The sequence below is a fragment of the Citrobacter sp. On2M genome (assembly GCF_018035235.1).
GTDB lineage: Bacteria > Pseudomonadota > Gammaproteobacteria > Enterobacterales > Enterobacteriaceae > Citrobacter > Citrobacter meridianamericanus.
In genome coordinates, this window is record NZ_WPCV01000004.1 from 977,714 (window position 1) to 1,035,384 (window position 57,671).

The following is a 57,671-nucleotide window of genomic DNA, read 5'->3' on the forward strand; positions in this document are numbered from 1 at the left end:
ACCAGGCCGCAAAGTGGTCGTGCGATATACGATCAGTCGACCGACTTGACCATGCTGGATCCCATTGCTATTGCGCGCCAGGGGATCGGGCGGAAATTCCAGAAGCCCACGGTATTTGAAGCGTTAACGGTGGAGGAGAATCTGGAACTGGCGCTGAAAAGCGATAAATCTGTTTGGGGCGTTTTACGGGCGCGTCTTTCAGGCGAACAGCGGGATCGCATTGATGAAATACTGGCACTGTTGCGACTGGGCAATGAGCGCGCCCGCTCCGCTGGGCTGCTATCTCACGGGCAAAAACAATTTCTTGAAATTGGCATGCTGCTGGTACAGGAACCGCATCTGTTGCTGCTGGATGAGCCTGCGGCGGGTATGACGGATGCGGAGACGGAATACACAGCGGAGCTGTTTCGCCAGCTTGCCGGGAAGCATTCTTTGATGGTTGTTGAGCATGATATGGGATTTGTCGAAACCATCGCCGATCGCGTCACGGTATTACACCAGGGGCAAGTATTGGCTCAGGGGAGTCTGCGTGAAGTGCAGGCCAACGAGCAGGTTATTGAAGTTTATCTCGGGCGTTAAGGAGTGCAGATGCTGCAGGTGAAAGAACTGAATCAATATTATAGTGGCAGCCATATTCTGCGAGGCGTGACCTTCGAAGCGCATATCGGCGAAGTGACATGTCTGCTGGGACGTAACGGCGTGGGTAAAACGACGCTTCTGAAGTGTCTGATGGGGCTGATTCCCGCCCGCAGCGGAAACGTGTTCTGGCAGGAGAAAAATGTTACTCACTGGAAGCCGCATCAGCGGGTCAGGGCCGGTGTGGCGTATGTCCCACAAGGGCGCGATATATTTCCGCGTCTGACGGTAGAAGAGAATCTTTTGCTCGGTCTTTCCCGATTTTCCACGCAGGAGGCCCGAGGCGTTCCGGATGATATTTACGCGCTTTTTCCGGTGCTACAGGAGATGAAACATCGGCGGGGCGGCGATTTGTCCGGCGGGCAACAGCAGCAGCTGGCGATTGGACGGGCGCTGGCAAGTCGCCCGCAGTTGTTGATCCTTGATGAGCCCACCGAGGGGATCCAGCCGTCGGTGATTAAAGAGATTGGTCAGGTTATTTCCCAGCTGGCGCTCCGTGGGGACATGGCCATTTTGCTGGTGGAGCAGTTCTATGATTTTGCCGAGCAGCTGGCCGATAAGTACCTGCTTATGTCGCGGGGCAGCATAATTCAAAGTGGTGAGGGTAAAAATATGGAGTCCGAGGGCGTTCGGGGTCTGGTCGCCATCTGAGATACGCGACAGAGTGACTGTGGCTCTGTCGCGAACATAACTAGCAGACTGCCGTCTGGCCCCAGGGTTTGGCGCGCATGCCTTTTATCATCAGCGCCCAGGCAAGTACGATTGCCACCATCAACGCCACAAACAGCGACCATGGCGGCAATTTGGTTAGAATGACGCCGCTAACTAATGGGTTTACCGCTGCCCCCAGCCAGCCTAACGACTGGGCGGAAAAATAACTGGCTTTCATGCCAGCAGGTGCGATGTTGTCGATGAGCATGTATTCACCTGGCGCGTAGATGACCTCACCAATAGTGAAAAAGGCAGCAGAAAGTCCCCATACCAGCAGACTGTTATCGGAGAAGGTGAAGCCCACCAGGCCGACCACAAAGAACAGTGTGCCCACTGTCATTAGCGGGCGGATATTGGTGGCGGTGAGCCTGCGCCCGAGGGCGTATTGCAGTGATACCACAATGGCGGCGTTGACGGGCAGGACGACTGCCACCACTTTCTCGGCAAAATCGCCGTCTGCAACCACCATAACGTATTGCGAAATACAGGACGCAAAGGCGCCGCCAACGAATGACGCCAAAAAGGCTGACAGCGTAAACCAGAATAATGCTCTGTCACGCAGCAGTACTGAAGGGGACCAAACCGCGGTGTTTACACCGTCTGCGGCTGCCGGTGAACGTTTTACCCACGTCTGGATAAACACCAGAGGTAGCGCAGAACATGCAGCAGCCAGCCAGAATGGCAGGTTAATGCTTTGCATGACCAGCAGCGTGCCCAGCGGTGGACCAACGGTCCAGCCGATGTTCAGCACGGTATAGTTAAGTGAGAAAATTTTCGTTTTATTGGTTGCAGACAAGTTATCGGCAAACCAGGCTTTCAGCACCGTGGCGAAGACGGAGTAGGCGCAGTTGATCAGGGCAAAGAGCAAAACCACTATCACGACGTTATGCACCAGCGGAATAGCGATAAAGCCGGAGGCAAAGCCGCAGATAGCCAGCAGCATATAGCGTTTTTTATCGAACTTGTCGGCCAGAATACCAAAGCCAAGGCTGAACACCACGCCAATGGTCAGCGCGACCGTCATCGCATAACCGATTAGATCGACACTCAGGTTGTACTGCCGGCTGAGATAGATCGTCATAAAAGGCAGCGTGGCGCCACGACCAATGGTTAATAACAAAGATGACGCGAGTAAAGCGAGAGTGGACCTTCTCAGAGAGATATTCATTTTCCTGCCCGACAATGCATGTTGTTATGTTTTTTTTAGATATCAGAAACAAATAGCATGCTAAAAGTGTGATGTACACCCAATAAGTTGTCCGAAAATGCCCTGTATGGCCTACCTGAATTAATGATCTGTTACGGTACAACGATTTCCGTTACTTTAACTTGTTTACAAAAATTTAATATTTGCAGGGGCGGTGGTATGTCGCGTAAAGACGGGTTATTGGCGTTACTGGTCGTCGTAGTTTGGGGGCTGAACTTTGTTGTCATTAAGGTGGGTTTGCACAATATGCCGCCATTGATGTTGGCAGGGTTACGTTTTTTGCTGGTGGCGTTCCCGGCTATATTCTTTGTTGCCCGCCCGAAAATTCCGCTTTCGCTTTTACTCGGCTATGGCCTGACCATTAGTTTTGGGCAGTTCGCGTTTCTCTTCAGCGCCATCAAATTCGGTATGCCCGCCGGGTTAGCTTCTCTGGTATTACAGGCCCAGGCGTTTTTCACCATCATTCTGGGGGCATTCGCCTTTGGCGAACGTCTGCAGGGCAAACAGTTAGTAGGAATTGCGCTGGCCGTTTTTGGCGTACTGGTGCTGATTGAGGCCAGCCTGAACGGACAGCATGTCGGTATGCTCGGTTTTATGTTGACGCTGGCGGCAGCGCTAAGCTGGGCTTGCGGCAATATCTTTAACAAAAAAATCATGCAGCATACGTCGCGCCCGGCCGTGATGTCGTTAGTGGTATGGAGTGCATTAATCCCGATAGTTCCATTTTTCCTGGCCTCATTACTTCTTGATGGCCCAACGCAAATAGCCCAAAGTCTGGTGGCGATAGATTTGACGACCATCCTGTCGCTGGTTTATCTGGCGTTTGTGGCGACCATTGTGGGTTATGGCATCTGGGGATCATTACTCGGACGTTATGAGACCTGGCGTGTCGCACCGCTGTCGCTGTTGGTACCCGTTGTTGGTCTGGCGAGTGCGGCCGTACTGCTGGACGAGACGCTAAGCGGATTACAGCTGCTTGGTGCATTACTGATAATGGCTGGACTGTATATCAATGTGTTTGGCTTTCGTTGGCGAAATATTGCCCAGGCGAGAGGGTAAAAAAAGCCCCGCAGTGACGGGGCAATAAAATTAAAGGTTGCGCAGATTGTAATAAGGCACGCCTAATTCATCGGACTTGTCGCTACCTGCGCCCATATGATTAAAATCAAACGGGGACTGATCGTGTGCTGAGGGCATAATCATCGCGTCGCGATTGTTTTGTGCGGCAGCAGGTTGCGCGGTTTGTTCCGCCATGCTCTGGCCCGAAAAAGCAAACATCAGGGCCAGCATCGCATATGACAGAAGTTTCATGATTTCCTCGGTTACGTCGTTAACTGGCGATTAGCAATTACATTGATTGAGTGGCAGCAAATAACGTGATTCGCCGTGCATATTCGTCATACGGTATTTATGCGGCGGAACATCAAAATAGTTTTTGAATGTTCGGGTCAGCGTCTGCTGTGATTCAAAGCCATAACGCTCCGCCAGATAAAGGATCGGTTCGTTACTCTCTTTTAATTTTTGCGCTATTTCAGTCATTTTACGGCTGCGGATGTATTGACCAAGTGAATGACCGGTTTCTTTTTTAAACATCCGTTGCAGGTGCCATTTGGAGTAACCTGAACGCTCTGACACTTTTTCCAGCGAGAGCGGCGATTCAAGGTTATTTTCGATCCAGTCCAAAATGCTATGAATAGTGATTGTGTCAGTATTGCGTCTGGACATCGTCATACCTCTTTCTGTTTACGGCAGGACTTTCTTAAGCAAATGCTCAAGCGTGGTGACTTCATCCGCCGTTAAGTTTTTTGTTAGTTCCTGGTGCAGGTCTTGCCCTACTAATTGATGACACTGCTCGCAAATTGCTGCGCCATGCTCGGTGAGTTTCACCAGCACGCCTCGCTTGTCATGTGGATTCGGAAGCCTTTCAATCCAGCCTTTACAGGCCAGTCTGTCCAGCATCCGCGTCAGGGCGCCGAGATCGACAGACAGCACTTTTTTCAATTCGACAGGGGTGATGCACACCGCGCAACGGATGGAGCAGAGCACCTTGAACTGCGATGCCGTGATATCCAGCGGTGACAGATAGTCGTTTAGTAAACGATCTTTTTTCTGATTAACCATATAGATCAAACGACCCAGTGGGATGATTTCGTTAAACAGATCACTGGTGCTTTTCACAATGGTTGCCCTGGCAAGTAGTTAGTCACGGCTGATATTATTGCTTAGGCAAATATAAGTCAAATGAATGGGTCAGCAAATGCCACGTTTTGCTAAAACATCAGGAGCACGCCAGGCAGAGCGTGTTTTTAACATTCTGAACCGTTGGGTTTATGCGAAAAAAGAGCTAATGAATCCTTACATCGACAACATGGCTTAACCCTTGAGTTTGCCCTTATACTTGCCGTTGACGAAAAACGCACAGGAAAGATGACATTATGATGGACTTGTTTAAAGCAATAGGACTGGGGCTGGTAGTCCTGTTACCGTTGGCAAACCCGTTAACCACCGTGGCGCTGTTTCTCGGCCTTGCAGGCAACATGAATAGCGCCGAGCGTAACCGTCAGTCACTCATGGCATCTGTCTATGTTTTTGCCATTATGATGGTGGCCTACTACGCCGGGCAGGTGGTAATGAATACGTTCGGGATTTCTATTCCCGGATTACGTATTGCAGGTGGATTAATCGTTGCGTTTATCGGCTTTCGCATGTTGTTCCCACAGCAGAAGGCGCATGATTCTCCGGAAGCGAGAAGCAAGTCAGAAGAGCTGGAGGACGAACCAACGGCCAATATTGCTTTCGTCCCGCTGGCCATGCCAAGCACTGCAGGCCCGGGTACGATTGCGATGATCATCAGTTCGGCCTCCACCGTGCGTCATGGCTCCGAATTTCCAGAGTGGGTGATCATGGTTGCGCCACCGATTATCTTTGCGGTGGTTGGGGTTATTCTGTGGGGCTGTTTACGCAGTTCCGGGGGGATCATGCGCCTGGTCGGCAAAGGGGGGATCGAAGCGATTTCCCGTCTGATGGGCTTCCTGCTGGTGTGTATGGGCGTGCAGTTTATTATAAACGGCGTGCTGGAAATTATTAAGACTTACGCGTAAAGCAAGGTGCCCGGTATGGTCTACCGGGCACTTTTTATCAATGCTGGGGCTGTTCTTCCAGCGATACCGGCCATTTACGAAAGATAATCACTGACCATATCAACGCTACAACGGCAGGCACTGCGCCTACGTAACCAATCGTAGACATTGACCAGTGCAGACTCACCTGATTGCCCACCAGGGCGCCAGCGCCAATACCGATATTGAAGATTCCGGAGAACAATGCCATAGCGACGTCGGTGGCATCCGGGGCCAGCGCCAGCACTTTTACCTGCATGCCCAGACCTATCAACATAATGGCGATGCCCCAGAAAATACTCAGGACAGCCAGATGCATTTCGCTGCCAGCGGCGGGCAGTAATAGCACCAGACATATCGTCAGCAGGGCAATGGCGCTGCTAATCAGTACGGAGGCATGTTGATTACCCAACTTGCCGAATATGACGCTCCCGACAATACCCGCACCACCCAGAACCAGCAACAGTACGGTAGCAAAGTTTGCGCTCAGCCCGGCGACAGTCTGCACAAACGGTTCGATATAGCTATAGGCCGTGTAATGCGCGGTGACCACAATCACCGTTAGTACATACAGACTCATCAACGCCGGACGGCGGAATAACACCGGCAGACTTTTTAATGAACCGGAATGCTCACTGGGTAATGTTGGCAGGAGCTTAATCAGGCAAAGCAGAGTAATTAGCGCCCCCATACCAATGGCGAAGAAGGTAGTGCGCCAGCCAAAATACTGGCCGACGATGCGTCCGATAGGCAGCCCCAGCACCATCGCCAGCGCGGTGCCGGTCGCAATCAGACTGAGTGCCTGCGCGCGTTTCCCGGCCGGAGCAAGGCGGATCGCCAGCGATGCGGTAATCGACCAGAAAATGGCGTGTGCGAAAGCTATACCAATACGACTAATCAACAACACGGTAAAATTCCATGCCAGGAAAGAGAGTACGTGGCTGGCAATAAACACGACAAACAGGCAGATCAGCAGCTTGCGGCGTTCTACCTGGCTGGTGAGCAGCATGAAGGGTAGCGACATCAAGGCCACAACCCAGGCGTAGATCGTCAGCATGATCCCGACCTGAGCGGTCTGCATATTAAAGCTTTGTGCGATGTCGGAAAGCAAACCGACAGGGACAAACTCGGTGGTATTAAAAATAAAACCGGCAATAGCAAGCGTAACTACCCGTAGCCACGCGACCTTGCGGGAAACAGTGTCTGTTGTCATATCTAATAGGTGGATTAGCTGCGAAAAGGTAAGGGCACGATCTTAAAACGTTTGCTGGCGAAAATACAATCATTTTGTGATTCAGATCGCATTTCATTGACTGGATGACATAATTTGCTGCCGAACATTCTGCGTATTTTTAACTATTTCATTATTAATGAAATTCCGGGCGAGGGTATCTCGCCCGGATGGGGATTTAGCGCAACGATGCCCCGCCGCATATGACTAACTCCTGCCCGGTTACCGCAGCGGCATTTTCTGATACCAGCCAGGCGACCAGCGAAGCGACTTCCTGAGGTTTAATCAGGCGGCCAATGGGTGGCACGTTGGGAGGAGAACTTTCACGGCCAGGCATCTTCAGCATTGGCGTTTGCGTAGCGCCTGGGGCGACCACATTCACTGTAATCCCTTTTGGTGCAAGTTCTGCGGCCCAGCTTCTGATCATTCCCACCAACGCGGCTTTGGTTGCCGCATACTGTGAACGACCAGCCGCACCACGAGAGGTTCGACTTCCGATGGCCACCACCCGCCCGCCAGCGACCATCCGGGGAGCAAAGTAATTGACCAGCGTTTCGACGGCCTCAATATGTAAATGCCATAATCGCTGGCTGATGTCGGCGTTCAATTCCCCCAGCGGTGCCGCAGCCATAATACCTGCGGCATGAATAATAGCGTCAGGTGTGGCGAGCGTTGGCATTATCTCCCATAAAGATGAGTTGTCGCTCAGATCCACATTCACGCAGCAAAACGCAGGATCGCTGCGTGCGACGGAGGAGCGGCACAAACCTGTTACTTGCCAGCCGTCATTGAGCAACTGAGTGACAATGGCCTCGCCGATCCCGGAGCTGGCTCCGGTGACAATCGCGTGACGCATTTAAACCTCCGGAGATGACAGGGGAACTTTGAACACGGCTTTGCGGACTGTTCCTGGCTGGCTGACCGCACATAATGCCTGATGCGCTTCACCAGGCATAAAGACGGCAAAATCTCCTGCTCGTAACGTTATCGTGACATTCAGTTCAGCCTGTGTAGAAATAAAAAGGTCGGGTTTGCGTTCTTCATCACCGTTGAAAAAAGCAGATTTTCCCCCCGCGTTGATACGCTCTTCTCCTGTCAAAACCACCTGTATATCGGCCCACTGGCGATGGTATTCAGTATGACGCTGCGAGGCTTGCTGGGTTTGCGCTGGGCCAAGAGTACAAAACCAGTCGACATTATCAGGCTGCCATCGGCCATCTTCTCGTGCCTGTAAGGCCGCGAGATGGCAGCGGGGATCGCGCAGTATATCCTGCAGACAGAAGGGTAACCCTGCCAGATCGAGAACGTTAAGATTACCGATAATCATCAGTGATCCTCCTGAATCCATTCCGGAGTGAGGCGAACGTATTTAATGGCCTGACGAAAATACGTATAAGCAATGTGCAATTGACCATCAGCACCCTGTTTAATACTGGGATAGGAAAACTCACGGTTGAGTTTTTCTTGTGAATTGTTGGTCATGCAATAACCGTCGCCTTCATCAAGATTACGCTGCCAGGGCCACGTTTTACCCCCATCGGCAGAGAGGGCGACGGTCATCGGTGCGCGTGGTGCGCCCCAGAAAGCCGAACGGCCTGATGTCACTACCGGCTGGATGCGGTCATCATCGCCATCGTCAATTTCATCATACAGTGATGTGCGGCGCTCACTGGCTCCGGTCGCGTTCATCGCGTTGAATACCAGCGCGAGCCTGCCATCATCCAGCGTAGTAACCTGAATTGAGGAATTATTATTGGGTAATGTCGTTGGTTGTGGTGCCGACCAGCTTTCACCCATATCGGTGGACGTGCTGTACCAGATATTGTCGGCCCAACGGCTGCGGTACAGGGCGATAAGTGAGCCGTCCAGCAGCGGTGTAATGTTCATATGAACGCAGCCAAGACTTTGCGGAACTTCCACATCACGCCAGGTTTTACCGCGATCGGATGAAATTTTGACTGCGCTAATATCATCATTACCGACCCATTTTTCGCCCGTACGTGTGCGGCAATAGAAAACCGGAAGCAGCCAGTTGCCATTGTCCATCACCATAATTGGCTGGCGGATAAAGGTGCCCGGTTTATCCAGCAGGGTACCTGTCTCGCCCCAACTCTCCCCAAGGTCATGTGATTGACGATAACGCACAATAGCCGTGTCCTGATTGCCAGAGATCTGGGCGGTCCAAAGCAGCCATAAGACGTTATCTGGCGCGAGGAACAGCACAGGGTTTTGCTCTGAGCGACCCGGATCATCAGACAGTTTAACAGCCTGGCTCCAGCGCTCGCTTCCTGGGCGCAGACGTGAGCTCCAGATTGAGATGTCTGCGATGCCTTCCTGAGTACCGCCGAACCAGACGCACATCAGTGAGCCATCGGGCAGAGGCATAATATTGGCGGCATGATTCTGCGGGCATTCTGAAGGCAGCATGGCAATAACCACACGCTCATCTTGTTCGAGTTTTCGCAGCATGCCATCGCGATTTACGGTTACGGTCATTTTAGACTCCATTATTTTCGACAGGTTTGGGAGTAGCTTGCTGGGATTTGTTAGGGATCAGACGGTCGAGAATCATAATCACCGCAGGCGTCAGCAAGGCGATGTACATATTATTGATACCGAACGGGTCACCCAGCAGATACCAAACGGATGTCACCACGCAGGCTCCCAGCAGGGCACAGTTTGCACCGCGAGTACTTTTAAAGAACGGCGCATAGAAGGCGATAATGGCGACGACGGTAATGGAGAGTCGGATCGCACGGGTAAAGAAGGAGAGCTTTAATACTTCCGGTACCAGCAGGACGAAAATCAGCGGCAGGAAGCCAATGAACAAGGAGATCCAGCGAGTCGCTTTAAACTCCTGTTCCTTGGTAGGGTTACGCATTGGCACATAAAAATCTTTCACCACCAGTGAGGCGATAGCCAGAGCAACGGTACTGACACTAACAAAAATAGAGGCTACAAGTGACGTTGTCACAAGGCCGGCCAGCCATGGGTCCATATCCTGCAGAAAAATGGGCATTGCATACAGGCTGTTAATTTCTGGGTGAAGAAACTTCGCCGCCACACCGATAATGGCGATAGCAAAAGCAATTGGTAAACAAAAGAAGAAGGCGATCCATGTTGATCGTTGGGCGGATTTGACATCTTTAGTTGATGAAATCGCCTGGATCACAAACTGTGTACAGAAAATAGAACCAATGGTACCGATGAGCCATGCGACGATAGTACCCGCGCCGATGTTGCCATCCCAGGTCCAGTAAAAGTCTGGCATTTGTTCAATCATCGGTGAGAAACCGCCGGTTCTTGAGAGAGCAAACCCCATAATGATCAACAGACCAATGTACTTTAGGGCACTGTGCAGCATCGTTACCCAGGCAACGCCTTTCATGCCGCCAAAGGCAAAATAGAAGGTGCTCACAATGGCGGTTATAAAGGCGGCAACAGGTAAATTGACCTGCAGTACTGTCGAAATCGCCGCGGCGCCGCTGACGTAGTTTCCGACGTTTACCAGCAGCAGGGCGTAAATCATGATGATAGAGATAATGTTTTTTGTGCTGTTGCCATATTTCTCGGCAATGGCACCCGATATAGTGATTTTCCCTGTATTGTAGATACGTTTAACCAGTATCAGACCGAACAGAGGAAAACCTATAGCGGCACCGAGAACAGACCAGGATGCGGCTATTCCGCCTTCAAATGCTGCCTGAGCGGTACCAATGGTCGATTTGGCGCCGATATATTCGGACATAAGGAGAATACCGACGATGAAGGCAGGCATGGCACGCGAGCCTTCCATAAAATCGCCAGCATTTTTACTGCGTAGGCGGAAAGTGAGCCAGGTTGTAAAAATAATATAGGCAATCACGATCCCTACAATGATCAGAGTGTCTGAAGAGGTAAATGAGTTCATCTTAGCCGCCCTCCAGGGCGTACGAATCCAGGGGGCGCCAGGCTCCCGGGTATTCTTGTGACGATTGAGAAATCCTTTAGTGGGCGAGATGCGACACTATCTGGCGGATAGTATTTTCCTGTTGCTCACTAAACGTGACGGCGTAACGACTTGCGCCTACCTCATGTCCCATGATTTGCAATGCTTTTTTGACTGCGGCGGGCGAGAACGCAACGTTATAGAGCTCGGTTCGCAAACCCGTGACGCTTTCCTGCGCTTCACGCGATCCGACAACATCACCGGCCTTGAATCGCGTCCAGATAGCGTTAATTTCTTTTGGCGCTACGTTCGCCAAACCGGAAATACAGGCTGAACAACCGTCAACGAATCCTTGATGAATCAGCGAGTCCGGCCCATTTAGCACATCAAAACCTTCGATATCTTTGACGGCGTTGAGGAAACCTTCGAGGCTTTCATAGCTCCCGGCGCTGTCTTTGATACCAATGATGTTGGGATGCGCCGCCAGAACGCTTGCGGTTTCTGGTTCAATGGTGTTACCCGTACGTGCCTGAATGTTATAGAGAAATACCGGCACCGATAGCGCGTCGGCAATCGCGGTATAATGAGCAATCAGTTCCTGCTGTTTGAGCGGAACAAAATACGGCGTAATCACCGATACGGCATCGACGCCCATTTTTTCAATTTGCTTGCCCAGACGAATGGTTTCACGGGTTGAGATTTCACCGATATGCGCCACCACATTTGCCCGTCCAGCGACTTCCTCAACGCAGGTGCGGGTCACTGCTATTTTTTCTTCCTCGTTAAGCACAAAAAACTCACCGTTCGTACCGCCGCAGAAAATGCCGTTGCCGGCGTTTAGCTGGCGATTAACCTGATTTTTGAGCTCGTGGAGGTTTAGCGCCCCTTCGTTGTCAAAGGGGGTGACGATTGCCGTCAGTACACCACAAATTTTCTTACTCATGATTCACTCCTTTGGTAATCAGTTCTGGAAAAAGTGTTTGATAAATAGCCTTAACATCGTCATGGCTTACCTGACAGGGGGTGTTGTTAATAAGACGTTTTACGTTGAGCGCGGCATTGGCGAGAGTGGAAATATCTGTGGGTGGTACCCCGAGCGTTGCCAGGTTATCGGGCAGGTTGAGTCGTTTCACAAGTGCGGAGAAGTATTCCACCAGCGCGAATGATTTTTCTTCGGTACTCAGGGTCCGATCGGCATCAGGCAACAGATCCCAGACCTGAGCGAACTTGTCGACCACATGAGGACGGATAGCTTTCATGCAAGGGGCTAACAGAATGGCATTGGCTATACCATGAGGCAGGTGATAGCGACCTCCGAGTGGGTAAGAGAGTGCATGGACAAGATGTGTTCCGGCATGATTAATCGCGACTCCGCCATAATATGACGCCCACAGCATTTCAAGTTTAGCCTGCAAATTGTTCGGTTCATTAACCGAGGTTTCGATGTTCTTTAGCAACTTCTGTAACCCGATGAGTGCCGCATTGTCACTGATCGGATTGGCGATGGTGGCTGTAAAGCACTCAATCAGATGACATAACGCATCTATTCCGGTTGATGACGCAATATGCGCTGGCATGCTGGTCGTCAGTTCCGGCAACAGGGCAACGTAATCGGGTAATAGCACCGGAGAAATGATGCCGACCTTGGTGTTTTGTTCCGGGATCGCCAGAATCGCATTAGGAGTTGCTTCAGAACCCGTCCCTGCAGTGGCTGGAATCAGCACTGAAGCTACGCGGTGCAGCGGTTTCTCGCCTGCCAGCATGGCGTCAAGAGAAGAGGATTCAGGATGACATAAGACTGAGAGCAACTTCGCTACATCCAGTACGCTGCCACCACCAATACCTATCACCATCTCTACGTTAAGACCTTTAACGCTTTCTAACAGTGCCGCAACGTCATGATGACCCGGCTCGGCAGGCACGCTATCAATAAGTGTGACCTGGCGGCCATCGTTACTGAGCAAGGTGCGGATCTGCGCCACTGCATCCAGCCTGACGATATTGCTATCGGTCACCAGCAATAGCTGGTGCTTGCCTGTCAGTATTGGTTCCAGTGCGGGGATGGCATTTGAACCGCTAATCACGGTGCTATTGATTGTTGCCACAACATTCTCCTGTAGGTGAGTGATTGAATTCGCTCATTTCGTTTCAAAAGCGATTTCATCATGGGCTAAATTTATAATTTATCTCGGAACTGAATAACTTGAGCTTGCTCACATTTAATCAAATGTGATTGAATATAATCATTATCAAAATTCAACAACCCGGAGCATGGATGAGTAGACATGTTGTAAGACCCCAGATCCTTGTCATTGCTGATGACTTTACGGGGGGAAATGATGCGGGAGTGAGTCTGGCGATGACGGGAATGACGGTGAACGTCGCTTTCACATTGCCCTGTGCCGATGATGCAGATGTGCTGGTCATAAACAGCGATAGCCGGGCACTGGATGCTCAACAAGCCGCGGCGAGGGTAAGCGATTTGGCTCTTGCCTGTCAGGCAGAACCTCAGACGCAGTGGCTGAAGAAAATCGATTCAACATTGCGGGGTAATCCGGGGGCGGAACTGGACGCGTTGATGCGAGTAACGGGCAAAAAACGTGCCATTTTAGCGGCTGCTTATCCTGCCGCAGGCCGTACCACCGAGCAAGGGCAATGCCTGATTCACGGCGTTCCGGTAACGCATACCGAATTTGCCAGCGATCCTAAAACACCGGTGATGAGTGCTGATATCTGTGAAGTGATACAGGCGCAAACCACCATTGCGTGTCGGTCGATGTCTCTAAATGACTACACGCAGCACCTGCATGAGCCTGTTGTTGAGACGCCGCAGATTTGGGTTGTGGATGCCCGGACTGACGCTGACCTTGATGTGATTGTTACTCAAGCGCTGATGCAGGATGAGCTGCCGTTGTTGGTGGGGTCAGCCGGAATCTGTGATGCACTGGCGCGCCATGTGCGGGCACCTTCTTCCCATCGCTTGCTGGCTGTTGTGGGATCAATGAGTGAAATCGCTCAACAACAGGTTGCCGCTGTGTACCAGAACCCGCAAGTGGGGATGGCATTCATCGATATCGAGAATATTTTCAGCGGTGGTTCAACAGCGTACGTGCAGCGCATTGTTGGAATCCTCGCCTCTGGTAAACACTGCATCGTTCACACAAGTCCCGACAGTGAAGCACGCCATCATATTCCGCAGTTGTGCGTGCGCATGGAGACGAATCGCGTTCAGCTCGGTGAAAAAATCTGCCTGTTTCTTGGACAGCTTATCCGCCAGGTTTTGCAAGAGGTATCGCCAGGCGCGCTGTATCTCTCTGGTGGCGATGTGGCGATGGCGGTTGCAGACGCCCTTAAGGCAACAGGATTTCGAATTACCGACCGTGTGGCCCAGTGCGTGCCGTACGGTCATTTTGTCGGTGGCGACTGGCAACGCCCGGTTATGACAAAGGCAGGGGGATTCGGTGACGAAACGACGTTGCGTCAGGTTTTAAATTTTATCGAGGAGAACATGAGTGAATAACATTATTGCAGTAACAATGGGCGATCCTGCCGGTATTGGACCTGAGATTATTATTAAATCGCTGGTGGAGGGAGAACTCTCTGGCGCGCCGGTTGTGGTTGTGGGATGTGCCCAAACGCTGCGTCGTATCCAGTCATTAAATGTCACACCGCCAGCGGAACTTCGGGTTATCGACAGCGTAGACCTGGCGCAATTCGCCCCAGGTGTTATCAACGTGATTGATGAACCGCTTGCCGATCCTACCGCTCTTCAGCCAGGAGTGGTGCAAGCGCAGGCGGGAGATTTGGCCTATCGCTGCATAAAACGCGCTACAGCACTGGCGCTAAGTGGTGAAGTTAAGGCTATTGCTACCGCGCCGCTGAATAAAGAAGCGTTGCATCTGGCGGGACATCATTATCCCGGACATACCGAACTGCTGGCACAACTGACCAACAGCAAAGACTACGCGATGGTACTTTATACCGATCAGCTTAAAGTCATTCACGTTACCACCCACATCGCGTTGCGCAAATTTCTTGATACGCTCAGCGAGCAACGTGTAAAAACGGTCATTCAGGTGGCGAATGATTTCCTGCGTCGGGTAGGGTTCGATAATCCACGTATTGCGGTTGCTGGCGTCAACCCCCATGCCGGCGAAAATGGCCTGTTTGGCGAGGAAGAGATAACGATTGTCGGACCTGCGGTGCGTGCAATGCAAGCGGAAGGGGTAAATGTTACGGGCCCCTGTCCACCGGATACGGTATTTATGCAGTGCCACGAAGGTATGTACGACATGGTGGTGGCGATGTATCACGATCAGGGCCATATTCCGCTAAAATTGTTGGGATTTTATGATGGGGTGAATATCACCGCCGGATTGCCGTTTATTCGCACCTCTGCGGACCACGGTACGGCGTTTGATATTGCCTGGACAGGAAAAGCCAAGTCTGAGAGCATGGCGGTGTCTATCCAGTTAGCAATGCAAATTACGCGGGAATAAAATGAAGGGATATAATCGGTTAGAACAGATTATGGATTATCTGAAAGGGCATAATCTGGCGACTGTTGAACAGCTCGTCGCTGTGACTCAGGCCTCTCCGGCGACCATTCGTCGCGATCTGATCAAGCTTGACCAGGAAGGTGTCATCAGCCGTACCCACGGAGGCGTCACGCTTAACCGGTTTATTCCTTCACAACCTACCACGCATGAGAAAATGCAGCGTAGTCTGCTGGAAAAGCAGGCTATCGCCTGTGCGGCGGCAAACCTGGTGAAAGCCGGTGATGCTATTGTTCTCGACGCGGGGACGACAATGATTGAGCTGGCTCGTCAGCTCACCCATCTGCCGCTGCGGGTTATCACCAGCGATCTGCACATTGCGCTTTTCTTCTCTGAGTTTAAACAAATTGAAGTGACCATTATTGGCGGACGTATTGATGATTCCAGTCAGTCCTGCATCGGTGAACATGGACGTAAACTGCTGCAGAACGTCTGGCCAGATATCGCGTTTTTGAGCTGCAACGGTTGGGACATAACACGAGGGATCACCGCGCCGACTGAAGAGAAGGCCGGATTGAAAAGCGACCTGATTGCTAATGCCAAACGTCGGGTACTGCTGGCGGACAGTTCGAAATACGGCGCATGGTCACTGTTTAACGTTACACATCTGGATGCGTTGACGGATATCGTGACCGATGCGCATCTCAATGAAGACGTGCGCGAGCAACTGGAACAGCTACCCTGCCAACTGACTATTGCCAGTTAATCCCTGGTCTGCGACAACTGGGGGTTCAATACCTCAATAAACGCTTCCAGTTGCCTCGTCATTGCGCCTCTGCGCCATACCAGCCACGTATTCAGCCAGCGCCAGTTTTCGCTTAGCGCCCAGGCGTTGACCTGATGATGTCCTGGCATACTCTCCAGCATCGAACGTGGGATCAGCGCGATCCCCGCGCCGGCAATCACACAGGCCAGCATCCCGTGATACGACTCCATTTCATGAATAGTGCCGGGCATGGCGCGATCGGCATGAAACCAGCTTTCAAAATGGCGGCGGTAGGAACAGTTGGCACGAAAGGCGTAAATACTGCACCCGTTAACGTCGCTGGCCCGCTGGATGGGAGGATGACCGTACGGAGTGACAATCATCATCTCTTCACGGTAGACCGGCATTCCTTCAAGGCCTGGGTGGGTAATCGGTCCGTCAACAAAGGCAGCGTTCAGCGTCCCGTCGAGCACACCATCCAGCATTGTGCCTGAAGGACCGGTCGCCAGCGCAAACTGAATTTTGGGATAACGCTGATTATATTCAGCCAGCGTCGCAGGAATGCGCACGGCAGCGGTGCTTTCCAACGAGCCAAGCGAAAACAATCCCTGCGGTTCATCCCCGGCGACAACCATTCTCGCTTCATCAACCAGTGCGAGGATCCGCTGGCTATAGCGTAAAAAGTTGTGGCCGGACGGGGAAAGCCGCAGACGCTGGTTTTCACGAATAAACAGATCGACGCCAAGGTCGGCCTCAAGCTGGCGGATGCGGGTGGTGAGGTTGGATGGCACACGATGCACCTTCGCGGCAGCCTGGGTAATACTGCCCGTCTCCGCGACGGCATTGAACATTTCCAGTTGCGTCAGGTCCATAATATTCTCTATTCGTGAATGGAGTGGTTAATATTATTCATTTTTCAGAAAGAGTAAATATGCGCATGATATAACCATACCCTGCGATAAAGAGAGGCAACTATGACTATCACTGCAGCAACACATGCGATTTCTGTCAATCCTGCTAATGGCGAAATGTTAACGGCGATGCCGTGGGCCAGCGCGGAAGAGATTACTCATGCACTGACCCTTGCCGCGAATGGTTACAGCGAATGGAGACACACTTCCGTTGAGCACCGTGCGCAATCGCTGCGTGATATCGGGCAGGCTCTGCGTAATCGCGCGGAAGAGATGGCGCAGTGTATCTCACGTGAAATGGGGAAACCCATCAAGCAGGCGCGTGCTGAAGTGGCCAAATCAGCCGCATTGTGTGACTGGTACGCCGAACATGGACCGGAGATGCTCAATCCGGAACCCACGCTGGTGGAAAACAATCAGGCGGTGATTGAGTATCGCCCCGTAGGAACCATTCTGGCGGTCATGCCGTGGAACTTCCCACTCTGGCAGGTACTGCGTGGCGCCATTCCAATTCTGTTGGCCGGAAATGGCTATCTGTTAAAACATGCGCCTAACGTAACCGGCTGTGCTGCGATTATCGCGCAGGTTTTGGCTGATGCCGGCGTACCTGCAGGTGTGTACGGTTGGGTGAATGCCGATAACGCCGGGGTGAGTCAGATGATCAATGACCCACGTATCGCAGCCGTAACGGTGACGGGCAGTGTTCGTGCTGGTGCGGCGATTGGTGCTCAGGCGGGCGCAGCGCTGAAAAAATGCGTGCTTGAACTGGGTGGTTCCGATCCGTTTATTGTCCTTAATGATGCCGACCTCGAGCTGGCCGTTAAAGCTGCAGTTGCCGGACGTTATCAAAATACCGGGCAGGTTTGTGCGGCAGCCAAGCGTTTTATAATCGAAGAAGGGATTGCGGCAGAATTTACCTCACGCTTTGTGGCGGCCGCGAGCGCGCTGAAAATGGGCGATCCGTTAAATGAAGAAAACGATCTGGGTCCGATGGCGCGATTTGATCTGCGTGATGAGTTGCACCAGCAGGTCGAAGCCTCCCTTGCTGAAGGGGCGCGGTTGCTTCTCGGCGGGGAAAAAATTGCCGGTAAGGGCAACTATTATGCCGTGACGGTACTGGGTAATGTCACCCCGGAGATGACGGCGTTCCGTCAGGAGTTGTTTGGTCCGGTCGCGGCGATTACCGTGGCAAAGAATGCGGAACATGCCTTAGCACTGGCTAATGACAGTGATTTCGGTTTATCAGCCACGGTATTCACGGCGGATGAAGCGTTGGCTCAGAAGATGGCGGCACGCCTGGAATGTGGGGGCGTATTCATCAATGGCTACAGCGCCAGCGATGCCCGCGTTGCGTTTGGTGGCGTTAAGAAAAGTGGGTTTGGCCGCGAGCTTTCACACTTTGGTCTGCATGAGTTCTGTAACGTGCAAACTGTCTGGAAAAACCGCCTCTGATGGTGTGGTGCCTCCGTCGGGGGCACCTTTCGAAATTGTATATTATGAATCTCACCAGCTTATGCAGGCTATAGCCAGATTCCGCCTTCCGGCCTGACGCTGCGTATTCAGCTCTGTTATACTCGCAGGCCTTTCATACCTGCGAGCAAGGAGCATGTTGTGGCCAGGGCCATGAACAATTCAATTTTAGAGACCATTGTGCAGCAGGTTCGTCCGCTGATTGGTCAAGGTAAAGTCGCTGATTACATTCCTGCATTAGCCTCCGTCGACGGTTCAAAACTGGGTATTGCCATTTGCACCGTTGATGGACAGCACTACCAGGCGGGGGATGCGCAAGAGCGCTTTTCTATTCAGTCAATTTCAAAGGTGCTCAGTCTGGTCGTGGCGATGCGTCACTATCAGGAAGATGAGATTTGGCAACGCGTCGGTAAAGATCCTTCCGGTCATCCTTTTAACTCCCTGGTGCAGCTGGAAATGGAGCAGGGGATCCCACGTAATCCCTTCATCAATGCAGGGGCGCTGGTGGTTTGCGATATGCTGCAAGGGCGTCTGAGCGCACCGCGTCAACGGATGCTGGAAGTGGTACGGGCATTAAGCGGCGTGTCGGATATCGCCTATGATGCGACGGTGGCGCGCTCTGAGTTTGAGCACTCAGCACGTAACGCGGCTATCGCCTGGCTAATGAAGTCCTTTGGCAATTTCCATCATGACGTGACCACCGTATTGCAAAATTATTTTCACTACTGCGCCCTGAAAATGAGCTGTGTGGAACTGGCGCGTACATTCGTCTTTCTGGCAAATCAAGGGCATGCTTTTCATCTTACGGAGCCGGTGGTTACACCCATGCAGGCCCGGCAGATCAACGCGTTGATGGCGACAAGTGGCATGTATCAGAACGCAGGGGAATTTGCCTGGCGGGTTGGCTTACCGGCGAAATCTGGCGTCGGTGGCGGTATTGTGGCTATCGTTCCCCACGAGATGGCGATTGCCGTCTGGAGTCCTGAGTTAGATCCGGCGGGAAACTCACTGGCCGGCATCGCGGTGCTGGAGCAATTAACGCAACAGCTGGGGCGCTCGGTTTACTGATGAATAGGCTCGATCCTCTTTTTGCACGGCTGGCGAAATCAACGTTCCGCTCGCGCTTTCGTCTTGGTAACAAAGAGAGACAATATTGTCTGGATAAAGGTGCGCCGGTTATTGAACAACACGCTGTGGATTTTATTGCTAAACGACTGGCTCCGGCGTTTCCTGCCAATGATGGCAAACAGACCCCCATGCGCGGACATCCGGTATTTATCGCTCAACATGCCACGGCAACCTGCTGTCGGGGATGCCTGGCGAAATGGCATGATATCCCTCAGGGTGTGGCGTTAAGCAACGAACAACAACGTTACGTTGTTATGGTGATTTATCACTGGTTAGTGCTCCAAATGAATAAGCCATAGATAACATAATCCTATGATACGACTCCTTGTGTTGTGCTTTTGTTAAAAGCAGTATGAAGGCGTCAATCTAAGGAGAAAAAATGGCTTCCTCTACCCCCTGCTTTGTGCTGAGCGCGGCACAGATTCTGTCGAGAGTCGACGAGCTCAGCGATATCCTTGAAACATGCGTCAATAACGGCGCTTCCGTTAGCTTTATGTCACCTTTTAATCGTGATAAATCACGGCCATTCTGGTTGAACGTCGCACAAAGTGTTACTCGTGGTGAAAGGATTGTTCTGGGCGCGGAGGACGCTCAGGGGGCGCTTGTCGGTGCCGTCCAGCTTATTCTCAATCAACCCGAAAATCAGCCTCATCGTGCGGATGTCGCTAAACTGCTGGTGCACACCTCGGCACGGCGGGGCGGCGTTGCCAGAAAATTGATGAGCGAACTGGAAAGCTGCGCACGTGAGCAAGGTAAAACGTTGCTGGTGCTCGATACAGCGACGGGCAGTGGCGCTGAGTTGTTCTACCACAATTGCGGATGGCAAAAAGTAGGGGTGATACCCGATTATGCCAAAATGCCAGACGGGACGCTGACCGGGACCACACTTTTCTATAAATACCTCTAATTTGTTGCTGGGGATTGATCAAAACAGGGTTTCAATGTATTAAAGTTTGATAACCTATTGTACCAATTCAATCAGGTTGTATGACTAATTAAAAAGGGAACCCATTGTGCAAACACTAAATCGTCGCGATTTCCCCGGTGCTCAGTATCCTGAACGCATTATTCAGTTTGGTGAAGGTAACTTCCTGCGCGCTTTTGTTGACTGGCAGGTAGATCTGCTGAATGAACATACCGATCTGAACGCCGGTGTGGTCATTGTTCGTCCTATCGAAAGTACTTTCCCGCCATCGCTGAGTACCCAGGATGGTCTCTATACCACCATCATTCGTGGTTTGAATGAGCAGGGCGAAGCCGTGAGCGATGCCCGTTTGATTCGTTCGGTTAACCGCGAAATCAGCGTCTATAGCGAATACGATGAGTTCCTGATGCTGGCGCATAATCCGGATATCCGTTTTGTGTTTTCTAACACCACTGAAGCAGGCATTAGCTATCACGCGGGCGACAAGTTTGAGGATGCGCCAGCAGTAAGTTATCCGGCTAAACTGACCCGACTGCTGTTCGAACGCTTCCGCCATTTTAATGGCGCGTCAGATAAAGGCTGGATTATCATTCCGTGCGAACTGATTGATTACAATGGTGATGCGCTGCGTGAACTGGTTCTGCGTTACGCTCAGGAGTGGATGCTACCGGAGGCGTTTATTCAGTGGCTGGATCAGGCCAACGCATTTTGTTCCACGCTGGTGGACCGCATTGTTACCGGTTATCCGCGTGACGAGGTGGCGAAACTTGAAGCTGAGTTGGGTTACCACGATGCATTTCTTGATACGGCAGAACACTTCTATCTGTTTGTTATTCAGGGACCGAAGTCGTTAGCTGCGGAACTGCGTCTGGATAAATATCCGCTCAACGTTCTGATTGTTGATGACATCAAACCGTATAAAGAACGGAAAGTGGCGATTCTCAATGGCGCACACACCGCACTGGTTCCTGTTGCCTGGCAGGCAGGGCTCGACACCGTGGGTGAAGCAATGAATGATGCGGAAATTTGTGCCTTTGTTGAAAAAGCCATTTATGAAGAAATCATTCCGGTACTGGATTTACCGCGCGATGAGCTGGCGTCCTTTGCCAGTGCGGTGACGGGGCGTTTCTGCAACCCGTACATCAAGCATCAGTTGTTGTCGATTGCCCTGAACGGCATGACTAAATTCCGTACCCGCATATTGCCGCAACTGCTGGCCGGGCAACAGGCCAGCGGTCAATTGCCCGCACGTCTGACGTTTGCGCTGGCGGCATTGATTGCGTTCTACCGCGGGGAGCGTAACGGTGAGTCTTATCCGGTCCAGGATGATGCGCACTGGATTGAACGTTTCCAACAACTGTGGAGCCAACATCGCGATCGCCAGATAAGTACTGAGGCGTTGGTGCGTTCTGTACTGGCGGTCAAAGAACATTGGGAGCAAGACCTGACCCAGGTTTCTGGGCTGGTGGAGCAGGTTTCTGCCGATCTGGATGCCATCCTGGCAAAAGGCATGCGTGAAGCCGTGAAACCACTGTGCTAAAAAATGCTTAATATTCATTTATAAGCTTTTTATTTTAGCAGGCCGCAAAGGTGTTTAATTCAGGGAGAGGTTACTCTCCCTGAGCTATTTTATTTTGTAATACAAATTATGTTTTTTTCCGTAGTTCACCCGTGCAAACTATACTTTTTTTAATTATAAAACTATAGAATTACACCACACACCATAATAGCATCATGATGAAAGTAGTCCCCATGGGTATTATCACCACCATTATCTCTAACGACATATAAAACTAAGTGCATTTTACCTGTTTCTGCATATAACATTTTTGATCCAATCTGTAAAAAAAGTTATAAATAAAGCTATATAAAAACCATGAAAAAATGAAGGCTTTTAGTGGATGGGGATTACAAAAATTTCATTAAACGATACCAATTGAAATTTTTGATGAGATATTTGTCGCGTAAGTTATTATCAGTGAGGAAATCTTAGGAAATAATTATGTTTTCAGTTTTTTTCGTTGATTAAATAGTTGTTGATTTAATTTTTAGCCTGTTGATAATCGATTCAGCTTCTCAGAGAGACTCTGTTCTTTTTGAAATGCACAACAACTCGTTATATTTTTATCAGGAACAACATAATGAAAAAAATCGCCGCTATCGTTGCATTCAGCAGCGTATTTGCTGTCTCTGCTGTTCAGGCAGCCGGAAATGGTACTATTAATTTTACCGGTGCGGTAAATAACCAGACCTGTAGTGCTACGATTAATGGCGCAACAGGTAGTACTGCGGCGGCTGTGACGCTGCCAACTGTTCAGGCAAATATTTTAGGTACCGCAGGTAATGTCGCGGGTCAGACATCTTTTAAAATGGATGTCACTGGGTGTGCGTCGACTAACCCAGCAGGCGCGGGCACTGTTAAGGCCTTTTTTGAAAGAGGAGCAAATGTAGACAGTAATGGTCGTCTTGTTAATACCAATACAACAGGTGCGTCCAATGTTGTGCTGGAGCTTGTTGACGGTTCCGGGAATACGCCAATTAAGGCTGGCGACATTGCGCAGAACACGGGTAACTACGTGCCTATTAGTGGTGGTAATGCAACTCTGCCATATGCCGTACGCTATTATGCAACGGGGGCAGCTACTGCTGGTGCGGTTGCGTCTAGCGTAACGTATTCGTTGATCTATAACTGATATCAGAATATTACTTAAGAAAATTTGGTAAAAGTATTTCTCCGAATAATATAGATAAACATTTTCAAAGTGTTCTATAAACTCCAGTAATTTTCTTACTTCGTAACAAGCCGGAGTGGAAGGTTTTATGTCGAACCTTCCTCTCCGGATTTTATAAAAATAAAGAGCATATCGTTAAATATTCTGTTTTAAAGGCAATAATACTATGAAACTGCACCGATTCTTTTCTGCTACAGCGCTTTTACTGGCTACGGGAATACCAGCGACGTATGCCAGTATTCAAATCAATACCACCCGAGTCATTTATCATGCTGCGGAAAAAGATATCAGCGTGCAAATTACGAATCCAGGAAAATATCCGGTATTGCTGCAAAGCTGGACCGATGACGGTAATCCAGAAATTAAACCTGACGCAATGCGCACTCCTTTTGTACTGACTCCTCCATTGACGCGGGTGAATGCCGACGCAGGACAAACGTTACGCCTGTCATATACCGGGACTGCTTTGCCCGCCGACAGAGAGAGCGTTTATTGGTTAAACGTGCTGGAAATCCCGCCTGTAGGTGAGAAAGGGACAAATCAGGTACAGGTGGCCTTTCGATCACGGATCAAGCTGTTTTATCGCCCTGTCACACTTGACGACAAAGGCGCTCGTACGGCAATCGCGCAGCTGCGCTGGCAGGCGCAGGGTAATCATATCATCCTGAGTAATCCGACGGCGTACTACGTTTCTGCCGTGGCTGTAACCGCGACGCACGCAGGCAAAAAAACAACGATCCCCGCCGATATGCTGGCACCGCACGGCAGTCTCGATCTGACGCTTCCCTCTGGTGTAGTGGCGGATGGCCTTACCGTGGAAGCGATTAACGATTACGGCTCATCGGTTACAGAACCTGTAAACCGGTTGTAATACCAGGGGATACTCATGCGTAAAACTTATCTTGCTGAAATGCTGTCGGCAGGGCAGCCCGTTGCCTGGATATATGCGTCATTACTGATCATACCTGTTATGGCAATGGCAGCGCCAGACGATGATGTTGAGTTCAACACCACATTTCTTGACAGCGCGTATACAGCGGGTATCGACCTGCAGCAGTTCAGGCAGGGGAACAACTTGCCGGCGGGAGAGTATTTAGCGGATATCTGGCTAAATGATGAGTTGGTGACAACGCAGAAAATGACATTCAATAAAACGTCTCAAGGGACGGTTGTTGCCTGCATGACTCCAGAGTTGCTGGCTCACCTGAATATTATGCCGTCCGCTTTGCACGACACGGATAAGCTGACCCGCGGCAACTGCGTGCCCGTAGAGCAGGTGATCCCATCAGCAAAACTCACATGGAATAACAGCGAGCAAAAGCTGGTTATTGCCGTACCCCAGCAGGATCTCGCGAAAACGGCGCGCGGTACCGTGTCGCCATCGCTCTGGCAGGATGGCAGTCTGGCGGCATTTATGGGTTACAACGCCAGTGCCTATCAATCATCGTCTGGCGGTGAAACGTTTAACTCACAGTATTTGAGTCTGAACAGCGGGCTTAACGTTGGAGGCTGGTATCTGCGACATAACGGTAGCCTGACCAATCAGACCGGAAGCGGCAATCGTTATCAAAGCATTAATACTTACCTCCAGCATGATGTCAGCTCTGTTCGCGGTCGTTTCCTGGTGGGTGAAGCTAATACCTCAGGACGTCTTTTTGATTCGTTGTCATATACCGGCGTCTCGCTATTCAGCGATGATCAAATGTTGCCTGAATCACAGCGCGGTTATGCACCTGAAATCCGCGGTATCGCCCGCAGCCATGCGCGCGTCACCGTACGGCAGAGCGGGAATGTGATTTATGAAACTACCGTTCCGGCAGGGGCTTTTGTTATTAACGATCTTTATCCTACCGGTTATGGTGGCGACCTCAGCGTGACCGTACGCGAAGCGGACGGTAGTGAAAGCACATTCCTTGTGCCTTACGCCTCGGTAGCAGATTTGTTGCGTCCTGGCGCATCGCGTTATGAAGCGGTGGCAGGGAAATACCGTCAGTCGAATGGGCGTGACGGTCAGCCTTTTTATCAGGCGACCTGGCAGCAGGGTATTACTAACTTCTTGACGTTGTATGGTGGAACCCAATTTAGCGATGGCTATCAGGCGTATCAGGCCGGCAGCGCGGTATCGACCCCGCTGGGTGCCGTGGCGCTGGATGTGACCCAGGCTATGACCTCAACGAGCAGAGACAAACTGAGCGGGCAAAGTTATCGCATTACCTACAACAAACTCATTTCTGACACGCAGAGCAATATTGCGCTGGCCGCATATCGTTTCTCCACGCGTGATTATCTGGATTTTGCTCAGGCCATGGAATACCAGAACTTGCAGAAAGGGGATGCGATTTATGCCGGGTTACTGTACCGGACCAAAAACCGATACAGCCTGACGTTAAGTCAGGGGTTGGCGGAAGGTTGGGGGACATTCTCTGCCACCGGGCTTTCGCAGAATTACTGGAATCGCAATGGGAACGACATGCAATACCAGTTTGGTTACTCAAACCGCTGGAAACGATTGAGTTATACCCTGACCGCTACGCGTAACCGTGCCCCAGAGGGAAACATGGAAACCAGTTGGCTGGTTTCCTTCAGTTTGCCGCTGGGTGAGGAGCGCCCTGTCACGTTTAGTAGTTCGGTTTCCCATGATAACGGTGGCCTGGCTGAGCAGGTAGCGCTGGCCGGAACTGCCGGAGATAAGCAGCAGATGAGCTGGGGCGTTTCGGGAACCCACAGTGAACAAAGTGGCAGTACCGGTAGCGTAAGCGGTCAGTACCTTTCACCATGGACATCCGTCAATGCGTCTGTAGGTGTAGGTCGGGATAACCATACCTTGTCTGGTGGGTTGTCAGGTTCGATAGTGGCGCATCCACACGGAGTAACCTTTACGCCTTATACCAGTGACACTTGGGTGGTAGTGAATGCCCCAGGTGCTGCAGGTGCGGAAGTGCTGAGTTATCCGGGATTAAAATTGGACCGCTGGGGCAATGCTGTCATGCCTGCCTCAATGCCTTATCAGCGAAATTCGGTCAGCCTCGATCCGAAAAATCTGTCTCACCAGGTTGAACTCGAAAATACCACTCAAAATGTGGTGCCGCGCGCAGGTGCGGTAGTGGTGGCGGAATTTGCCACGCATCAAGGCTATGCCCTACTGCTGACGCCAGCGCGACCAGAAGTAAGTTTATCCTTCGGCGCGACGGTAACGGATAGTCAGGGCAATACCGTCGGCATGGTAGGGCAAGGTGGAATGGTCTACGCCCGGGTAAATACAAAAACAGGCCAGCTGTTTGCCACCCATGATGTAACAGGCAAAGCCAGTACCTGCATTATGCCGTTCAGCGTGACGGATGAAGCGAAAGCGATGCAGCAGATAACCTATTCGTGCGGACGCTAAGACAACAGCCGCTTTGATTTACGATCATGGAGAATACATGTTCAGTTTGATTCGTTCCAAAATACATCTGCGGATAGTTCAGCTGTTCGTTGCGACGAGCGGGCTGTTATTTGCTGGCCATAGCTTTGCCGTCTGTTCGACTGGAAATCAGCAGTATACCGTTCAGGTTCCACTCCAGGCTGCAACGTTTAGTGCCGGAGAGGATTTTCCAGTAGGGAGTAATATCCGCGTACAGCAGGTTCGTGGCTATACGGCTGTTCCTGTGACTTGTACTAATTCTGGTGCCTATTCGCGCATGAGTCTTTCAGGAGGCACGCTATACCCCGGTCAAAGCAACATCTATCAAACGGGGATTAATGGATTAGGGGTGCGTTTTCGTAACCCTTATGAGAATAAATATTATCCGTTTAATACTACCTGGGTGGGTATTTACAGTCCTGATGGCTGGTTAGTGTTCACTATTGAGCTGGTCAAAATGGGGCCAATTACTGCCGGAACAGTGAATAGCGCACTTTTTCCGCAAGTGAGAATTGATGCTATAGATGCCGACAATAATCCGACTCGAGTGGCATGGCATACGATTACCGGCGGTTTTACGCTGCAAACGCCAACGTGTACGACGCCCAACTTTAATTGGGATCTGGGAACGACTAACACCACACTCTTACGAAATCAGGGTGACGCCAGTGTGTGGGTGGATACGCCAGTGACATTGACCGGGTGTTCTACATTCCTGGGTAATAACAGTAATGGAAGCTATACCCAGTACAATATTCAAGGCTTTAATTCTGGCAGCGTATCCCAGTCAGGCAGTATTGCGCCCAACAAACTTACTATGACGCTGACACCGAACACCTCCGCTATTGATTCCGTAAATGGAATTGTCGCTCTGGATAATACGGCCACCGCATCAGGATTTGGCGTACAGCTCGCCTCGAAACAATCAGGAACCTACGTTGCGCAGAATCTCGCGGGCAATATGGTTGTCACGCCGACGGTTGGAGACAGCAGTGGTTCAGTCCGTTTTCCGTTGGGCGCGCGTATCATCCGAACCAGCGATTCGGTGCAGGGCGGGTCGATCAAAACTAGCCTGACTTACACTATTAATTACCAGTAATCGCAGCATGATAAACAGCTATAAGCAACGTTATGTTTGTGAGCCGGTTTATACCATGGCGGGGCGTCTGGTTGCCATGGAAGTGCTGACATCGTTTACGACGCCTGAAGGGAATACGGTCTCGTACAACGATGTGACCGATATTCTCACGCCGGAGTATAAATGGCTAAATTTTGTGCGCCAACTGCACGGTGTTAGCTGCTGGCAAAATTGGTTGGTTCGCCACCACATCGTTATCTCACTGAATGTGGATGCTGATACGGCTGTTTGGCTTCTTCGTGACAAGGCCGTACTTTCTATGATCGCTAAAATGCCGTTTATTCGTCTTGAGATACATGAGCATTTCCCCACCTCAGACAAAGAAAAACGGGGATTACTGCATCATTTACGGCCCCATGCCTCAATGTGGCTGGATGATGTTGGCTCCGGAAGCCATAACAATTTTGGTTTGCTGATCAGGGGATATTTTAGTGGGGCGAAGATTGATAAGTCTTTTTTCTGGCAACACCATGTCAGCGATGAGGCATGGCTGGGAAAGGTTATCCGCGATCTGACTCGTTTTGCAGGAAATGTCATCGTGGAGGGAGTAGAACACACCGGCCACACAATGGCTCTGATGACGACCCCGCATTGCTGGCTTCAGGGGCATCTGTTTCAGCGTACCGATATTGATCGCATTCCAGAAGTTCCATTATGGGTTAACTCCGTCTTAACCGCGCCATCAGGCTAATTTTCACAGGATAAAAATGTGTATCTCGTCATTACTCAGGATCGTTTTTTATTTTATTCAATTTCCTGTATTTTGGGTCCGGATATGACAGAGCATATCCGTTGTGTAGAAGATATTTGTCTGCAACGTCATCGGCATGCTCATGTGATATTAGATACTTTTAAAAATAATGTCATTTATACGCCACTGGCCGAGCGGATTGTGTTGATTGAACCTGAACGCATGTATATTATGTCACCTTTTGGGATTAAAAAATGCTTTCCTGGAATGAAGGTTAGGTTTATCCCACGAGCAATTCAGGTACAAGATTTAAGAGAATTGGTTGTTCATGGTCGGTTCTATGAATGGCAACCTAAAATATATTTAACCAGAAGACAACATCATATCATAACTATGACATTATTGCATAAGAGTCAGCGTGTGATTACGGATGACTTGAATATTGCCATAAAAACGCTCTTTAGCCACAAATATAATATTATGTTATTGCTCAACCTTAAAAAGTTTAGTGGGTTATTGAGCCATCCATTTTCACTATACCTGCGTTATGAACAGCATGACATGCACGGTATGGCAGAGTAGCTTTGCATTGATAACTAACGTACTTTCCAAAAATCAGCGGGTGTGCTCGACGTGATTTTTCGAAAGGCTTTATTAAATCCGGATAATGACTCATAGCCCACGCGTGATGTTACTTCTTCAACTTTGTAGCCTCTGCGCAATAAGTTAATGGCGATGTTAATACGCAGTCGGGTTACCAGCTCATTAGGAGTATAACCGCATATATCATCTATCTTTCTGATAAAGGTTGAGCGACTCATATTTACTTTACCGGCCATCATGTCAATTGACCAGTCGAGTGTAGGGTTATGCATAATCTGCAATAAAAGATCAGAGAAGGGGGCGTGTTGTGAAATATCCAACAGTTTTATATCGACAAGATGTTCATCAACAATTTGCTCAACAATGTAAACCAATAAAAGATCGGTGAGCCGTGCGAGAGCCAGTTCGCACCCTGATTGTGAGACTGAACACTCCAGCTGTAAAATAGCAACCAGTTGGCTTATTTTCTGGCTGGATGTATCATCTTTTTTGATTATCATGAATTCCGGCAGTAGAGCAAAAAGAATTTCGCCCTGTATGGTTTTTGGGTGCAAAAAACCGCACAGAAGGGCGGTATCGCCATCTTTAGGTTCACTGATGGAATACATCGATTTTTTTGGAATATTCTCGGCATTCGCCTCGGGAGAAGAGACCAAATAAAATGGCATATTAAAGAAAAAGAATACAATATCACCTTCGGACAGGTTTACGACAGTGTTACGATCGGTGAAGCGAAGCCAGCATTGCCCTTCCAGCACCAAATGAAAACTGGGCATACCGGTTGGGTATGTTGAGGCTTTCCAGTCGTCGCAGTACCTACCGAGATGAAAAACGGAGGTGGCAACATGCGTCTGATTCGCGAGCCATTCTTTAATGTACATAATTTATTCTCTGATTTTTATATAATTTATATCCCAATGAATAACTGTAATGACCACTAAGAAACTGAAGATACAATACCCGTCCGGTCATTCAATATAAAGTTAGCATACGTTATCTGTTTCGAATGTGAGGTATTTTCCGAATGGTAATGATAAATCTTATTTAGTTACAACATACAATAAGCACTTTCAAAAAACACCGTTCCGTAACTACGGAGTTGACTCAGTTTTTAGCAGGGAAGAAGCTGGTGTGGTCAGAAGCTTGCAACATTGATTACAATCAAGTTTAATGCGTTGGCTTCCAACCATTTCTAAGATAACCATGATCGTTAGACCTCAACAACACTGGATACGCCTGATTTTTGTCTGGCATGGCTCCGTATTATCAAAAATCTTTACCCGGCTGCTTCTTAATTTCCTTCTTTCTATTGTGGTTATTATCATCCTGCCATGGTATACGATGCTGGGTATCAAATTTACCCTGGCACCGTTCAGCATTCTCGGCGTGGCGATAGCTATTTTTCTGGGATTTCGCAATAACGCCTGCTATTCACGTTACGTTGAGGCCCGACACCTGTGGGGGCAGTTGATGATAACTTCCCGCTCATTACTGCGAGAGGTTAAAACCACCTTACCGGACGACGCTGATCTGAGGCATTTTGTTCATCTGCAAATCGCATTTGCCCACTGTTTACGCATGACTTTACGCCGACAGCCTCAGGCAGAGCCGTTAGCGAAGTACCTGAGCGAGAAAGATATACAGACGGTATTTGCCTCACAATCACCGGCAAACCGCATCTTGTTGCTGATGGGCGAGTGGTTGGCCGTACGCAGACGTAATGGTCAACTGTCTGACATATTATTTCACAGTTTAAACAATAGGTTAAATGATATGTCTGCAGTACTGGCCGGTTGTGAGCGGATTGCTAATACCCCGGTGCCGTTTGCTTATACCTTGATCCTTCATCGTACTGTGTACCTGTTTTGTATCATGTTGCCATTCGCATTGGTGGTCGATCTGCACTACATGACACCGTTTATTTCAGTGCTTATTTCCTATACTTTTATTTCGCTCGACACGCTTGCCGAAGAGCTTGAAGATCCATTTGGCACTGAGAACAACGATCTGCCGCTGGATGCGATTTGCAATGCAATCGAAATCGATTTGCTGCAAATGAATGATGAAACAAATGTGCCAGCAAAGCACATGCCGGATAAGCATTACCAATTAACCTAGTTGCGCTCGTTTTGCCACCAGATCGGCCGTATCTCGTAGAACGAATGAAACTCTGGCGCCAGGTCTTCATCGTTAGGATCGTCAAAAGCCCCGGCTAAAAGCGCAATTACCGGGGCGTCATCAATAGCGCCCACAGAACTGCCGCACTGGGGGCAAAAGGCTCGACTGGCTGTCTCTGATGAGCGCCAGATTGTTGGTCTTCCGGCTTTTCCCGTCCATTCAACATTTTCCGCATCAAACTCAATCCAGACGACGGTCGGTGCGCCAGTATGTTTCTGGCATATATTGCAGGAACAGGTATGGGAATTATTAGGGCTGCTGGCAGTGAAGCGGATAGAACCACACAGACACCCACCAGTGTAGATTTTAGACATAACAACCCCCGTCATAATCACGTTGCAAGACACTAGCAGATGCCCGACATTGCCACTAGATACTTATGATAAAAAGGCGAGGGCGCTCATAGACGATAGTTCATTCCTGTGATCTATCTGATGATAAATGCTTAATTATTGCGTCTGGCAACAATAAACAAACGTGGAAATGCCAGCAAAATTTTGCCATTTTCCTGTAGTGGATATTGCTCCTGAAGTAATTCATGATAGCGCGCCAGGTACTGACGTTGCTCGCTTTCAGTCAAATCCTGCAACCAGGGACGCAGGCCTGTAGAGCTTACCCAGTCGATAATCGCCTGATGAGAATCCATAATGTGATAATACGTCGTACGCCAGATATCCACCTCACAGCCCGCCTCGGTCAAAATATCATAATAGGCATGTACGCCAGGTAGCGGCGCTCGGCCCCGATCGGGGTAACCCTGTTCATAAGCCACTTCGCGCATCAGAACGTGCGTAGGTTCCAGCCAGTTATCCGGCATTTGCACCGCCAGAACGCCGTTGTGACCCAACAGCGATACCAGATTTGGGAACAGATCATAGTGTTCGGGTACCCACTGTAACGATGCATTGGCATAAAGCAGATCCACGGGTTGCTCTGCCTGAAACGTACTGATATCCGCTTCAATAAAATGGCATTTTGGTAATGTGTTGCGCGCTTCATGCAGCATCGCAGGTGAGGTATCAACCCCAGTTATTTGAGCTGAAGGCCAGCGCTGATGCAGTAATGCTGTACTGTTTCCCGGACCACAGCCAAGATCGACAACTGAACGAACACTTTCTAACGCCACTCTGCTAAGTAATTCCGCTGCGGGCCTTGAACGTTCAGTTTCATATTGCAAATAAAGCGAAGGGTTCCAGTCGGCCATGTATGAATCTCCAGTATAAGAAGAAAAGGCGGAAAGGGGGTTCATTAGTCCTTGCCGATGAGCAGCTTCTTTTAGAAGATTATATGAAAATGAATGATAAGGGCAGATTTATGCTGGAAACATCGAGACTGATTCTCCGTCAGTGGGAAGCGAAAGACAGAGCGCCATTCGCCGCGTTAAATGCCGATTCCGATGTGATGCGTTTTTTTCCGGCTCCATTGCTACGGACGGAAAGCGACAATCTTGCCGCAAGATTCCAGGAAGGCATTACAGAGCGCGGCTGGGGATTTTGGGCCGTTGAACTACAAGAAACACACCAGTTTGTGGGCTGCGTAGGTTTACATCCACAACCTGATAAGTTTCATTTTTCACCCTGTACTGAAATAGGCTGGCGTCTTGCGAGATCATTCTGGCATCAGGGGTTGGCATTGGAAGCTGCCGAAGCCTGCCTGACTTTTGCTTTCGAGGAACTGGCGTTAACTGAGGTGGTTTCATTTACTTCGGTGCTGAACAAACCGTCTGAGAACCTGATGATACGCCTTGGCATGAGTAAAGCAGAAGAGTTTGTGCATCCCGCGTTGCCGCCAGATCATCGATTAGCACAACATGTCCTGTATCGTCTGATTCGCAGCAGCGCCGTTTAACACTATGTTTCAGCTGCACAAGGACGACCAAAAAAACTCAGGTTCTTTCTTACTCTATCTAAGTGCGCATAATGTATATTATGTTAAATAACCTCCATGAGTCTATTACTTCATGCTTTACTCGTGCGGCCACAGAAATCAGCATGTTGTGAATTTTGAGATACCTCCCTTTTATTGCATTAGGTCTGTCGTACATTTACTTCACCTCATGCTGATTGTTGGGTGTTTCTATGTACTCGCTTACCCAGATTGTAAGTTCAAACGGCCGAATCTCGTCATGCATCTCGTCTCAATACTCGATTGCTGATATGCAAAGAAGAGTTTAAAACTCTGAAAAAAGGCAATCAGCAGTATTATTCTCGAGTCATTCAAGGATTTCGGAGTATGACTGATGATATGGTTAAAAATGTATATCGCATAGTCGTACCAAGTTCAAAAAATAAACATAGCGTTCTAAACCCCTTCCCTTCTGGATTTATTCAGTTTCGCAATTACTTAATTATGCGGTTAATGCTCAACTATGGGTTGCGTGTTGGTGAGTTGTTATTGTTAGAATGCGCGTCGGTTAAAACTAATATCAAAGGAGATAAATTTAGCTTAATCATTAGCATGCCTCGCAATATGACTGATCCGAGAAAACATGCACCATCATTAAAAAATGAGTACTCACATCGAGTTTTGGAGCTAGACAAAATAGATTATGAATTCCTTATGATTTATATGCAAAAAATCCGAAAAAACTCAATTACCCACGATTTCATATTTGTATCAAGTCAAAATCCTGAAAGCCCTTTATCTTATAATGCAGTGCATTTTATTTTCTCAGAGATAGATAAGGTTTTTTCACTTAACTTTCCTGAATGCAAATCAGCTGAACACTTTGATGCTCTAATGAAATTTACACCTCATGTTACACGGCATACATGGGCTTACTTGACTTTAAAAAAACTATATCATTTGAAAAATAAAAAATTCAATGGCTCTGGTAATGATTTCGTCAAAAATTCACTTTCAGTAGGGGTGATGGATGAAGCAAAAGAGGCTCTCCGTTTGCTTGGTGGTTGGAGCATAAAAAGCCAAATGCCTGATCTTTACGCAAAAAGATTTTTATCTGAACAAGCTAATACAGCTAACATCCAGCGAATACGGCAGCATGACTCTGATTTCGACTGTTTAATAAAGGAGTTGTTTAATGGAGATTAAGCCTAACATACTTCTCCCGCAAAATTCTGGAATGTATGATCAGAATCTTTCTTCAAAGTTAGAATCTTTAGTTATTCCAAGAAATATTTATTTGAAATCCAGTACCGATTTTGATGATAAGCACATTCATAACGAGGGAGATAAATGGGCTTTTTATTATGCCGGAAGTAAGCGGTACGTTTATTTTAAGCTTGATGAGTTAACAAACACGCTCTTGAAGTATTTTTGTTTCAAATATGCATCAACGATGTTCCCGACTTTCTTACCAGTACTTTCACATCAGTGGACACAAGCATTCTGTTACTGCAGAGAAAATGGTGGCTTTACATTACTTATATTGCGACAGTACATAGAAGGTGATGATCTCGATGTTAGGGCCTTCTATTCTATATTATTTGGCTTGAAGATTCTTTGTTCTGAAGAATTCCCTGGGTTTACTTTGGATGACTATGAGGATCTTGAGTTTATTCCCAGACCAAAAGCGAATAACTGGGATATTTATCAGGATATTGACAATCTTCTCGAACCTTTTGAAAAAAGCATGATAGGCAAAGGTTTATTTGAAATGGCAACGGCATTGGTCAGAGGTAAATCTTATAACATTAGAGAGCTCAAATATGCCTCAGTACTCGGATTAACTTATGTTACTGGGGCGCGCCCTGTGCAGTTGGCAAAGCTAGCTGTTAGAGACTTACGTATTGATACCACTAATACTGATAGTGGGCTAATTCGATATAGTATTCTGTTACCCTACGTCAAGCAACGACGCGTTACGACTGAGCGTTTGCTGCTGGCTATTCCACCGGAAATTGGTGCACTAATCAAGTATTACGTAGACAAAGCAGAGTTATTATCTGATGATAAAATGTTCGAAATGGGTGTTTCCGCCCCAATTTTTGTCTCTCACTCTATTAGGCAAACTATTCTAAACTTCAGTCCCCCTGATTATCAAACTGCCGTTGCTTGCGGCGAAGCCGCCCTGCCATCAATCACACCAACTGATCTACGCCACAGCGTTGGTCACTCACTGGCTATGCAAGGGGCCAGTGCGGAGGAGATTGCTCACATTCTTGGCCATTCAACTCTAGTTGTAGCAAAGCACTACATCCTGGCGACACCTGCCTTGGCATTGATCCGTGCTAAAGCACTAGGTTCTAACCCCGTATGGCAAAACATGATAGCTATGATGCTGACAGGTAAGTTGGTCCCTTCAAGGGAATGGCAAGGTCGACGTGTAGTTGGCATAGTTGGTGATCGATTGCACTATGAGATTGGCGGTTGTGCGAGAACCGATGACGAATGCCCTTTCTGTGAAGTCCGTTGCTGCTATGGTTGCTTATATTACCGCCCTTTCCTTGATGGCCGCCACCAGGATGTATTAGATAGCGTCTCTAAAGAAGTCGATGAGCTGATAGTGGTTTCAGATAGTGTCGGTAATGCTCACAACCCACTAATTTCTATCCATGAAACGACGCAAATAGAAATCAAGTCAGTGATAGCCCGTTGTCATTTGCATAACGCCAGAGGTTGCGGGAAATGAAAAAAAATATAGAGAACTTTGACGCTTTTATCGCAGAACAGAAAGCTTGGTTCGAAGAGCATTTGGCAGTAGATTTTGCAGAATCATGGGATAGTCTTGTCTGGATATGTGGGAACAAAGGTTCCGGCTGGTTACGTGGCAATGGTGTTAATGCATTGCGTTTTGATGAGATTAACCGGCTCAAAGGAATCGACGATCGCCATACTGTATCCGACACTTATCAGTTGTTTATGAAAGCCATGCTGGTACTCGTCTATCGAGGCAGAAATCGCAGCATTTCCCCTGCGGTTGCTGTTGCAACACTGGTTATTTTGAAACGCTGGTACTGCGCGTTGATTAAAATCACCGGGCAAACACATCCCATTTATCTGACTACAGATGTCGTACGTAGTGCGATGGATACTCTGAGTGCAGCATCCCGGCCAGGTGATTCCAACATAGCCAACTACAAGGGGCGTTGCGTTAAGATTCAAAAATTAGTAAACCATCACGCGTTCACATTGGTAGCACTGCAATATGTGTCCGATGTACGTTACACCAACCAGACCAATTTGACCCGGAAAGCCCGGGAAACAATAGCCCTCAAACAAAAAGACAAGCTGGATGATACAGCCACGGATGGTGAAGATGCACTGATTACAATTCGAGGGTTCCTTAATATCGTGTCACTAATCCAGCGTGTAGAAAACGGCACTGAAAAGATTGCTCTCAATTGCCTTCTGCTACTCATCATCACGGGTTTTCGTTCCGTAGAAGCATTCAATCTCAGGCAGGATGCGTTGGTCAAACGACAGATAGATAACCCTGGCATCAGAAGACGTCTACGTGACAAAGGATTGCCAGATTATTTTCTCGGCATTCACTATGTTGGTGTTAAGGGGGCTGGCGAGCGGACACATTGGGTCGAGCCCTTAGCTGTCCCCTTAGTTGAGAGCATATTCAACTCGGTTAAGTCGTTAACATTTGAATTACGAAAGCATCTCACAAATTTACGCTCGAAAGGATTTGCTGATTATTTACCCGAGGCAATCAGTGATGTTGCAGGTGAACTCGTTGAACTTGATGATATTGTCGAACACATAGCCCTGTCTTCATCAGAGTCTCGGGGTCGTGCAGGATTACGTGATAAAGCGTCAAAAGCGTTAGCGAAACGCGGCTGTGTCCCAACTGAAGTCATTCTTGTTCCTGGTAATGGAAAAGTGAAATATTATTCAAAATCTGACCTTAGTCTGTACCTTAAAAATGAATTTGGCGACAACAGCGCAAATACTCCCTGCACTCATGCATGGGTAGCAAATGGCAGAAGATATGAAATTATGTATGAGGATTTATTGTTCCTTTTCCCCAAAGGATCTCTGACTTTAAAGAGAGCGTTGGAGCTAAAAGCAACACCACTGCCACTGAGTAATGCTGGGCTAAACAAATTTCTTGGTAACTATGACGGTTATGCTTCGGTCTTCAGTAAATATAAGCTACTAGAAGATGACGGTCGCCCTACCCAGCTCCGCACCCATATTCCTCGTCACAATATAAACACTTTTCTCGCTATTGCTGAAATATCAGACCACTTACAAGCGATGCTGATGGGGCGTGTTGATATCACACAAAATAAACATTACCAGCATCTGGCTCTCAAGGAGCGGCGAAAGGCAGCTTCTCTTATTCCGTTAGTTCCGATCGTACAAGAGCAGGTAATATTTACTGCTGTTGGTGCTGTTACACCACTTGATGCGGTAAAACAAAGCGGTATGATGGTATTTAGCAGCACGCAGAATCTGGAAAACAATATAAAGGCGAATCTGCATACCTTTGATAATCGTGATGACGTTGCAGGATTCATCGAAGCATCGTTAGGCGACGGATTATTCGAAGACATAGCCGCTGCGTTCGAGGAAATAAGTAAAAACGAAGGGCCATCGCAAGCGTCTGAAATGGTGAAAAGGCACGCGGTACTACATCCATTGAAATTGGGGTCCTGTATGAGGGACATTAACTTGTGGGGATGCCCATATCGAATGAAGTGTCAGGCATTGAAGTCCTGTGAGCATTTCACGTTGACCGGTCGTATTGATGAATACTCTGCTGTTGTAGCCAAAGGTCGAGCGTTAAACGAGGCTACGCTTGCTTTCGAACAGTATACCGCAGCCCTTCCAGACAACCAGCTAATGCAAGGTAATATCCAAGAAAATCTAACACAGCTAGATGCCTTAACTAAGGAATTACGCAGACGCTCAAATTCGTTGCAAGCAATCCCCTCTCAAGTGGTCCTGTCTGGAGAGATAAAAGTAGAAGGCGAAATTCGTACTTTGGCTCAATTATTTGCCTTCGAGTATCAAAAAATCAAACAAGGAGACGACTGATGCGGGGTAAAGAATTGGATACTCAGATTGAGCATGAGCTTCAGCTGATGTTGATTGAAGGGTTTGATAAATCGCCAATTTCAGCTAAAAGTTTACACGCCAGACTTAAATCAAAAGGCATCATCAATGGCGGCCTAAGTACATTAAGTAGCATTGAACGAAAACGTCTTATTGCAGCCTATGTCGATCAACAACTAACACCCCTAAATCTTCGCCCCAAAGAAAAGCAGCAGTATGTGAATCGTAAAACTCGTCAAGCTTTGCTTGGTCGTAATCAGCAGCTTCAGGAAGAGAACAAAGAGCTGCGCGAACAGCTAGCACAGAATACCTTGTCATTAATTGACATTGTCAAAGCAGTAAAAATCAATACGGTTATACCGGTAGAAAGCCTTCTTGCTCCGCACTTGATCATGGAGCTACACGAAAGGAAAAAAAATCAATGTTTCTGAACGCATCTCTTGCGACTGCAATATCTTGTGCGCCTAACCCGTAGGCAAAGCGGGGGAATTCGTCCATTATCGCTGTAAATGCATTTCTGATTTCGACACGAGGATCCATAAGGTTTATATCTTGCGCCCTCCTAGCAATAGCCTGATTTTCCTCCGCAATTTGTGCTGTCCTCTTAGCGGTCTTTCTGTTCTGGAAATACACCAACAGTCCCAAAAGAAAACCCAACCAACTCAACAGCGGTGCAGCGCCTGCAAACAAATCTGAAATGCTTTTCCACATAGTGTACTGACCTACTTTTCTTTATTGTTTAACTACTGATTGTTCTAACCCGGGTAATTATTTACCCATTTGCTTTCAGGGAATTGACCAAAATGGCGGTTGAGGTAGGTTTTGCGGCAGGAGTTCAAAACGGCTACTGAATTAAACCTTACACACCGGCCTTTACCCCATAAGCGTGATTTCTGTGTCCAGAATTTATGCTTTTACAGCCACCTGCTGCGTAAGCGCTGATTTATGGGATAGGTCGGCGACGACTAAGTTTAACAGGAATAGAGTTTCATTTGGTTTAGACGGAACCCTGACCTATGGATACGAGCACCTGATTCACAGGCTACAGTTACTTCACACTTACCAACAAAAGGGCAATTAATTGCCCTTTTAAATCAGTCAGCCACAATTTCTAAACCATTGCTGAAATTGCGCCACAGTCATGAGGCTTATCAAAACCAGAGGTGCTTTTGACATATTCAGTAATGAGCGCACCAATAATCTTAACCGCATCTTTGTTCGTTGTAATGAAGCCCAATGGCATAGTCACAGGCAGCGTTTCTGGTTGAGAAATATGATAGATAACGGCAGATAACTCATCCTCAAGATGAAGAATCTCAACATTACCATCTAACAGTCCTTCAACTAGCCCTTTAGCGTGCGCGTGGAATTGCCCAAGTTCATGCTTCCACTGCCTTGCAACCCGGACATCAGTCGCATCCTGGACGGGTACGTATAGCACCGGTTTATACAGTCGCTTATCCTTCGTAGCCGACCTGTTAAGAAAATCGCTCAGGCTTGAGATAAATCGGGCGCTCTTTGACCAGTAGGGATCTGATGGAGCTACCCAAACGAACGGGCTACCGCCATAATCGGTTTTGTCTCTGATACGCTGATTGAGCACCGGTGCCAGAGCTTTCTGCAGCGTTTCCCAGTTGTCTTTAGAATAAACCGGGCCTAAAAAAGTCGTCCTGCCTGAGTCTGAGTATTCTTCAAGTGCCTGCATATCCTTGATAAATGATGGGTTAAGCTGATTCGTTTTAGAGTCAAACAGCTTAAGCGTAAGATCATCGTTAATGGATACCATGGCCTTAAAAATACTCATGGTGTTGTTATGCCGGGATAACCTAGCTATCTCAACAGCCATTAACTCATGAACACATTCCGAACTGTTTAACTGTTCATAGTCTTCACGCTCGACAGCCTTACCATCGTTATCCATTTTAAATTCCGTTGTTAAACGGAGCGGTATTTGCCGCAGCTTATTAACAGAATTTACAGTATAGATAGAGGGTTGTTCTTTTCCGCCTTGAACCTGTAGGTGAGACAGATAACCTTTATCCAGGATTTGATTAAACTGGTACTGAAAGTGCTTCTCAACCAGTTTCTCACTTTGAGAAATGTTGATGTCATCAACCTTTAATGTTAACCCTCCCCTCCAGTGGTCCTGGAAAGTCTGGTTGCTGAAGCAGCTAAATGTGGCTAAATCAAAGGATAAGGTGCCTCCACTGTCTTGGATAGTTGAAAGGTGCGGTATCTCGCCAACCTCTGAAAAATAGCCGTTTGATTTGTCGGTTAAGGCCATTCTACCGTCTGAGGAGAGCGTCAATTCACCACGCTGCACAAGATCGGAAATCGCCTCCTCTGTCTCACGATGGGTCAGGCCAAAATAGGTTGCTATTTGAGCTTTGCTCATCGAGGCTACATGAACGAGTCTCAGCACAAACTCCCGGATGAATGGTAGCCCCTTCTGGGAAACATAGGAAAACTGAATGTTAAACCTCTGTGCGGGCAGCAGGAAGTCAACCTCGTGATAGGTTACTTTATTATCAGATATCATTTCTTTTTGCCTCCCTGCTGAGCGGAGAGGAATCTGTATCCAGCTTCCTGACCTCGTTCAGCCATATAACTTACAACGGAGCCTAATGGCAGTTCTTTATTGTTTCCCTTCCAGATATCGGCATTACCCACAATCAACAGTCGATCCATTGCGCGTGACATCGCAACATTTATACGGTTTGGAGCGCGTAAAAAACCTGGGCTATGCTGCTTATCCGAACGCGTCAGTGACAAGATGATGATCCGGTTTTCCTTGCCCTGATAACTGTCAACAGTGTCAATTTTAACAATGTCCTTAAATCCCTCGCTCCATATTTCCTGATTGAATTTCTGACGGAGCAGCCGCTTTTGTTCGGCATACATACATATCACGCCGATAGCGGCTTCATCTTTGTTAACGAGCTTTGAAAGTTGAGCGACAAATTCTTCATTCTCTGACACCTGTTTAAGAACTGAAATAATCTCGTCAGCTTCACATCGGTTGTAAATGCTTGTTCCGCGATCTTCAAGATGATGTGCCCGGTGGCCGAGATTAGCAGTATCAAGCCAGGTTACGACGCTACATAACGCTTCTGGTGCTTGCCGATAGACATCCGGAATTGCCCGTTCTCCATTCAGAAGCTTCCTGTCATAGAACGTCTTCGATACGAGATCACCAATCGGTGGAGCCATACGATACTGGGTCAGCAGAGCTGCACTTGCTTGCGCACCATAAGCAGAGTTGAAGGCACGGGCAAAGTCACTTCGTAATACTTCGTCAATTTCAGTGCGGGAGTTATTGATACCCAGCTTCCTCGCTAATGCCGCCTTGTGAGCATCCGAGTACAATGGGGGAAGCTGCAGGTGGTCACCCACCAACAGGACACGTCGGGCCGACTGCATAGCAATGGCCAGCTCGCTTGCAATCGAACGCGCCGCCTCATCAATGATCACCCAGTCGTAGATATTCTCCTGAATGCCAATGTGCCCCTGTCCAATACCTACGCATGTGCCAGCCACTAACTGCCTGGACCGCGAATAAAACTCGTCCAAGTTCACTCGCTCTCCCGACATAGCATCCTGCATATCACGGGATATTTTAGCTAACGCCTTTACTCGTCTTGCCTCATCAGGTCTGACTCCATACTCCGTACACAGCCGGGAAATCAGAATATCTTTTGCTGCAGAGACTTTCGCGCCTTTGTCTAGGTTAATCCCATATTCCTGACTTAGCCTAAAGCGAATGGAATAATCGAGTTCGACGGCAATATCTTTCAGTTCACCAATCTCTTTTGAATCCGTTAAATCGTTCACTTGGTAGAGCAATTTCTCAAGGTGATCGATTTGCCTGAACAACCTGAGCTCAGCAAGTACAACACCCGAAATAAATCCCGATTCTAGGCCAATAGCTTCACTCAACGCTTCAACACGGTACTTAATTTCAGCATTGAACAGTTCGCGCTTCTCCGTTGTGATTGCGTTTGAATACACATCTTTCAGACCAGGGGAAACGGCCCCTTCTCGGTTGCTGAACCTAACAACGTCCAACTCTGTACCAAGCCGGGAACAGTGTTTTCTGATACGCTCAGCCGCTGTATTAACTGCCTCGTGTGACTGACTAACCAGTAAAATGCGTTTGGTATTCTGTTTCTCGATCAGGTAGTGGACAAAGGCCGCGATGAACTCGGTTTTACCGGTCCCTGGCGGCCCCTGAAGCAGAGAAAGAGGGCCATTATTGACCAGTTTGTTAAACGCCTTTCTTTGCTGCTCATTCAGACTGATCTTGTTTCCGTGCTGGTCTTCACGGTCGTATCTGGCAAAATCTGCATCACTGAGAGTGATACCATAATTTTGAGCCACCTGTTTGCAGGATGGGTCGAACAGGTCAATTAAGTCAGGCAGTACACTTTCTCGATCGAGGAGACGTTCAAGCGCACGTTTACGTTTCTGATAAGACGCCCGATCCTGCTTTGTACGGAAGAAGACAGTATCAGAATCCTTCAGCCTGTAGGCTGCTGAACGCACTTTGCTCAGACGGATCTCTTTGAGCTCTGACTTCTTGAGTGACACCTCACCTATAAATCGCTCAACACCTTCCTGATCGACCTGCAAGGCTTCGACCTCATCACCATTTCTGAATGCGCCAAGAGGATCAACATCTGCAGAGTAAGGGAGAAGTAGCTCTCCATGAGCATCTGCAACCGGGACCACCTCTCCGCTGACTTCAATGTTTGGGTAGGATTCAGTTTCAGTATCAAGAATGGCGCGCCAAAGCTTCACCGTCGGGATTTCCAGCACTTCTTTTAAAGCAGGCTCAAGAGCCTGCTTATCCAGTCTTGCAAAGGCATCTTTTAGCTGAAGCGTAAGCGGATCCTGTTCCTGAACGTCTTCAGACGCGGCAATCAATTCGATTGCCCGCCCAAAAGATTCTTCTTCATTAAGTAAAACTGTCAACGCCGACATATCCTGCGGACTGCCAGGGGTAATCCTGATACCGGTAGCAATTTCGAACTGACTTTCATCAATATCTTGCTTACGAATGGATGTGCGAGCCCATGGCCTGAATCCATGAATCAGCGTTTTCTGCTCTTTGTGGAACACAGCAGTGAAACTGCCACCTATCCCTGTGAAAGTCACTTTTACTTCAGCTTGCACTTTAGGATTTGGCTCAACTTTCACATACAGATGCCCGTTATCAGGTAGGACAGAGATTATCTCATCGGCGTTTCCTGCTGTTATCTCTATCAGGGCTTGTTCTGACGCCAAGTTATTACTGTCTATCGCTTTTTTAAACCGTCCTAAATCCTTAAACCCAAAAACCAAGTCTTCCAGCTCAGTTCGGATGGCATTCGCAATAGTCTGATGAATATCTGATTCCTGCCCCCATGACAAACCTAACAACTCGCAGGACATTTTCATCACTGCATAGTTGTCGCGTTCAAAGGAAGTACAATTATCGATATATTCAGGGCTGTAGCTGTGGTTTTTAGGTTCATCACCGGATGGTGAAAAATCGGGGATATCGATGAGGAAAAGCGAACGACTCTGTGTCCCAAGCATCACATTGCCAGGATGGATATCCCCGTGAGAAACACCCAGACCGTGTAAGTGCTCAACGGCGGCAACGAACTTACCAATAAGATCGATTTTTTCCTCATCGAGGACCAGCATTTTATCCCAAGTTTCTCCATGTACCTGATCCGTGACCATATAGAGACTTGATGATTTTGATGCGATACCGAATTCACGAATTTCGGGAAGATACGTTGGTTTAACTAAAGAAAGCTGCTCAACCTGCTTTAAAAACTTCAGAACCTGGAAGTTAATTGACGGCTCGTCTCCCTGCCCCCCAACGTTCAGCCATGCCTTCACGAGTCTTCCACCCGAGATATAGACTTCCTTGTCGGACGTTTCGACCAGAAAGTCACCGTCTTCCCGGTACTGACGAGAGTGATTGATAGCATGCCGGTATGGATCAAGCTCAGTATCATCAAATGTTGGGATAGCCTTGCCAGCAGGTTCGGCTTGTTTCAGGGCATCAAAAAATTCTGTCGCGGAAGTAAATTTTGCAGCAACGGCATCCAGTAATACATATGAATACCAGTGTTGGCTGTTTAGCATACTGTCCTGTACTTTCTCCAGACTCTTTGGCGACATGCGCGTACCGCTTAATAAATGCCAAGCCACAAGTCCCAGGGCATGAACATCCTGCTGAAAAGGCGTAAGCTCGCCCTCATCAAGCATGTCTTTTACCTCGATTGCACCTACGGATAAAAGCTTACGGTAATCACCGACCGTTCCGGCTGGCCGGTGGTAAGCCGAAATAAAGTTCGAAAGAGCAACTTCTTTTGAAGGTGAAATCCACAGGCTGTGATCGGCTATATCCCTGTGCGCAATTTTCATCTCATGGAGATCACTAAACTTCGCAATGAGCAGTTTCACCACGTTCAAGCGATCCATATCAGAAAAGGCCTTACCATATTTTCCGATAAACTCATTAAACCGGACATGGCCAGGCGGAAGTTCATAGACTTCGCTGTACTCGGCCGTGACCTCGTCTTTCTGGAAACTCGTCAGAGATCTGAGACAGTGGTTATACAGGTCACGGTTCTGGTGATTGATGTGCTGTAACACTTCGCGCTCACGTGAAACGATCTGAGCTCTTCCTTCCGGGGTATTCGCTTTCGTTCCCGCGATATTCTTAAAATTCCACACTCTGAGTAGCGCTTCGCTGTTCGCTGATATCTCAGATTTTGCCAAATATTCGCGATACACCTTTTTAGGGTGTTCGAAAATCATATCCTTAGCCTCGTAGCCATTAACTCTCAGGGCTTTTGGCGCCGTCTGAGGCCCCAGGAACAGATTATCAAAAAGAGGAAAATCCTTGTTAAGAACTTCGGAACCTCGGTGCGGTTTGAAGTAGTTATTGAATGTCCGGCGATCGGCAAATTTCAGGAATTCTTTTAACGAGATCGTATGGTGAAGTTGTTCCTCCGGCAGCGCGCTGAAGTCCGCATTGCCGGTCATCACAACAAAGAAATGAACAATCGGGGTATAGCCTTTGTTCGTAAAACGGTTTGCCAGACGCTTGAGTTTGTTGTCTAGCATGAATTTTTTGCCACGGGTCACGCTTACGGGCGAGCGCCCCATGCTCTTGTCACCCTTATACCAAGTATCTCCGCGCGCGGTTACAGGCTGATGGTTCCAATCTTTCAGTTCAACAATGATCACGTTGCAGTGTGTGACAATAACTAAATCGAATTCACCCTCTTTTTTTGCCTCAACAAATCGAAAACCTGCATAACCTTTCCAGGGGAACATTCCATTGTCGGTAAAACCATAGCTTTGTAGCTGCTCACTAATTGAACCGCCACGGACAGGCTTATCTGGCTTAGATACGTTGACTGAAAAAGCAGCCTTTATTTTCTCGATAGCCAACACTTCCTGCTCTTGTAAGCCACCATCCCACATTTCTACTTCCAATGGAATTCCCCTTAGATTTCAGTCTAAATTTGATTAAAAAGTCAGGCCATTTATTACGGTCAATATTGCAGATTTAGATGTTTATGGCTCTGCATATTATGGTGTTCTATACGTTTATCCTGCTCATTATGCGTAAGGAAGAATTTATCGGACAACACCGGGATGGCGTGGCTCCGTTAAACTGCTCTACCAGGATTAACTCAACACTTATGTTTAGGGAGTGCCCTCATCGTTCGGCATGTTCGGCATGTTCGGCATGGGAATTGACTTCACCCATTCCATCATATTCGCTTGAAGACGGGCAGTTTCATCCACGGAGAGAAAATCAATCCGGCCGTTTGGCAGTCGCCTGACTTTAAGCAAACTCTCACCAGATACCCCCTCAACCAGCATGAGCCGCCCCGTTTTTGAATGATTCTCAAGCAGATGAAGTCGATGCTCGAATTCACTTCGAGTTAACGGTATATTCATATTCTTCCTAGTGAATTTTCAATGCGCCCAGCGGTATTCATAAGCGGCAATCGGTTCGTTGTTGAATTCAAAAACCCATACAATCCTTATTCCAGGCGGGAGCCTGAGCGCGTCCCGCTTAATGGATAAATAGCACCCTTCTTCTAGGGGCGAACCTCCCTGACTCTCAGCATCACGTCCGTTTCGCCAGCTGGCTCGTTTAAAATTATGCTCAGCCGCTCTGGTGAGCGTTACCAGCCCTGGGGAAGGAATTGCAGGCGTGAAACTGCCAAAATATGCAGGTGTCGCCTGGACATTTACACAGGTGTCAAATTCGCCTGCTGGCACCGATGTGGCGAGAGCAGTTGCGGGGAAACGTCCGGATAAACCGGGCGAGTCTTGCCCCTCCCGGTAAAAATAAGCCGTCAGCCTCAGCAAAACAAACGTACCGTTAATGTTCCGCCTCTCGTAAAAGTCGAGATAGAGATGGCTGCCAATAACAGGTGAAATGTTTGCATCCCGCCGTATCAGCTGGTTGAACCACTGCTTACCCGGCGATGAAAAATGCGGAAGCCTGAATGTGTTAGTCGGTTCAGGATTATAAATACGAAAGATGGCCTCGGCCTGAAGACACTGTTCATCGTCCATAACGGGCAAAAGTGCAACCAGTACTGCAAAGCGAATTTTTGCCTCCCATCGGCCGTTCCAGGCCGTACTTCCGCTCATGCCCGTCGCCAGGAGTTCCTCAAGTTCTTGGACGGTTTCCCACCCGAAGGGATGACACTGCTCACTAAGTACAGCAAATGCCCTCTCCGATAGATTACCGTCAACCAGCCCTGCATCCGCTAACTGACGCCACTGAAAAGCAATTACCCCGGCCCATTCAGGACACTCCGCGCTCTGCGGTGCGGTTTTTTCCTGCAAGGGCTGACATTTTTCTCCGTTATGTAATAACGCAACCGCCTCGGCGGCACTTGCATTCCCCATGGATGCAGCCCTTCCGGCAATTTGCCTTAATGTGGCGATCCGGCCAGCATGACAGCAGGTTTTTTTTGCCTCTGCCACATCTAGATGCGCTGACAGCAAAGTCCATAAAGACTCAGGATCATCCTGAGATAGCTTATCGAGTACCCCGCACAGCACATCCGGATGATTTAGTGAAACCATTGAAAATGCCAGAGGCCCAACGTCGGATACGTAATGGGGATAATGCTGCAGCAGCCACAGCAACATACCTGCAGCTTTCTCACTGCGCATCCAGACAGGGTGATCAACAGCATGCAGAAGCAGACGGGTAAGCGCATAAGACGGATGCTGATCCTCTTTCCTGTTAAGAAAATTATACCGTTCGATGGCGGCAACCGGCATGCCGGTTAAGATCTCTATGTGTGATAACGAAAACTCAGCCAACTCAGTCTGTACTGTCTCATCCGCTGCAGGGGACAACCATTCAATCAGCTTGTCAGCGATACGCCAGCTCTCCGTATGCTGCGCTGCAGAAATTAACGTCCTACTCAACGTCACAATCTCTGAAACCGAATCCGTGCTTTTCAGCAGTATGGCACCTGCGCGGCTACGCTCCTCTGATAGGTCGCTCCATACCGACCATCCCTCCAGCTGTAACATCTCAAGCGCATTGATGGCCTTGTTCTTCGCTTGAGACGTGTTACGTCTGCGCAATTGCCTTTCGGCCTCATCAAGCGCAAGCGATGCCCTTACAAAAACATCAGGTGGGGCATGCTGCGTTTCCACGACGTTTACAGGTGGCTCGCTCTGCTGTGCTGATGAGCTGTCGTTATCTGAAAGGTAAACGTTCAGAAAATCGGTTTTATCTCTGAGTGCCGCAGGAAGGGCGCTTCGCAGGGATTTCAGAAACAGCTGCCGGTTCTCAGGCATCAGTTCAGCTTCAAGAATAAGCGTGAGCCGTTGTGAGATCATCGCCATGGCATCCTGACTGTCCTGCATGCTGATCATCATCTGAGCATAGGCATCTGCATAATTATCAAGATGACGCGCATCTCCAAAATGGTAGGTCTCAAGCAATGCCCAGCATAACGCCCAGTCACACATCGGGACGGCGAAACGCACCATGTTCAGGATCACATCCTGTTCGTCCAGGGCGCCCCCGGGAAAACGCGTTCCTTTCAGTAATGACACACGATCGATGTCGCCTTGCGTAGATTCTGCATAAAGCTGAGCTGTCGTACCGTATGTTTGACACATAAAATACGCGGCCGCTTGGGTGAAATTACCGCGCTGCCATAACGCCGCAGCGAAATCGCGGCGCGCATATCGCACGTAACGCTGAAAAGTCATCTCACCGCCAGCCATATCTAGTAGACAAGCAATACGGGCGAGTAAGCCCTGAGGGATCGTGCCCTCCTTACTCATTGCCCTTAGCGCCGTTATCATCAGACCAAACTGATCCTCTTTATACCAGTCGGGTCCCATTGAGAATGCTAGCACCTGCTGATAAGCCTGCCGTGCATTTTCACCCGCACCCAGCCGGACAAATAATGAAACCAGGTGCAACAGTTCTGGCACAAGTTCATGACGATTCTGCAGATTGCCTAGCACAAACTCATACCAGCAAAAGGTCAGATCATAAAGGCGGTCCTGAATGCCACCGTCCACCACCGCCAGGCTCAGGTGTGTTAGAATCTTTAATAACGTGGTGCGAAACCCTTCCGAATACAGCCCAAACTGAAGGGGGAAATGCTGCTCAATAAAGGCTAGAAAAACGTCCAGTCGGGAGGGGAACACAGACGATATCAGGAGTGCCAAGCGTTCATAAAGCTGTGGTACAATAGCTTCAGGAAGAGCATAGGCATCATGCCAGTCCACACGGTCTGATAACGGAAATGTCAGGCTGTTCAGCACCTGCTTTTCAATGACAGTCCACACTGACCCAAGGGCTGCTTCATTTCCCTCTAAATGAAAACGTCCTGCCGCCCCCTCACACCATGCCACCATCCTACACAATTCCTCCATGCCTACGATCCAGCCAGTTGCTGTCAGCGCAACGGGTACAGGACAGACATACGACGGATCGCAAAATGCCTGAATTTTATGTTTAGCCATCACCTCTAGGAACGACACATCATTCGCTGACACATTATCATCACCAATGAAACGTACCGGTTGCAGTGGTACTGATGTATCCCCCTGAAAATTTCTTATCATTTGCGCAGGGGCACCAGACGAGATCATAGCATCAAGTGTCCGGGGATCTACGTACACAGGAGATTCATGTTCCAGACAGCTCAGCGTTGTCAGGTCTTTAAAGAGCTGGTTCAGCAGCTCTGAATCAATACTGACCTGAAACTCCTCACAGAGAAAATGGTAATACATGAACGTTATCACAAACGATTGCGTGACTCCCTGCAGGGGCCCCTTGAAATTCTCACTCAGTTTCGCAAGCGAAATATAACGTCCATGGAAAAACAGCATGCCTGCAAAGAATGAGGCACACATCTGACCGCGAAGCCCCCTGGCCGTCTCCTCATCCTCACAGACCTGCTCAATCACGTTCATCCAGTAAAGCTGAAATTGCTTTAAATCTTCTTCCGCACGCCTGTCTCCGGCCAGCCCTTTGAGAAAGTAGATATTCATACGCATATCATAAAGCTGTAAAAATTCCGGATAAGAAAGACCGGTTTTTACCTCCGCCAGCTGCTCCTCCGCCCAGTCATCCGCCAGACTGAGAAGCGCAAGAGCATCGCTGTCGTTATCCGCACAAATCAGGTCAAACGCCACCTGCAGGGCTTGTGGCACTGGTAGACTGAGCCGCCCGAAACGAATAACGTGTTGCAACGCTTCCTGAGGATGGCCAATCCGGATCAATGCCCTGGCTGTGAGTAAAGCAGATTGCGCAAAAAGGGTGTTGTAACGAAAGCTCAGCCGGTGTGATAACAGAAGAAGGCGTACGGTATCCGTCAGACTGCCGCTTGCCAATGCGGCATTCAGCGTTTCCCGAACATCGCCAAGAAGTAACGCCGGATTAACTCCCTCGGTAACACAGCGGTCAGCCCAGTGCTGATCGCAGCGGCTGATTGCCCACACCTGCCGGGTCGGGTCGCAGCGCAGGCTGTGATACATAAGATTCAGAAGGCCATACCTGGTGTCAGGGTGGCTTTCACAGTAAGCAGACAGCCGCTGCTGAATATCGGCTTCACGTAGAGCAGTCTTTTCTGCCAAAAAATCAGCAAATGAGGCGTGATAAATGGTTGTCTCACCGGGGGTCATCAGAAGGTGGCTGATGCGTTCAAGTGTGCTGACTAGGACGCTCAGCTCTTCAGGACTGAGCATTTCGGTGAGCTGTGCATGTGAAATGCCCCAGCGTAAACGCACGATAATCGCCAGAAGATTAACCACTAGCGGGTTGTTTTGCAGGCTAACCCACAGCATTTCATAATAATTTCGGATACGTCCGTCGATGAGCGGCAACTGAGCAAGCTCTTCCTCTGCTTTTCCCGCATTAGCCAGGTCGATCAGATAGCGAAGATACAGAGGATGCCCCTGCGCAAGATCACAGATAACCCTGATCATCCCATGCGATGGTACTTCTTTGAGCGACTGTCTGCAGTATTCCCGCGCTGATGCCTGAGTCAGAGCTGGCAGTGTGCAGCAGTCCGCAGGCGATACCCTGACACCCAGTTGTGCTGAATAACGGGTATAGCCCGGGGCAGAAAAGATCACTACCAAGCCTTCACTGAGCTGCAGGGGGAACAGGGCTGTAAACCGATTAAGCAGGGCCTCATCGTACTTATCAACCTCATCAAGTCCATCGATGAAGAGCACTCCTGTCTTGTTGCGGCGGGCATACTCTTCACCTAGGCGCGTCAGCAGTTGTCCGGTTTCATTGATGAGTACGGAGTAGTCCCCTTTGATAAGCCGCCCGGGTTCCCGCGTTAGGAATAGGGAAACCTGCATACTTAACCAGTTAACGAAGGTCTCAGGTTGAGCCTGCTGAACTGCATTTACGCCGTCACGACCTGTGTTAAAGCTATAGGTTCCAAAATGCTCAATCGTCGGGTCTTTAGGCGTAAACTTTGCACAAAACGTCGATTTGCCTATACCGTGCGCGCCCTTCAGAAATAGATATCCCCCGCGTTTTAAGGTAATAATGCGCTCAAAACTATGCCGGAATTCAACCCGCTGTGCCACACTGGTATTCTCATAACTCTCCGTCGGTGTAACGGGTGCCGGAAGCAGGTTGTTACGCCGCAGAAACGCTGCCATCTCTGCAACTGAAATGACGCCCACCGTATTCTCAATGGAAACCCGCAAAATCCCCGTACAGTTCCCCCCGGTGATAAGTGCCGCACCAGATAGCCCTTCATAGCGGGGAAGTACCGCATTCTGCTCTATGGCTATTTCTATATCCATGCCGAGCAGCGGCTCGGCGAGGATCTGCGCGATCGTTCCTTCCACGCGATGCCCGATGCCCAGTTTACTCTGAGGCCAGCCATAGGCATAAAAGGGGCTCCCCGGTAACGGGCGCGTTTCACTCAGTCGTAAAGGGGTCAGATCCTGTGGTGCATCAAGCAATAGCAGACAGACGTCCGTGTTTTCATCTTCATCCAGTACTGTGGCCTTCAGTTCCACCTGTGTGTCTGACTGCCTAAATGCCAGAGACACGGGCGCTTGATTAAAAAGGGCATTCTCAACGCAGTGTCGCGCCGTCAGCACTTTATCCTGTGATATTAACCAGCCGGTTCCTGTATCTTTCCCGCAAACAATTCTACAGGTGGCAAGCCTGACTTCCGAATCCAGCATCATTGGCGTTTTCCAATCTCAATCCAGCAGGACGTGCCTGCTTCTACGTTAAAAGGTGCCCCAGTAATCGTCGTATAATGTTGTAAGTAGTCTGAAGACGGGGTTCTGTAGTTAAAGTAAAGGGTGCGGGAAAAAGTGGCAGGCCTGTCAACGATGGCCGTCAACACCTCTACATCTGGATGCTGGTGTCGACTGCCGTCGGATGAAATAAAATACACCGGTGCATCAACAAGTCCCAGCAGTTCAGGATTTGTATTATTGCAACTACCATGATGAGAGATCTTGATTGCATCAAATAGCAGGGAACAGCCCTCAGCTTGCAAGATTTTCAACTGATGAACGATGTCTTCTGCAGGGGCATCGGCCAGCATTAAAATGCGACAACCATCAAGTTCAACAAGCGTCGCAATGGAGCTGGCATTCGTCACAGAGGTGTCAGGTCGGTAAACTTCGCCAAGCTGCTTGGGACGACCTGCTGAAATTAGCGAAGGTGGTTTCCCAACTGCCTCCTGCAGGTGTGACACACCGCATTCAAAGGCATCTTCAGCCAGTGTATCAGCCCCCACCTCACCCTTAAATCCAAAGCGCCTCAGGCTCTTTTGCCAAAACACCAGTAGTGTATCCAGCGCCGTATTCGAAGGCGTCAGTACAATAACGCGCCCGCCAGGCAAGTTGATTCCAGGCATAGACTCAACTGAGATACGGCGTAATCCGTCGCCTTCATTCCAGTCATATTGCCCGTCATGAATGAGAGAGGCGAGCGTATTGCCCTGCCGGGCACTGATAGCCTTGGCGCCCTGCTCCTCTTCATTGGGGGTCAAATAACCACGTTGAGTAAGGGTGTTTAAAATAATTTCATTATTATGCTCAACCGGCTCAGTCTGCGGGGCCGTTAGGCTGCGTAAACTGTTATGCCAGATGCGTTTAATCTGGATAATTTCAGGACGTGCCGCTGCGCCGTTAATAGATAGAAAGCGAAGGATGCCACCAATATGATCGGCATCAATATGTGTATTAATCACCAGTTCAAGGGCTTGCCCCTCTGAAGCCAGTTGCCGTAGATCGTCGACAATATAGTTGTCAAACGTTGAACTATACCCGCCATCAATAAGCAACGTGGCTCTATCTGCACAAAGCAAAAACGCATCACCATTCCGGGCAGGATACATCCTTATATTCAACATCGTCATTTCCTGTCATTATTATCCAGCATTTAAAGCCTAGCGACTGTTTCAGCACACCGAGAAAACAGGCCTTTAATACGACATTTTAATATCTTCTTTCTTTTTCAATTCATTTATCAGATCATTATTTTTCTACCCCTATTACGTTAAGCAAACAATGTACTGTGGACAATAGCCGTCATCCGTATGCTCCGCGCAAAAGCATCTATATTGACAGACGGACAGGTGAAGGGCTATCGACTAAAGTGCCCCTGAGATACCTGAGATACCTGAGATACCTGAGATACCTGAGATACCTGAGATACCTGAGATACCTGAGATACCTGAGATACCTGAGATACCTGAGATACCACATTGCCTGTGAACTCTTGCCGGACCTCGACTATGCAAATAACAGGCTCCTACTAGCAATTTGCCGTCAGTTCTTTCGCTCTATAGTCACTTATATCATTAGTATATATAAGTATTAATTTGTCCTTTTATTGACCTGATAATCTCATTAACCGCTTCGATTTGTTTATCTCGTTCTTCTTTGCTAAGGGAAATTATGCTTTTGATATCTCTTTTTAGCAACTCAATCTGAAGTTTGAGAGTGGGGCGTACTATTGGCCAGCTTTAAGGATGATTAATTATTTCAGAAGTTGAGAGATTTACAATATCATTTTTCAATTAACTTGCCATTTCCATCTTTAAAATAGAATACTTTCCCAACCCCTTGCTCGTAAGAATAAGAGTTATTTTTAACATCATCAGTATCGTAAAATGAGTTGCATTTTTCACTCGCCTTAAAAATTGGCTGCGCAATTATCCTGCTTCACATTGTAACATTATAACTCCGTGAATATAACGACATGAAATACCCGACACATCGTCATACAGTGCGGTGCTCATTGATAAACCAGTACTTCAGCCTGGCTCCCTTACAAAGTAGTACCGTGCGGCCTTTTACAGGATATCCCGTACTTCTTCCGTGCATTTTAGCTGCGCCCGTAGTTTCAGGATCTCGCTTTTGGCTTCAAGTAAATCCTTGGCATGATGTTCACTGTTATCAGATTTGATAGCCCATAGCCACTTGTAAAGGCTATGGGCAGAAACACCCAGACGGTCAGTTCCTTCGGCAAAGGAATAACCGTACTCTGTTATTTAGGGGCACCTTCCTTAAATTCCAGATGTAAATCGTGGTGTGCCCACACCCTCCTCCTATGCTCAAACTTTAGGGCAGGATCGTCCACCGGGGTGGTGGTCAGTCCATTGACAAGATATAGTTCAAATTATTCACCCTAAATACCACCTTGGTAATAAAAAATGTTCCTGATCAACGTTTTTTATTTCCCAAGCTATGGATTGAAATCTTAGTGTCTTCTTAGGAGTTTGGATAGGATATATATCCGTGCAAACAGTAGTGAATGATGCAGGTAAATCCACCTCGAGTTTCTTATGAGTTTTTTTCAAATGTTTTTTAAATAACTCTACTTGTGTTGCCTTTGAAATATCAGGTTTGAATTTTTTCTCACGATATGTATTACTTAAAATAGGACGGCCATCAGGAAAAGAAAAGGGAAGTGATGCTAGAGTTTTTTCAAGGGCTTTTGACGGACCAGCAAGAAGAAATATGCAGGTGGAATTTTTATTGTGTTTTTTGATTAATGCTAATCTATAAAGATCAGTGATTATTTCTGATGAGTTACAATGAGTTGAACCAACCCACTTAGTTTCAACGAAAACATTATTTGCTGCATGGTCATTTGTGTGATGATTAATTAATGCAAAGTCAACTCTTTTTGGTGCACCCCGTTTTTTCACTGAATTAAGCGCTTCATGGTTGTAATTAGAGTAAACCCTAGCCCCTATTACATTTATCAATACGGTACTTAATACATCTCCCACAGATGATTTTAATATATCCTCATTGAATAAACCTGCTTTATTGCAACAGAACAGATAATGAAGATAACTGCCAACACCTTCAGATATACGACGAGCTATACTCAGTTCCATCAGAATTCCTTTGAATGTAGAAATGCCATATTTAATCGTCCACAAATATGTTAACTAATCAATGAAAGCTATGTGTTGACGGTAAAATGAAGTTTATAACTCATTGTACATTTTCATATTCACTTGCCAGCTATTAAAGTACTCTTAATGACACTCTCCATAGAGTGTGGTCCTACATCTAAAATGGCTAACGAATGATTCCCCTATTTTGGAGCGCCTGTTATCGATGGCAAGGGACTTACCCGGTTCAGGCAGGTTATGGCTGCAAACGGCATCTGCGGTTGTTCATCATTTTTAGTATTGTGGTTAGTCGGACTATAGCTATTCCTGCAGAGTGTCGTCATTCCTGCTATTCACCTTTCTTCTGCCCAACTTCATTCTGTGATGTGTTTTACTTTTAATCGGAAGCATGACGTGAACTCTACGAGAGCCATAGTGGTCCTGATCGCCTGATACGCATGTGTAGCGCACTGTCGTCCGCTGCCACTAAAATTAACGAATAGAGCTACAGCTGACCTGTAGTGCAAAAAAGACCAGCCTCTCGTATGCCGGAATTCTTTATCTGAATGGATCAGGATATCGGGTCAGGGACAAAGGCCTCATGCAAGTCTAGCCAATCCTGACAACGCTACCGCCCTCAGAGAGAGAAGTTCTGATTAGGTTTTGGTGTATCTAAATGTTACTAAAATTCATAAATTATTCAAGAAGACAATCAGATACCACCTAAATCTTGATTTGCCGGGTTATGCGATTAAGTTAGGAAATTCTGAATCTAAGTAAGTTGCCAAGAAATGCACATTAGACGCTCATTTCCTACTAGTTTATGAAGTTATCTTGAGGTAGACTCAACAATATATTGAGAATATACATTGAAATCATGTGGATAGTTAACTTTTGGTTTATGAACTAAATTCTCTTACAACATAAGTTAAATAACCTACAATATTGACCATTTGGTGGACAGACCCCTCCCCGGTACACAAATTCTGTCCTCACAACGAGGCCTGTTCAAAGGCCTCTGGCCTGACGCCGCCGAGATGAATGTGGCGCCTGGCCCGGTTATTTGTGCTCTTTCCCTCCGGATTTGACAACCCTTAAGTCAATTTAATAAGCGACAGTCCAATATCACGGGTTAAAGCTACAGAAAGTTCAATGCAAATTAATAACACGGAATATGCGCTTCCAGCATTAAACTCTGCGCCATTCTGATGCTGGCCGAAGTTGCCAAACTCATGTGTTGCATCCATAAGGACACATGTTTCTTTTGTGATATATTTGGCACACGCCCTGCTTTTCTCTGTGCCCGTCATCAGCCTGAGCAACATAACTCGCCGGCCCCCCTGAGGAAATCCATTTTTAAATTTATCGATGTCGTACTCATTGTTAGATTCCCATACCTGTATCCATCTGGCAGGAATCTGTCTGTCAGGAATTTCCACCGACCAGATGAGGTCAAAAACACAATCCACTATTCCTCTAACATTCGTCAAAAACATCTTTGGCTCTACAGGCAAATCATTCAATGCGCGGACAAGATAACGTTTGAGTGAAGTATCTATACCTGAGATTTGATCAATACGACGTTCGAGTACCGTTTTAAAATGCAGCATCCAGCTATCCTGAGAGCTGAACAACCGATTCATAGCGTTCCCTTCGTCAGGCTGCTGAGTAAGGTAACGTTCAAGTAGGCGGCATGGCCTCTGTATTTTTCTGGTTGCTACCTGGATAAAACCCCGTTCATGTAATCGCTCATAATCATGCAGTGCCGCTTCTACTTGTGGAATGGTTCCCTTCTCCAGCACCAGGCGGAACAGATCCTGTGATGTCACTGGACAATCACTCCACAGAACATCCAGTTGATCCCTGATGGCGTAAAATACAGCCTGAGCAGCAGCAATCGTCATGTCCGGGCTTATCATTTTACTGGTTGTATCCTGGCTAACATGATTCAGGATCGGTAGCATAAGCACTGGGAAACCATTACTTTCATTCCAGAGCTCTGTCAACGCCCCACGCTGAAATTCTTTATCAGGCATTCTTTGCTGTAGGCAGGACAAATCATGTTCATCAAAGCAGCCTACATGTACCGGAGTGGGGTCGAAAATATTCCAGAAATCACTGGTCTGTGCTTCAGGGTGTCGGATAAGCTCACGAAGCCTCAATCGGCTGGCGACAACCAGACGGAGTGCCGGACTTAATGCAAGTTCACGCAATTGATCCCATAAATTCCGGGTAAGTTGACCATTTCCGAGAGGCTTATCGAATCCATCCATAATAAGAAGAATGCTCCTCCCCTCAATCCTGATAAGCTCAAGTACCTCAGCAATATCCTGATAGGCATTGTCTTTAATATTTTTTAAATGTTCAGCATAATCGGGATATTTTTCATCTAGTGCTGATGACAGCTTTTGAGCCAGCATAAGCATAAAGCTATCATCTGTTGCCGGTGTTCGATGACCAAGATCCCATAAAGAAACCGCACTATAACGGCTATCGGGAAGGCGCATTCGTGCAGCCAG

The 57,671-nt window shown here is 48.3% G+C and carries 46 protein-coding genes and 1 pseudogene (2 of these 47 running past the window's edge); 24 read left to right on the plus strand and 23 right to left on the minus strand.

The window, feature by feature from the left end; translation table 11 throughout:
* Together urtD and urtE are read left to right on the plus strand one after the other, a co-directional pair.
* Positions 1 to 579: the 3' portion of an urea ABC transporter ATP-binding protein UrtD gene (gene urtD, locus On2M_RS15070; protein WP_151219496.1), read on the plus strand. 219 nt of this gene lie to the left of the window's left edge; only the last 579 of its 798 coding nucleotides appear in the window; the start codon falls outside the window, past its left edge; its stop codon occupies positions 577 to 579.
* A gap of 9 nt (positions 580 to 588) precedes the next feature.
* Positions 589 to 1,287 (plus strand): urea ABC transporter ATP-binding subunit UrtE, encoded by a 699-nt coding sequence (urtE, locus tag On2M_RS15075; RefSeq protein WP_210905061.1) that lies wholly within the window; start codon positions 589 to 591, stop codon positions 1,285 to 1,287.
* A gap of 40 nt (positions 1,288 to 1,327) precedes the next feature.
* On the opposite strand, the gene ydeE is transcribed toward urtE, so the two are convergent.
* Entirely contained in the window at positions 1,328 to 2,515 is a 1,188-nt protein-coding gene (gene ydeE / locus On2M_RS15080; RefSeq protein ID WP_210905062.1) for an efflux MFS transporter YdeE, read from the minus strand.
* A 198-nt stretch (positions 2,516 to 2,713) separates the two neighbouring features.
* Here ydeE and eamA point away from each other — a divergent pair, with 198 nt between their 5' ends.
* Entirely contained in the window at positions 2,714 to 3,613 is a 900-nt protein-coding gene (gene eamA, locus On2M_RS15085; protein ID WP_210905063.1) for an O-acetylserine/cysteine exporter, read from the plus strand.
* 30 nt (positions 3,614 to 3,643) lie between these two features.
* Here the strand turns inward: eamA and marB are convergent, their stop codons facing one another.
* From marB to marR, 3 genes are read right to left on the minus strand one after another with little or no spacing between them, the layout of a single operon-like run.
* Entirely contained in the window at positions 3,644 to 3,865 is a 222-nt protein-coding gene (gene marB / locus On2M_RS15090) for a multiple antibiotic resistance protein MarB (RefSeq protein ID WP_151225441.1), read from the minus strand.
* A 30-nt stretch (positions 3,866 to 3,895) separates the two neighbouring features.
* Positions 3,896 to 4,279, minus strand: a complete 384-nt coding sequence (gene marA / locus On2M_RS15095; RefSeq protein WP_003032424.1) for an MDR efflux pump AcrAB transcriptional activator MarA — start codon at positions 4,277 to 4,279, stop codon at positions 3,896 to 3,898.
* A gap of 18 nt (positions 4,280 to 4,297) precedes the next feature.
* The gene (gene marR, locus On2M_RS15100) at positions 4,298 to 4,732 is read right to left on the minus strand and encodes a multiple antibiotic resistance transcriptional regulator MarR (RefSeq protein ID WP_040231108.1); all 435 of its coding nucleotides are present in this window, start codon (positions 4,730 to 4,732) and stop codon (positions 4,298 to 4,300) included.
* Positions 4,733 to 4,989: 257 nt separating this feature from the next.
* Here marR and On2M_RS15105 point away from each other — a divergent pair, with 257 nt between their 5' ends.
* A complete protein-coding gene (locus On2M_RS15105; RefSeq protein ID WP_151219169.1) occupies positions 4,990 to 5,655 on the plus strand; it encodes a MarC family NAAT transporter in 666 nt (221 codons plus the stop codon).
* Between the two features lie 37 nt (positions 5,656 to 5,692).
* On the opposite strand, the gene On2M_RS15110 is transcribed toward On2M_RS15105, so the two are convergent.
* From On2M_RS15110 to On2M_RS15140, 7 genes are all read right to left on the minus strand, one after another.
* On the minus strand, positions 5,693 to 6,886 hold the full coding sequence (locus On2M_RS15110; protein ID WP_151219170.1) for a sugar transporter: 1,194 nt from the start codon (positions 6,884 to 6,886) through the stop codon (positions 5,693 to 5,695).
* 196 nt (positions 6,887 to 7,082) lie between these two features.
* The gene (locus tag On2M_RS15115) at positions 7,083 to 7,760 is read right to left on the minus strand and encodes an SDR family oxidoreductase (RefSeq protein WP_151219171.1); all 678 of its coding nucleotides are present in this window, start codon (positions 7,758 to 7,760) and stop codon (positions 7,083 to 7,085) included.
* Positions 7,761 to 8,231, minus strand: coding sequence for a YhcH/YjgK/YiaL family protein (locus On2M_RS15120; RefSeq protein ID WP_151219172.1), 471 nt, complete (start codon positions 8,229 to 8,231; stop codon positions 7,761 to 7,763).
* Positions 8,231 to 9,400, minus strand: coding sequence for an exo-alpha-sialidase (locus tag On2M_RS15125; protein WP_151219173.1), 1,170 nt, complete (start codon positions 9,398 to 9,400; stop codon positions 8,231 to 8,233). Before On2M_RS15125 ends, On2M_RS15120 begins: the two co-directional genes overlap by 1 nt.
* 1 nt (position 9,401) lies before the next feature.
* On the minus strand, positions 9,402 to 10,814 hold the full coding sequence (locus On2M_RS15130; protein WP_151219174.1) for a sodium:solute symporter family protein: 1,413 nt from the start codon (positions 10,812 to 10,814) through the stop codon (positions 9,402 to 9,404).
* Positions 10,815 to 10,890: 76 nt separating this feature from the next.
* Positions 10,891 to 11,775, minus strand: coding sequence for a dihydrodipicolinate synthase family protein (locus On2M_RS15135; RefSeq protein WP_210905064.1), 885 nt, complete (start codon positions 11,773 to 11,775; stop codon positions 10,891 to 10,893).
* A complete protein-coding gene (locus tag On2M_RS15140) occupies positions 11,768 to 12,937 on the minus strand; it encodes an iron-containing alcohol dehydrogenase (protein ID WP_210905065.1) in 1,170 nt (389 codons plus the stop codon). Before On2M_RS15140 ends, On2M_RS15135 begins: the two co-directional genes overlap by 8 nt.
* 170 nt (positions 12,938 to 13,107) lie before the next feature.
* Between On2M_RS15140 and On2M_RS15145 the strand changes: the two genes are divergently transcribed.
* The 3 genes from On2M_RS15145 to On2M_RS15155 are packed head-to-tail and all read left to right on the plus strand — an operon-like array spanning position 13,108 to position 16,094.
* Positions 13,108 to 14,352: a four-carbon acid sugar kinase family protein gene (locus On2M_RS15145; protein ID WP_210905066.1), complete on the plus strand. Its 1,245-nt coding sequence runs from the start codon at positions 13,108 to 13,110 to the stop codon at positions 14,350 to 14,352.
* A complete protein-coding gene (locus tag On2M_RS15150) occupies positions 14,345 to 15,331 on the plus strand; it encodes a D-threonate 4-phosphate dehydrogenase (protein ID WP_151219178.1) in 987 nt (328 codons plus the stop codon). The genes On2M_RS15145 and On2M_RS15150 overlap by 8 nt, the downstream gene beginning before the upstream one ends.
* Before the next feature lies 1 nt (position 15,332).
* A complete protein-coding gene (locus On2M_RS15155; RefSeq protein WP_151219179.1) occupies positions 15,333 to 16,094 on the plus strand; it encodes a DeoR/GlpR family DNA-binding transcription regulator in 762 nt (253 codons plus the stop codon).
* Here the strand turns inward: On2M_RS15155 and On2M_RS15160 are convergent.
* Positions 16,091 to 16,966, minus strand: a complete 876-nt coding sequence (locus On2M_RS15160; RefSeq protein ID WP_151219180.1) for a LysR family transcriptional regulator — start codon at positions 16,964 to 16,966, stop codon at positions 16,091 to 16,093. The two genes, On2M_RS15155 and On2M_RS15160, sit on opposite strands and share 4 nt — an antisense overlap.
* 102 nt (positions 16,967 to 17,068) lie before the next feature.
* Here On2M_RS15160 and sad point away from each other — a divergent pair, with 102 nt between their 5' ends.
* From sad to On2M_RS15215, 11 genes are all read left to right on the plus strand, one after another.
* Positions 17,069 to 18,457 carry a succinate-semialdehyde dehydrogenase gene (gene sad / locus On2M_RS15165; protein WP_210905067.1) on the plus strand — a complete coding sequence of 463 codons (1,389 nt, stop codon included), beginning with the start codon at positions 17,069 to 17,071 and terminating at the stop codon, positions 18,455 to 18,457.
* 159 nt (positions 18,458 to 18,616) lie between these two features.
* Positions 18,617 to 19,543, plus strand: coding sequence for a glutaminase B (gene glsB, locus On2M_RS15170; RefSeq protein WP_151219181.1), 927 nt, complete (start codon positions 18,617 to 18,619; stop codon positions 19,541 to 19,543).
* Positions 19,543 to 19,902, plus strand: a complete 360-nt coding sequence (locus On2M_RS15175; RefSeq protein WP_210905068.1) for a DUF4186 domain-containing protein — start codon at positions 19,543 to 19,545, stop codon at positions 19,900 to 19,902. The genes glsB and On2M_RS15175 overlap by 1 nt, the downstream gene beginning before the upstream one ends.
* Before the next feature lie 80 nt (positions 19,903 to 19,982).
* A complete protein-coding gene (locus On2M_RS15180; protein ID WP_151219183.1) occupies positions 19,983 to 20,510 on the plus strand; it encodes a GNAT family N-acetyltransferase in 528 nt (175 codons plus the stop codon).
* Positions 20,511 to 20,616: 106 nt separating this feature from the next.
* Positions 20,617 to 22,068: a tagaturonate reductase gene (locus On2M_RS15185; protein WP_210905069.1), complete on the plus strand. Its 1,452-nt coding sequence runs from the start codon at positions 20,617 to 20,619 to the stop codon at positions 22,066 to 22,068.
* Between the two features lie 601 nt (positions 22,069 to 22,669).
* Entirely contained in the window at positions 22,670 to 23,221 is a 552-nt protein-coding gene (locus On2M_RS15190; RefSeq protein ID WP_003843639.1) for a fimbrial protein, read from the plus strand.
* Between the two features lie 205 nt (positions 23,222 to 23,426).
* On the plus strand, positions 23,427 to 24,131 hold the full coding sequence (locus tag On2M_RS15195) for a molecular chaperone (protein WP_053088687.1): 705 nt from the start codon (positions 23,427 to 23,429) through the stop codon (positions 24,129 to 24,131).
* 15 nt (positions 24,132 to 24,146) lie between these two features.
* Positions 24,147 to 26,645, plus strand: coding sequence for a fimbria/pilus outer membrane usher protein (locus On2M_RS15200; RefSeq protein ID WP_151225447.1), 2,499 nt, complete (start codon positions 24,147 to 24,149; stop codon positions 26,643 to 26,645).
* 37 nt (positions 26,646 to 26,682) lie between these two features.
* Positions 26,683 to 27,762, plus strand: coding sequence for a type 1 fimbrial protein (locus tag On2M_RS15205; RefSeq protein WP_210905070.1), 1,080 nt, complete (start codon positions 26,683 to 26,685; stop codon positions 27,760 to 27,762).
* 7 nt (positions 27,763 to 27,769) lie between these two features.
* Entirely contained in the window at positions 27,770 to 28,492 is a 723-nt protein-coding gene (locus On2M_RS15210; protein WP_210905071.1) for an EAL domain-containing protein, read from the plus strand.
* Between the two features lie 18 nt (positions 28,493 to 28,510).
* On the plus strand, positions 28,511 to 29,074 hold the full coding sequence (locus On2M_RS15215; protein WP_210905072.1) for a hypothetical protein: 564 nt from the start codon (positions 28,511 to 28,513) through the stop codon (positions 29,072 to 29,074).
* Between the two features lie 14 nt (positions 29,075 to 29,088).
* Here the strand turns inward: On2M_RS15215 and On2M_RS15220 are convergent, their stop codons facing one another.
* Positions 29,089 to 29,976, minus strand: a complete 888-nt coding sequence (locus On2M_RS15220; RefSeq protein WP_187252449.1) for an AraC family transcriptional regulator — start codon at positions 29,974 to 29,976, stop codon at positions 29,089 to 29,091.
* 322 nt (positions 29,977 to 30,298) lie between these two features.
* Here On2M_RS15220 and On2M_RS15225 point away from each other — a divergent pair, with 322 nt between their 5' ends.
* Positions 30,299 to 31,213, plus strand: coding sequence for a bestrophin family protein (locus On2M_RS15225; RefSeq protein WP_210905073.1), 915 nt, complete (start codon positions 30,299 to 30,301; stop codon positions 31,211 to 31,213).
* Here On2M_RS15225 and On2M_RS15230 read toward each other — a convergent pair.
* On the minus strand, positions 31,210 to 31,587 hold the full coding sequence (locus On2M_RS15230; protein ID WP_151225452.1) for a GFA family protein: 378 nt from the start codon (positions 31,585 to 31,587) through the stop codon (positions 31,210 to 31,212). The two genes, On2M_RS15225 and On2M_RS15230, sit on opposite strands and share 4 nt — an antisense overlap.
* Before the next feature lie 131 nt (positions 31,588 to 31,718).
* Positions 31,719 to 32,477 (minus strand): trans-aconitate 2-methyltransferase, encoded by a 759-nt coding sequence (gene tam / locus On2M_RS15235; RefSeq protein ID WP_210905074.1) that lies wholly within the window; start codon positions 32,475 to 32,477, stop codon positions 31,719 to 31,721.
* A gap of 110 nt (positions 32,478 to 32,587) precedes the next feature.
* On the opposite strand from tam, the gene On2M_RS15240 reads away from it, so the two are divergent.
* The 5 genes from On2M_RS15240 (at position 32,588) to On2M_RS15260 (ending at position 38,673) form a co-directional block, all read left to right on the plus strand.
* On the plus strand, positions 32,588 to 33,121 hold the full coding sequence (locus On2M_RS15240) for a GNAT family N-acetyltransferase (protein ID WP_210905251.1): 534 nt from the start codon (positions 32,588 to 32,590) through the stop codon (positions 33,119 to 33,121).
* 384 nt (positions 33,122 to 33,505) lie between these two features.
* A complete protein-coding gene (locus On2M_RS15245) occupies positions 33,506 to 34,324 on the plus strand; it encodes a site-specific integrase (RefSeq protein ID WP_210905075.1) in 819 nt (272 codons plus the stop codon).
* Positions 34,325 to 34,355: 31 nt separating this feature from the next.
* Positions 34,356 to 35,864 carry a site-specific integrase gene (locus tag On2M_RS15250; protein ID WP_247605024.1) on the plus strand — a complete coding sequence of 503 codons (1,509 nt, stop codon included), beginning with the start codon at positions 34,356 to 34,358 and terminating at the stop codon, positions 35,862 to 35,864.
* Positions 35,861 to 38,224 (plus strand): hypothetical protein, encoded by a 2,364-nt coding sequence (locus On2M_RS15255; RefSeq protein WP_210905077.1) that lies wholly within the window; start codon positions 35,861 to 35,863, stop codon positions 38,222 to 38,224. The genes On2M_RS15250 and On2M_RS15255 overlap by 4 nt, the downstream gene beginning before the upstream one ends.
* Positions 38,224 to 38,673 (plus strand): hypothetical protein, encoded by a 450-nt coding sequence (locus On2M_RS15260; RefSeq protein ID WP_210905078.1) that lies wholly within the window; start codon positions 38,224 to 38,226, stop codon positions 38,671 to 38,673. Before On2M_RS15255 ends, On2M_RS15260 begins: the two co-directional genes overlap by 1 nt.
* Before the next feature lie 680 nt (positions 38,674 to 39,353).
* Here the strand turns inward: On2M_RS15260 and On2M_RS15265 are convergent.
* The 8 genes and pseudogenes from On2M_RS15265 to On2M_RS15300 form a co-directional block, all read right to left on the minus strand.
* Entirely contained in the window at positions 39,354 to 40,781 is a 1,428-nt protein-coding gene (locus tag On2M_RS15265; protein WP_210905079.1) for a hypothetical protein, read from the minus strand.
* Positions 40,778 to 45,730: an AAA domain-containing protein gene (locus tag On2M_RS15270; protein WP_210905252.1), complete on the minus strand. Its 4,953-nt coding sequence runs from the start codon at positions 45,728 to 45,730 to the stop codon at positions 40,778 to 40,780. Before On2M_RS15270 ends, On2M_RS15265 begins: the two co-directional genes overlap by 4 nt.
* 225 nt (positions 45,731 to 45,955) lie before the next feature.
* The gene (gene avs1c / locus On2M_RS15275; RefSeq protein WP_138828530.1) at positions 45,956 to 46,213 is read right to left on the minus strand and encodes an AVAST type 1 anti-phage system protein Avs1c; all 258 of its coding nucleotides are present in this window, start codon (positions 46,211 to 46,213) and stop codon (positions 45,956 to 45,958) included.
* Between the two features lie 18 nt (positions 46,214 to 46,231).
* Positions 46,232 to 51,973: a serine protease gene (locus On2M_RS15280; protein ID WP_210905080.1), complete on the minus strand. Its 5,742-nt coding sequence runs from the start codon at positions 51,971 to 51,973 to the stop codon at positions 46,232 to 46,234.
* The gene (avs1a, locus tag On2M_RS15285; RefSeq protein ID WP_247604996.1) at positions 51,970 to 53,154 is read right to left on the minus strand and encodes an AVAST type 1 anti-phage system MBL fold metallo-hydrolase Avs1a; all 1,185 of its coding nucleotides are present in this window, start codon (positions 53,152 to 53,154) and stop codon (positions 51,970 to 51,972) included. The genes On2M_RS15280 and avs1a overlap by 4 nt, the downstream gene beginning before the upstream one ends.
* Before the next feature lie 874 nt (positions 53,155 to 54,028).
* Positions 54,029 to 54,297: pseudogene (locus tag On2M_RS15290) on the minus strand (transposase); the annotation flags it as partial.
* 132 nt (positions 54,298 to 54,429) lie between these two features.
* A complete protein-coding gene (locus tag On2M_RS15295) occupies positions 54,430 to 55,152 on the minus strand; it encodes a hypothetical protein (RefSeq protein ID WP_210905081.1) in 723 nt (240 codons plus the stop codon).
* A gap of 1,094 nt (positions 55,153 to 56,246) precedes the next feature.
* Positions 56,247 to 57,671: the 3' portion of a hypothetical protein gene (locus On2M_RS15300; protein ID WP_210905082.1), read on the minus strand. The gene runs 162 nt beyond the window's last position; the window shows 1,425 of its 1,587 coding nt (coding positions 163-1,587); the start codon falls outside the window, past its right edge; it ends in the stop codon at positions 56,247 to 56,249.

Coding starts and splice junctions, on each gene's coding strand:
- urtE (WP_210905061.1), top strand. CDS start 589: ATGCTGCAGGTGAAAGAACTGAATCAATATTATAGTGGCAGCCATATT.
- ydeE (WP_210905062.1), bottom strand. CDS start 2,515: ATGAATATCTCTCTGAGAAGGTCCACTCTCGCTTTACTCGCGTCATCT.
- eamA (WP_210905063.1), top strand. CDS start 2,714: ATGTCGCGTAAAGACGGGTTATTGGCGTTACTGGTCGTCGTAGTTTGG.
- marB (WP_151225441.1), bottom strand. CDS start 3,865: ATGAAACTTCTGTCATATGCGATGCTGGCCCTGATGTTTGCTTTTTCG.
- marA (WP_003032424.1), bottom strand. CDS start 4,279: ATGTCCAGACGCAATACTGACACAATCACTATTCATAGCATTTTGGAC.
- On2M_RS15105 (WP_151219169.1), top strand. CDS start 4,990: ATGATGGACTTGTTTAAAGCAATAGGACTGGGGCTGGTAGTCCTGTTA.
- On2M_RS15110 (WP_151219170.1), bottom strand. CDS start 6,886: ATGACAACAGACACTGTTTCCCGCAAGGTCGCGTGGCTACGGGTAGTT.
- On2M_RS15115 (WP_151219171.1), bottom strand. CDS start 7,760: ATGCGTCACGCGATTGTCACCGGAGCCAGCTCCGGGATCGGCGAGGCC.
- On2M_RS15120 (WP_151219172.1), bottom strand. CDS start 8,231: ATGATTATCGGTAATCTTAACGTTCTCGATCTGGCAGGGTTACCCTTC.
- On2M_RS15125 (WP_151219173.1), bottom strand. CDS start 9,400: ATGACCGTAACCGTAAATCGCGATGGCATGCTGCGAAAACTCGAACAA.
- On2M_RS15130 (WP_151219174.1), bottom strand. CDS start 10,814: ATGAACTCATTTACCTCTTCAGACACTCTGATCATTGTAGGGATCGTG.
- On2M_RS15135 (WP_210905064.1), bottom strand. CDS start 11,775: ATGAGTAAGAAAATTTGTGGTGTACTGACGGCAATCGTCACCCCCTTT.
- On2M_RS15145 (WP_210905066.1), top strand. CDS start 13,108: ATGAGTAGACATGTTGTAAGACCCCAGATCCTTGTCATTGCTGATGAC.
- On2M_RS15155 (WP_151219179.1), top strand. CDS start 15,333: ATGAAGGGATATAATCGGTTAGAACAGATTATGGATTATCTGAAAGGG.
- On2M_RS15160 (WP_151219180.1), bottom strand. CDS start 16,966: ATGGACCTGACGCAACTGGAAATGTTCAATGCCGTCGCGGAGACGGGC.
- sad (WP_210905067.1), top strand. CDS start 17,069: ATGACTATCACTGCAGCAACACATGCGATTTCTGTCAATCCTGCTAAT.
- On2M_RS15175 (WP_210905068.1), top strand. CDS start 19,543: ATGAATAGGCTCGATCCTCTTTTTGCACGGCTGGCGAAATCAACGTTC.
- On2M_RS15180 (WP_151219183.1), top strand. CDS start 19,983: ATGGCTTCCTCTACCCCCTGCTTTGTGCTGAGCGCGGCACAGATTCTG.
- On2M_RS15190 (WP_003843639.1), top strand. CDS start 22,670: ATGAAAAAAATCGCCGCTATCGTTGCATTCAGCAGCGTATTTGCTGTC.
- On2M_RS15195 (WP_053088687.1), top strand. CDS start 23,427: ATGAAACTGCACCGATTCTTTTCTGCTACAGCGCTTTTACTGGCTACG.
- On2M_RS15200 (WP_151225447.1), top strand. CDS start 24,147: ATGCGTAAAACTTATCTTGCTGAAATGCTGTCGGCAGGGCAGCCCGTT.
- On2M_RS15205 (WP_210905070.1), top strand. CDS start 26,683: ATGTTCAGTTTGATTCGTTCCAAAATACATCTGCGGATAGTTCAGCTG.
- On2M_RS15210 (WP_210905071.1), top strand. CDS start 27,770: ATGATAAACAGCTATAAGCAACGTTATGTTTGTGAGCCGGTTTATACC.
- On2M_RS15220 (WP_187252449.1), bottom strand. CDS start 29,976: ATGTACATTAAAGAATGGCTCGCGAATCAGACGCATGTTGCCACCTCC.
- On2M_RS15225 (WP_210905073.1), top strand. CDS start 30,299: ATGATCGTTAGACCTCAACAACACTGGATACGCCTGATTTTTGTCTGG.
- On2M_RS15230 (WP_151225452.1), bottom strand. CDS start 31,587: ATGTCTAAAATCTACACTGGTGGGTGTCTGTGTGGTTCTATCCGCTTC.
- tam (WP_210905074.1), bottom strand. CDS start 32,477: ATGGCCGACTGGAACCCTTCGCTTTATTTGCAATATGAAACTGAACGT.
- On2M_RS15240 (WP_210905251.1), top strand. CDS start 32,588: ATGCTGGAAACATCGAGACTGATTCTCCGTCAGTGGGAAGCGAAAGAC.
- On2M_RS15245 (WP_210905075.1), top strand. CDS start 33,506: ATGACTGATGATATGGTTAAAAATGTATATCGCATAGTCGTACCAAGT.
- On2M_RS15250 (WP_247605024.1), top strand. CDS start 34,356: ATGTATGATCAGAATCTTTCTTCAAAGTTAGAATCTTTAGTTATTCCA.
- On2M_RS15255 (WP_210905077.1), top strand. CDS start 35,861: ATGAAAAAAAATATAGAGAACTTTGACGCTTTTATCGCAGAACAGAAA.
- On2M_RS15260 (WP_210905078.1), top strand. CDS start 38,224: ATGCGGGGTAAAGAATTGGATACTCAGATTGAGCATGAGCTTCAGCTG.
- On2M_RS15265 (WP_210905079.1), bottom strand. CDS start 40,781: ATGATATCTGATAATAAAGTAACCTATCACGAGGTTGACTTCCTGCTG.
- On2M_RS15270 (WP_210905252.1), bottom strand. CDS start 45,730: ATGTGGGATGGTGGCTTACAAGAGCAGGAAGTGTTGGCTATCGAGAAA.
- avs1c (WP_138828530.1), bottom strand. CDS start 46,213: ATGAATATACCGTTAACTCGAAGTGAATTCGAGCATCGACTTCATCTG.
- On2M_RS15280 (WP_210905080.1), bottom strand. CDS start 51,973: ATGATGCTGGATTCGGAAGTCAGGCTTGCCACCTGTAGAATTGTTTGC.
- avs1a (WP_247604996.1), bottom strand. CDS start 53,154: ATGTTGAATATAAGGATGTATCCTGCCCGGAATGGTGATGCGTTTTTG.
- On2M_RS15295 (WP_210905081.1), bottom strand. CDS start 55,152: ATGGAACTGAGTATAGCTCGTCGTATATCTGAAGGTGTTGGCAGTTAT.